This window comes from Sphingomonas swuensis (genome assembly GCF_039538045.1).
GTDB lineage: Bacteria > Pseudomonadota > Alphaproteobacteria > Sphingomonadales > Sphingomonadaceae > Sphingomicrobium > Sphingomicrobium swuense.
In genome coordinates this window covers 2553574-2607481 of sequence record NZ_BAABBQ010000001.1, presented here as the reverse complement: position 1 = coordinate 2607481, position 53908 = coordinate 2553574, and the positions used below count along the sequence as shown (strand labels likewise).

The 53908-nt window shown below is 68.3% G+C and carries 59 protein-coding genes (2 of these 59 running past the window's edge); 21 read left to right on the top strand and 38 right to left on the bottom strand.

Annotation, left to right across the window (positions count from 1 at the left end; genetic code table 11):
* Nucleotides 1-485, bottom strand: partial view of an alpha/beta fold hydrolase gene (locus ABD727_RS13070; protein WP_344707828.1) — the 5' portion only. Its footprint begins 301 nt before the window's first position; the window shows 485 of its 786 coding nt (coding positions 1-485); the start codon lies at nucleotides 483-485; its stop codon lies beyond the left edge, outside the window.
* Between the two features lie 48 nt (nucleotides 486-533).
* Here ABD727_RS13070 and ABD727_RS13065 point away from each other — a divergent pair, with 48 nt between their 5' ends.
* The 4 genes from ABD727_RS13065 to ABD727_RS13050 all read left to right on the top strand — a co-directional run bounded on the left by ABD727_RS13065 (nucleotide 534) and on the right by ABD727_RS13050 (nucleotide 5476).
* Nucleotides 534-1025 carry a (2Fe-2S)-binding protein gene (locus ABD727_RS13065; protein WP_344707827.1) on the top strand — a complete coding sequence of 164 codons (492 nt, stop codon included), beginning with the start codon at nucleotides 534-536 and terminating at the stop codon, nucleotides 1023-1025.
* A gap of 32 nt (nucleotides 1026-1057) precedes the next feature.
* Nucleotides 1058-1948 (top strand): RcnB family protein, encoded by an 891-nt coding sequence (locus ABD727_RS13060; protein ID WP_344707826.1) that lies wholly within the window; start codon nucleotides 1058-1060, stop codon nucleotides 1946-1948.
* 90 nt (nucleotides 1949-2038) lie between these two features.
* Nucleotides 2039-3901 carry a DUF885 domain-containing protein gene (locus tag ABD727_RS13055; RefSeq protein WP_344707824.1) on the top strand — a complete coding sequence of 621 codons (1863 nt, stop codon included), beginning with the start codon at nucleotides 2039-2041 and terminating at the stop codon, nucleotides 3899-3901.
* 105 nt (nucleotides 3902-4006) lie between these two features.
* The gene (locus ABD727_RS13050) at nucleotides 4007-5476 is read left to right on the top strand and encodes a protoglobin domain-containing protein (RefSeq protein ID WP_344707823.1); all 1470 of its coding nucleotides are present in this window, start codon (nucleotides 4007-4009) and stop codon (nucleotides 5474-5476) included.
* A gap of 24 nt (nucleotides 5477-5500) precedes the next feature.
* On the opposite strand, the gene ABD727_RS13045 is transcribed toward ABD727_RS13050, so the two are convergent.
* Nucleotides 5501-7087: a lysine--tRNA ligase gene (locus ABD727_RS13045; protein ID WP_344707822.1), complete on the bottom strand. Its 1587-nt coding sequence runs from the start codon at nucleotides 7085-7087 to the stop codon at nucleotides 5501-5503.
* Nucleotides 7088-7189: 102 nt separating this feature from the next.
* Between ABD727_RS13045 and ABD727_RS13040 the strand changes: the two genes are divergently transcribed.
* Together ABD727_RS13040 and ABD727_RS13035 are read left to right on the top strand one after the other, a co-directional pair.
* A complete protein-coding gene (locus ABD727_RS13040; RefSeq protein WP_344707821.1) occupies nucleotides 7190-7705 on the top strand; it encodes a hypothetical protein in 516 nt (171 codons plus the stop codon).
* Nucleotides 7706-7774: 69 nt separating this feature from the next.
* Nucleotides 7775-10522, top strand: a complete 2748-nt coding sequence (locus ABD727_RS13035) for an ATP-dependent DNA helicase (RefSeq protein ID WP_344707819.1) — start codon at nucleotides 7775-7777, stop codon at nucleotides 10520-10522.
* A 25-nt stretch (nucleotides 10523-10547) separates the two neighbouring features.
* Here ABD727_RS13035 and ABD727_RS13030 read toward each other — a convergent pair whose 3' ends face one another.
* The 8 genes from ABD727_RS13030 to ABD727_RS12995 form a co-directional block, all read right to left on the bottom strand.
* On the bottom strand, nucleotides 10548-10883 hold the full coding sequence (locus tag ABD727_RS13030) for a MerR family transcriptional regulator (RefSeq protein ID WP_344707818.1): 336 nt from the start codon (nucleotides 10881-10883) through the stop codon (nucleotides 10548-10550).
* A gap of 4 nt (nucleotides 10884-10887) precedes the next feature.
* Nucleotides 10888-11223 (bottom strand): integration host factor subunit alpha, encoded by a 336-nt coding sequence (locus ABD727_RS13025; RefSeq protein ID WP_344707817.1) that lies wholly within the window; start codon nucleotides 11221-11223, stop codon nucleotides 10888-10890.
* Nucleotides 11224-11342: 119 nt separating this feature from the next.
* Nucleotides 11343-12314 (bottom strand): beta-ketoacyl-ACP synthase III, encoded by a 972-nt coding sequence (locus ABD727_RS13020; protein WP_344707816.1) that lies wholly within the window; start codon nucleotides 12312-12314, stop codon nucleotides 11343-11345.
* Complete coding sequence (gene plsX, locus ABD727_RS13015; protein ID WP_344708087.1) at nucleotides 12311-13360, bottom strand: phosphate acyltransferase PlsX; 1050 nt, start codon at nucleotides 13358-13360, stop codon at nucleotides 12311-12313. Before plsX ends, ABD727_RS13020 begins: the two co-directional genes overlap by 4 nt.
* Nucleotides 13361-13404: 44 nt before the next feature.
* A complete protein-coding gene (gene rpmF, locus ABD727_RS13010) occupies nucleotides 13405-13584 on the bottom strand; it encodes a 50S ribosomal protein L32 (RefSeq protein ID WP_344707815.1) in 180 nt (59 codons plus the stop codon).
* Between the two features lie 146 nt (nucleotides 13585-13730).
* Nucleotides 13731-14363: an MBL fold metallo-hydrolase gene (locus tag ABD727_RS13005; protein WP_344708086.1), complete on the bottom strand. Its 633-nt coding sequence runs from the start codon at nucleotides 14361-14363 to the stop codon at nucleotides 13731-13733.
* A gap of 29 nt (nucleotides 14364-14392) precedes the next feature.
* Complete coding sequence (locus ABD727_RS13000) at nucleotides 14393-16333, bottom strand: S9 family peptidase (protein ID WP_344707814.1); 1941 nt, start codon at nucleotides 16331-16333, stop codon at nucleotides 14393-14395.
* A gap of 16 nt (nucleotides 16334-16349) precedes the next feature.
* Nucleotides 16350-17612, bottom strand: coding sequence for a dipeptidase (locus ABD727_RS12995; protein WP_344707812.1), 1263 nt, complete (start codon nucleotides 17610-17612; stop codon nucleotides 16350-16352).
* A 45-nt stretch (nucleotides 17613-17657) separates the two neighbouring features.
* Here ABD727_RS12995 and pabB point away from each other — a divergent pair, with 45 nt between their 5' ends.
* Complete coding sequence (pabB, locus tag ABD727_RS12990) at nucleotides 17658-19373, top strand: aminodeoxychorismate synthase component I (protein WP_344707811.1); 1716 nt, start codon at nucleotides 17658-17660, stop codon at nucleotides 19371-19373.
* Here pabB and pdeM read toward each other — a convergent pair.
* From pdeM to ABD727_RS12965, 5 genes are all read right to left on the bottom strand, one after another.
* Complete coding sequence (gene pdeM / locus ABD727_RS12985; RefSeq protein WP_344707810.1) at nucleotides 19370-20032, bottom strand: ligase-associated DNA damage response endonuclease PdeM; 663 nt, start codon at nucleotides 20030-20032, stop codon at nucleotides 19370-19372. The genes pabB and pdeM overlap by 4 nt on opposite strands.
* Before the next feature lie 28 nt (nucleotides 20033-20060).
* A complete protein-coding gene (locus ABD727_RS12980; protein WP_344707809.1) occupies nucleotides 20061-20516 on the bottom strand; it encodes a 3'-5' exonuclease family protein in 456 nt (151 codons plus the stop codon).
* A gap of 8 nt (nucleotides 20517-20524) precedes the next feature.
* Complete coding sequence (locus ABD727_RS12975) at nucleotides 20525-20800, bottom strand: hypothetical protein (RefSeq protein ID WP_344707807.1); 276 nt, start codon at nucleotides 20798-20800, stop codon at nucleotides 20525-20527.
* Between the two features lie 76 nt (nucleotides 20801-20876).
* Entirely contained in the window at nucleotides 20877-23297 is a 2421-nt protein-coding gene (locus tag ABD727_RS12970) for a ligase-associated DNA damage response DEXH box helicase (protein WP_344708085.1), read from the bottom strand.
* The gene (locus tag ABD727_RS12965; RefSeq protein WP_344707806.1) at nucleotides 23294-23491 is read right to left on the bottom strand and encodes a hypothetical protein; all 198 of its coding nucleotides are present in this window, start codon (nucleotides 23489-23491) and stop codon (nucleotides 23294-23296) included. Before ABD727_RS12965 ends, ABD727_RS12970 begins: the two co-directional genes overlap by 4 nt.
* 64 nt (nucleotides 23492-23555) lie before the next feature.
* On the opposite strand from ABD727_RS12965, the gene ABD727_RS12960 reads away from it, so the two are divergent.
* A complete protein-coding gene (locus ABD727_RS12960; protein ID WP_344707805.1) occupies nucleotides 23556-24557 on the top strand; it encodes a ligase-associated DNA damage response exonuclease in 1002 nt (333 codons plus the stop codon).
* Between the two features lie 146 nt (nucleotides 24558-24703).
* Nucleotides 24704-25063, top strand: coding sequence for a DUF411 domain-containing protein (locus tag ABD727_RS12955; RefSeq protein WP_344707803.1), 360 nt, complete (start codon nucleotides 24704-24706; stop codon nucleotides 25061-25063).
* A 20-nt stretch (nucleotides 25064-25083) separates the two neighbouring features.
* Here the strand turns inward: ABD727_RS12955 and pgmG are convergent, their stop codons facing one another.
* Nucleotides 25084-26463: a phosphoglucomutase/phosphomannomutase PgmG gene (gene pgmG, locus ABD727_RS12950; RefSeq protein ID WP_344707802.1), complete on the bottom strand. Its 1380-nt coding sequence runs from the start codon at nucleotides 26461-26463 to the stop codon at nucleotides 25084-25086.
* 82 nt (nucleotides 26464-26545) lie between these two features.
* Nucleotides 26546-27328: a division plane positioning ATPase MipZ gene (locus ABD727_RS12945; RefSeq protein WP_344707801.1), complete on the bottom strand. Its 783-nt coding sequence runs from the start codon at nucleotides 27326-27328 to the stop codon at nucleotides 26546-26548.
* A gap of 75 nt (nucleotides 27329-27403) precedes the next feature.
* On the opposite strand from ABD727_RS12945, the gene panC reads away from it, so the two are divergent.
* Both panC and ABD727_RS12935 read left to right on the top strand, forming a co-directional pair.
* Nucleotides 27404-28264, top strand: a complete 861-nt coding sequence (panC, locus tag ABD727_RS12940; RefSeq protein WP_344707800.1) for a pantoate--beta-alanine ligase — start codon at nucleotides 27404-27406, stop codon at nucleotides 28262-28264.
* A 69-nt stretch (nucleotides 28265-28333) separates the two neighbouring features.
* Nucleotides 28334-28642: an SEL1-like repeat protein gene (locus ABD727_RS12935; protein WP_344707798.1), complete on the top strand. Its 309-nt coding sequence runs from the start codon at nucleotides 28334-28336 to the stop codon at nucleotides 28640-28642.
* Between the two features lie 113 nt (nucleotides 28643-28755).
* On the opposite strand, the gene pal is transcribed toward ABD727_RS12935, so the two are convergent.
* Genes pal through ABD727_RS12905 form a run of 6 tightly spaced genes read right to left on the bottom strand, consistent with a single transcriptional unit; the run spans nucleotide 28756 to nucleotide 33090 of the window.
* Nucleotides 28756-29286, bottom strand: coding sequence for a peptidoglycan-associated lipoprotein Pal (gene pal, locus ABD727_RS12930; protein ID WP_344707797.1), 531 nt, complete (start codon nucleotides 29284-29286; stop codon nucleotides 28756-28758).
* 14 nt (nucleotides 29287-29300) lie between these two features.
* Complete coding sequence (gene tolB, locus ABD727_RS12925; protein ID WP_344707796.1) at nucleotides 29301-30611, bottom strand: Tol-Pal system beta propeller repeat protein TolB; 1311 nt, start codon at nucleotides 30609-30611, stop codon at nucleotides 29301-29303.
* 8 nt (nucleotides 30612-30619) lie between these two features.
* The gene (locus tag ABD727_RS12920) at nucleotides 30620-31504 is read right to left on the bottom strand and encodes a cell envelope biogenesis protein TolA (RefSeq protein WP_344707795.1); all 885 of its coding nucleotides are present in this window, start codon (nucleotides 31502-31504) and stop codon (nucleotides 30620-30622) included.
* Nucleotides 31501-31938 carry an ExbD/TolR family protein gene (locus ABD727_RS12915; RefSeq protein WP_344707794.1) on the bottom strand — a complete coding sequence of 146 codons (438 nt, stop codon included), beginning with the start codon at nucleotides 31936-31938 and terminating at the stop codon, nucleotides 31501-31503. Before ABD727_RS12915 ends, ABD727_RS12920 begins: the two co-directional genes overlap by 4 nt.
* A gap of 1 nt (nucleotide 31939) precedes the next feature.
* Complete coding sequence (gene tolQ / locus ABD727_RS12910) at nucleotides 31940-32629, bottom strand: protein TolQ (RefSeq protein ID WP_344707793.1); 690 nt, start codon at nucleotides 32627-32629, stop codon at nucleotides 31940-31942.
* On the bottom strand, nucleotides 32626-33090 hold the full coding sequence (locus ABD727_RS12905) for a YbgC/FadM family acyl-CoA thioesterase (RefSeq protein ID WP_344707792.1): 465 nt from the start codon (nucleotides 33088-33090) through the stop codon (nucleotides 32626-32628). Before ABD727_RS12905 ends, tolQ begins: the two co-directional genes overlap by 4 nt.
* 101 nt (nucleotides 33091-33191) lie before the next feature.
* Between ABD727_RS12905 and ABD727_RS12900 the strand changes: the two genes are divergently transcribed.
* Entirely contained in the window at nucleotides 33192-33653 is a 462-nt protein-coding gene (locus ABD727_RS12900; protein ID WP_344707791.1) for a hypothetical protein, read from the top strand.
* Nucleotides 33646-33852 carry a helix-turn-helix transcriptional regulator gene (locus tag ABD727_RS12895; RefSeq protein WP_344707790.1) on the top strand — a complete coding sequence of 69 codons (207 nt, stop codon included), beginning with the start codon at nucleotides 33646-33648 and terminating at the stop codon, nucleotides 33850-33852. Before ABD727_RS12900 ends, ABD727_RS12895 begins: the two co-directional genes overlap by 8 nt.
* On the opposite strand, the gene ABD727_RS12890 is transcribed toward ABD727_RS12895, so the two are convergent.
* Genes ABD727_RS12890 through ABD727_RS12855 form a run of 8 tightly spaced genes read right to left on the bottom strand, consistent with a single transcriptional unit; the run spans nucleotide 33849 to nucleotide 39018 of the window.
* Nucleotides 33849-34961, bottom strand: coding sequence for a DUF3089 domain-containing protein (locus ABD727_RS12890; protein WP_344707789.1), 1113 nt, complete (start codon nucleotides 34959-34961; stop codon nucleotides 33849-33851). The genes ABD727_RS12895 and ABD727_RS12890 overlap by 4 nt on opposite strands.
* Nucleotides 34962-34970: 9 nt before the next feature.
* A complete protein-coding gene (ruvB, locus tag ABD727_RS12885) occupies nucleotides 34971-35990 on the bottom strand; it encodes a Holliday junction branch migration DNA helicase RuvB (protein ID WP_344708084.1) in 1020 nt (339 codons plus the stop codon).
* A 2-nt stretch (nucleotides 35991-35992) separates the two neighbouring features.
* Nucleotides 35993-36586, bottom strand: a complete 594-nt coding sequence (gene ruvA / locus ABD727_RS12880; RefSeq protein ID WP_344707788.1) for a Holliday junction branch migration protein RuvA — start codon at nucleotides 36584-36586, stop codon at nucleotides 35993-35995.
* A 52-nt stretch (nucleotides 36587-36638) separates the two neighbouring features.
* Nucleotides 36639-37127, bottom strand: a complete 489-nt coding sequence (gene ruvC / locus ABD727_RS12875) for a crossover junction endodeoxyribonuclease RuvC (protein ID WP_344707787.1) — start codon at nucleotides 37125-37127, stop codon at nucleotides 36639-36641.
* A 9-nt stretch (nucleotides 37128-37136) separates the two neighbouring features.
* Nucleotides 37137-37880: a YebC/PmpR family DNA-binding transcriptional regulator gene (locus ABD727_RS12870; protein WP_344707786.1), complete on the bottom strand. Its 744-nt coding sequence runs from the start codon at nucleotides 37878-37880 to the stop codon at nucleotides 37137-37139.
* Nucleotides 37881-37910: 30 nt separating this feature from the next.
* Complete coding sequence (locus ABD727_RS12865) at nucleotides 37911-38420, bottom strand: DUF1003 domain-containing protein (RefSeq protein WP_344707785.1); 510 nt, start codon at nucleotides 38418-38420, stop codon at nucleotides 37911-37913.
* A gap of 4 nt (nucleotides 38421-38424) precedes the next feature.
* On the bottom strand, nucleotides 38425-38745 hold the full coding sequence (locus ABD727_RS12860) for a heavy metal-binding domain-containing protein (protein ID WP_344707784.1): 321 nt from the start codon (nucleotides 38743-38745) through the stop codon (nucleotides 38425-38427).
* Between the two features lie 30 nt (nucleotides 38746-38775).
* Entirely contained in the window at nucleotides 38776-39018 is a 243-nt protein-coding gene (locus ABD727_RS12855) for a DUF2312 domain-containing protein (RefSeq protein ID WP_168067340.1), read from the bottom strand.
* A gap of 125 nt (nucleotides 39019-39143) precedes the next feature.
* Between ABD727_RS12855 and pyk the strand changes: the two genes are divergently transcribed.
* Nucleotides 39144-40598 (top strand): pyruvate kinase, encoded by a 1455-nt coding sequence (pyk, locus tag ABD727_RS12850; RefSeq protein WP_425566813.1) that lies wholly within the window; start codon nucleotides 39144-39146, stop codon nucleotides 40596-40598.
* 3 nt (nucleotides 40599-40601) lie between these two features.
* Here the strand turns inward: pyk and ABD727_RS12845 are convergent, their stop codons facing one another.
* Nucleotides 40602-41483, bottom strand: coding sequence for an NAD(P)H-hydrate dehydratase (locus tag ABD727_RS12845; RefSeq protein ID WP_344707782.1), 882 nt, complete (start codon nucleotides 41481-41483; stop codon nucleotides 40602-40604).
* Nucleotides 41480-42244: a histidine phosphatase family protein gene (locus ABD727_RS12840; protein WP_344707781.1), complete on the bottom strand. Its 765-nt coding sequence runs from the start codon at nucleotides 42242-42244 to the stop codon at nucleotides 41480-41482. Before ABD727_RS12840 ends, ABD727_RS12845 begins: the two co-directional genes overlap by 4 nt.
* A gap of 120 nt (nucleotides 42245-42364) precedes the next feature.
* On the opposite strand from ABD727_RS12840, the gene ABD727_RS12835 reads away from it, so the two are divergent.
* The gene (locus tag ABD727_RS12835) at nucleotides 42365-43495 is read left to right on the top strand and encodes a hypothetical protein (protein ID WP_344707780.1); all 1131 of its coding nucleotides are present in this window, start codon (nucleotides 42365-42367) and stop codon (nucleotides 43493-43495) included.
* On the opposite strand, the gene ABD727_RS12830 is transcribed toward ABD727_RS12835, so the two are convergent.
* Nucleotides 43492-44505 (bottom strand): glycoside hydrolase family 43 protein, encoded by a 1014-nt coding sequence (locus ABD727_RS12830; RefSeq protein WP_344707779.1) that lies wholly within the window; start codon nucleotides 44503-44505, stop codon nucleotides 43492-43494. The two genes, ABD727_RS12835 and ABD727_RS12830, sit on opposite strands and share 4 nt — an antisense overlap.
* A gap of 104 nt (nucleotides 44506-44609) precedes the next feature.
* Nucleotides 44610-46904 carry a UDP-galactopyranose mutase gene (glf, locus tag ABD727_RS12825; protein WP_344707778.1) on the bottom strand — a complete coding sequence of 765 codons (2295 nt, stop codon included), beginning with the start codon at nucleotides 46902-46904 and terminating at the stop codon, nucleotides 44610-44612.
* A gap of 314 nt (nucleotides 46905-47218) precedes the next feature.
* Between glf and ABD727_RS12820 the strand changes: the two genes are divergently transcribed.
* From ABD727_RS12820 to mce, 3 genes are read left to right on the top strand one after another with little or no spacing between them, the layout of a single operon-like run.
* A complete protein-coding gene (locus tag ABD727_RS12820; protein WP_344707777.1) occupies nucleotides 47219-48745 on the top strand; it encodes an acyl-CoA carboxylase subunit beta in 1527 nt (508 codons plus the stop codon).
* Nucleotides 48726-48968 carry a hypothetical protein gene (locus tag ABD727_RS12815; protein WP_344707776.1) on the top strand — a complete coding sequence of 81 codons (243 nt, stop codon included), beginning with the start codon at nucleotides 48726-48728 and terminating at the stop codon, nucleotides 48966-48968. Before ABD727_RS12820 ends, ABD727_RS12815 begins: the two co-directional genes overlap by 20 nt.
* A 7-nt stretch (nucleotides 48969-48975) precedes the next feature.
* Nucleotides 48976-49395, top strand: a complete 420-nt coding sequence (gene mce, locus ABD727_RS12810; RefSeq protein WP_344707775.1) for a methylmalonyl-CoA epimerase — start codon at nucleotides 48976-48978, stop codon at nucleotides 49393-49395.
* Between the two features lie 22 nt (nucleotides 49396-49417).
* Here the strand turns inward: mce and ABD727_RS12805 are convergent, their stop codons facing one another.
* The 3 genes from ABD727_RS12805 to ABD727_RS12795 form a co-directional block, all read right to left on the bottom strand.
* Nucleotides 49418-50137: a c-type cytochrome gene (locus ABD727_RS12805; protein WP_344707774.1), complete on the bottom strand. Its 720-nt coding sequence runs from the start codon at nucleotides 50135-50137 to the stop codon at nucleotides 49418-49420.
* Nucleotides 50138-50203: 66 nt separating this feature from the next.
* Nucleotides 50204-51049 (bottom strand): NAD(+) diphosphatase, encoded by an 846-nt coding sequence (gene nudC, locus ABD727_RS12800; RefSeq protein ID WP_344707773.1) that lies wholly within the window; start codon nucleotides 51047-51049, stop codon nucleotides 50204-50206.
* Nucleotides 51039-52025: an A/G-specific adenine glycosylase gene (locus tag ABD727_RS12795; protein ID WP_344707772.1), complete on the bottom strand. Its 987-nt coding sequence runs from the start codon at nucleotides 52023-52025 to the stop codon at nucleotides 51039-51041. Before ABD727_RS12795 ends, nudC begins: the two co-directional genes overlap by 11 nt.
* Nucleotides 52026-52052: 27 nt before the next feature.
* On the opposite strand from ABD727_RS12795, the gene ABD727_RS12790 reads away from it, so the two are divergent.
* The 3 genes in view from ABD727_RS12790 to ABD727_RS12780 are tightly spaced (at most 41 nt apart) and all read left to right on the top strand, a layout consistent with a single transcriptional unit that may run on beyond the window.
* Nucleotides 52053-52613: a DUF721 domain-containing protein gene (locus tag ABD727_RS12790; protein ID WP_344707771.1), complete on the top strand. Its 561-nt coding sequence runs from the start codon at nucleotides 52053-52055 to the stop codon at nucleotides 52611-52613.
* A complete protein-coding gene (locus tag ABD727_RS12785; protein ID WP_344707770.1) occupies nucleotides 52610-53353 on the top strand; it encodes a thioredoxin domain-containing protein in 744 nt (247 codons plus the stop codon). Before ABD727_RS12790 ends, ABD727_RS12785 begins: the two co-directional genes overlap by 4 nt.
* Before the next feature lie 41 nt (nucleotides 53354-53394).
* Nucleotides 53395-53908, top strand: partial view of a chromosome segregation SMC family protein gene (locus ABD727_RS12780; protein WP_344707769.1) — the 5' portion only. 2891 nt of this gene lie beyond the right edge of the window; 514 of the gene's 3405 nt are visible here — the first part of the coding sequence; it begins with the start codon at nucleotides 53395-53397; the stop codon falls past the right edge of the window.

Here is a 53908-nt window from a genome sequence, read left to right as displayed (position 1 = left end):
TTTACCGCGGCCGCTGCCGGCTGGGCGAGGAGGGCATCGGCGCGGCTTTCGGCGAGGCCACGCATGCCCAGTGCCTCCATGCCGGCCAGCGAGCGGGCAAGGATCGCCTCGCCCTCGGGATGACAGGCGAAGGTGTCGGCGAGGATCAAGGACGCGATCCTTTCCGGAGCCTGGGCGTGCATCGCGATCGCGAGGACGCCGCCGAGCGACAGGCCGCAGACATGCGCCCGCTCGATGCTGAGAGCGTCGAGAAAGGCCAGAGCGGCCGCCGCGAAGTCGTCGCGGGTCGCGCCGGGCAGGAGCGCGCTGTCGCCATAGCCGGGCAGGTCCATGGCGAGTGTCAGCCGCTCCGCGCCGAAGCGCTCGACCTGGCCGTCCCAGGCGTGGCGATTGGAGCCCACGCCATGAAGGAACAGGAGAGGAATGCCGCTGCTGCCGCTGCGTTCGTAGCCGATCGTGCCGAGGCGGGTGTCGATGGTCGTCATGGAGAGCGATGCTTGGCAGGATCGCCAGGCCGCGGCTAGGGTCGGGCCATGGCAAAGATGCGGGTCAACGGGCAGGCGCTGGAATTTACCGCCGATCCGGCCATGCCCTTGTTGTGGGCCTTGCGCGACCTCGCCAACCTCACCGGGACGAAGCAGGGTTGCGGCAGCGGCCAGTGCGGCGCCTGCACGGTGATCGTGGATGGCAATGCGGCGCTCAGCTGCCTCGTCCCGCTCGGCAGCCTCGAAGGGGCCGACGTGACCACGGTCGAGGGCCTGGCCAGTCACCCGATCGTGCCGGCGCTGGTTGCGGAGGAAGCCGTGCAATGCGGCTTCTGCACGCCCGGATTCGTCTGCGCGCTGGCCGCCCTTCTGCAGCAGAGCGCGCGGCCGACGGCCGAGCAGATCGACGCGCTTCCGAACCGCTGTTCGTGCGGCACGCAGCCCCGAATTCGGCGGGCAGTGGAGCGTGCGGCGCGCAGCCTCGCTCCCGCGTCTCCGTCCAAGCCAGTACCGCCGACGAAAGTCGTTTCGGGTCGTTAATCGTCCGCTCAGCCGATGCGAGAGAAAGTCGAGTGAACGACCTCGACGGAACCATCGCCATGCGCCTCACTGCCCTTGCCATGCTGCTCCTCACTGCCGCTTCGCCGGCATTTGCCACGCTCGATCCCGACGAGCCCACGCCGCGGATGGGTCGTGCGGAACGCGCGGCGCAGCGGGCCGAGCGCGCCGAGGCCAACGGACAGTCGGACCAGCGGGAGGCGCGCTGGCAGCGGAGCGAGCGGGACGAGCCGCCGGCACCGCCGCGTCCCGAGCGACCAAGGCGCGAGCGGCCGGCGATGGCGGAGCCCGCTTTACCGATGCCCGCGCCGGCGACAGAGCTTCGCGGCCAGCGCGCCGAAGGCCGCCGCGACCGGGAGCCGCCTGCCGACGGGGTTGCCAACTGGCGGTTTCGCGAGCGGGTCGCCGCACGCGTCCGCGAGGCCGCCCCTCCGCCGCTCGCTGAACCCGCAACGGGCGGGCCCGAGCGGCCGTCCGGCCAGTTCGGCGACCGCCGCGACCGGCCGCAACCACCGGTCGTGCATCGTGGCGATCGCGGCGAGCGCGAGCGCGGTGGCGAGCGGATCGGCGATCGCCTGCGCGACCGGGTCGCCGCCGAAGGCTGGCGCAAGGAATGGCGGCGCGACCATCGCTACGACTGGCGGCGCCATCGCGACCGCGATCGCCGCCGCTTCCACGTCGGGATCTACATTGACCCGTTCGGCTGGCGCTACCGCCCGTGGCAGCTCGATTGGCGGCTTCCATCGCGCTACTATTCAAGCCGCTACTGGATCTCCGATCCCTATTATTACAGCCTGCCGCCGGTCTATGCGCCCTACCGCTGGGTCCGCTACTGGAACGATGCCCTGCTCGTCGATCTCCGCACCGGCCGGGTAGTGGACGTCATCCCGAATTTCTTCTGGTAGACGGCTCGAGACCGTTGATCGAAGGGGCGTTGCCGACCACGGCAGCGTCCCTTCCGCCATTTTCGTCCCCCTCGACCGAAAGCCCCGCCGATGATCCGCCGCTTCCTGCTTCTTGGTTCCGCCGCCCTCGGCCTGTCCGCCTGCGCGGCGGTCGACACCGCGCCCGTTGCGACCAGCCCGTCGCCCGCTGTGGTCGCCGAACCGGACCCCGCGCAGCAGGCCGCGGCCCGGGCTGAAGCTGCGCACCGTGAGCTGTTCGCGCTGTTCCAGGCGAGTGACGAAGCAAGCCTCAAGCGCAATCCGCTGAGCGGGCTGTTCCGCGGCGACTTCCGCTATGCCGACCAACTCGGCGACTCGATCTCGGACGCTTATTTCGCTGGGGAGAAGGCCGCTGCCGAGAAGGACCTCGCCGACCTTGCGAGGATCAACCGCGCGGCGCTGAACGAAACCGACCAGATCGCCTACGACGTCTTCAAGTTCAGCACCGAGGACACGCTTCGCGGCTACCAGCCCGACCTGCTCGCGCTGACCCGGGTGCGGCCGATGAACCACTTCTTCGGGCTTCACACCTTCTACCCGACACTCGCCAGCGGCGAGGGTGCGGCTCCCTTCAAGACGCTTGCGGACTATGAGAACAATCTGAAGCGGCACCGCGACTATGTCCGCTACCTCGACGCGACGATCGGCCGCTGGCGCGAAGGCATGGCGAGCGGGGTGGTCGACACCAAGCTGACCGTCCGCAACATGATCGAGCAGCTCGACAACCAGCTCAAGCAGAAGCCGTCCGAGAACAATTACCTCGGTCCCATCCGCAAGTTTCCGGACACGGTCGCGGCGGCCGACCGGACCCGGCTGACCGCCGAATATCAGGCGGCCTATGCCGACGGCATCCGCCCGGCGCTGACCCGAGTCCGTGATTTCCTGAGGACCGAATATCTGCCCCGCGCCCGCGACGGGGTCGGGCTGATGTACATGAAGGGCGGGCCCGAGCTGTACCGCTACCTGATCAGATCGACGACCACACTCGACATGACCCCCGAGCAGATCCACGACCTCGGCCTCAGCGAAGTGGCGCGGATCACCGCCGAGATGGAGAAGGTCCGGACCGAGACCGGCTTCAAGGGCAGCCTGCCCGCCTTCTTCAATTATCTGCGCACCGACGCGCGCTTCAAGCCGAAGAGCCGCGAGGGGCTGACGCAGGGCTATTATGACATCGGCAAGAAGGTCGACGCGCAGCTCCCGCGCTACTTCTCGACTATGCCGAAGGCGAAGCTCGAGATCCGGCCTTATGAGCCGTTCCGCGAGAAGTTCGAAGCCGGTGGATCCTACCAGAACGGAACCCCCGACGGCACGCGGCCGGGCATCTTCTACTTCAACGCCTATGACCTGCCGAGCCGGACCACGCCCGGAATGACCACGCTCTACCTCCACGAAGGGTCGCCGGGGCACCACTTTCAGATCAGCCTCGCGCAGGAAAATGAGGCGCTTCCGGCCTTCATGCGGTTTGGCGGGAACACCGCCTACGTCGAGGGCTGGGCACTCTATGCCGAGACGCTCGGCTACGAGATGGGCTTCTACCAGGATCCCTATCAGCGGATGGGGACTCTCGACGACGAGATGCTTCGCGCAATGCGGCTGGTGGTCGACACGGGCATCCATTCCAAGGGTTGGACCCGCGACCAGTCGATCAAGTACATGCTCGACCACAGCAGCATGGGGAAGACCGACGCCACCGCCGAGGTCGAGCGCTACATCGCCATTCCCAGCCAGGCGACCGCCTACAAGATCGGAGCGCTGACCATCCAGCGGCTGCGGCGCAAGGCCGAGGCAGAGCTCGGGCCCAAGTTCGACATCCGGGCCTTCCACGAGCAGGTGCTCGGCACGGGCGCGCTTCCGCTGGCGGTGCTCGAGCAGAAGATCGATCGCTGGATCGCGACGATCAAGGCAAGCTGAGCAGGATATTCGACCCGCATCGGGGCGGTCAAAATCGCGTCCGCTCCATCGCTCCCGGTCCTGCTCCTCTATGAGTGTGGAGGAACCAGGGGAGCGGAACGAAGCATGTCCGAAGAGATGGCAACGCGGCTGTCGTTCATGAACTTCACGCCGGGGCAGCGTAGCGTTCTGAAGGACATCCAGGGATTGCTCGGGAGGCTGATCCCACCGGCCCTCGACAAATTCTACGAGAAGGTGCGCGCAACGCCGGCGACCAGCCGCTTCTTCCGCGACACGAGCCACATGCATTCGGCGCAAGCGGCGCAGGAGAAGCATTGGGGGCGGATCGCGGGCGGCGAGTTCGACGAGCAGTTTCATGCCGGGGTGCGGCGCATTGGCTCGGTCCACGCCGCCATCGGGCTCGAGCCGCGCTGGTATATCGGTGCCTATGCGCTGGTCCTCGAGCATGTGCTGCACGGCCTCGCGCGGGAATATCACTGGACCAACCGGCTGCGCCGCAAGGTGGGAGGACCAGGCCAGGCGGACGCGACCGTCGCGCTGGTCAAGGCCGCGCTGCTCGACATGGAGCTGTCGGTCTCCATCTACTTCGAGCAGAGCCAGGTAGAGCGCAACGAGGCGATCGAGAAACTGAGCGCCTCACTGAGGAAACTGGCCGCAGGCGACCTCACCGTCGAGTTGAGCGACCTGCCTGCAAGCTTTTCCACCATTCGCGAAGACTTCAACTCGGCGGTCGGGCAGCTCCGTGGCCTGATCGGCGGGGTCGCCGAGGGCGCGGTCCACATCGACACCGGCGCATCCGAGATCGCACAGGCCGCGGAGGACCTCGCCCGGCGGACCGAAAGCACCGCCGCCAGCCTCGAGCAGACCAGCGCCGCGGTCAGCCAGATGAACGAGCGCATCCGCGCCACTTCGGACTCGGCCGAACAAACCGTCCGTAGGGCCGACGAGGCCAGCGCGACCGTTGAGACCGGCCGGAGGGTCGCCGACGAAGCCGTTCGGGCTATGGGCTCGGTCAGCGACAGCGCGACGGGCATCGACAGTGTCATCGAGGGGCTCGACAAGATCGCCTTCCAGACCCGCGTGCTGGCGATGAACGCGGCGGTCGAGGCTGGCCGCGCGGGTGAAGCGGGACGCGGCTTCGCGGTGGTCGCAGACCTCGTCAGCGCGCTCGCCATGCGCGCAGAGGAAGAAGCGAAGAAGGCGCGCGACCAGCTGACCACCACCCAGACCGAGATCGTCACTGCGGTCCGGGCGGTCGGGCAGGTCGACGGCGAACTGGAGAAGATCTCCACCGACGTCGGCGCGGTCCACAAGCTGCTGACCGCGATCGCCAGCGACAACCAGGCGCAGGCGACGGCGATTGCCGAGATCAGCAGCGCGGTCGGCTTCATGGACCGCGCGACTCAACAGAATGCGGCGATGGTCGAGGAAGCGTCGGCCGCGGCCCGGAGCCTCGCGGCGGAGGTCGGCAAGCTCAACGCCAGGGCCGGTCAATTCCGGATCAGCGCGGGCCCATCCTGGGGCGCGGTGCGGCGCGAGCTCACCGAAGGCGCGCCGCAGATCCTGGCTGCCTAGCGCGAGCCTGAGCGCAGCGCCGGCTCAGGCGGCGAGCGCCTCGGCGATCAGGCGGCGGCTGTTGTCGATGCCGTAGAGGGCGATGAAGCTGCCAAGCCGGGGTCCCTGACTTGAGCCCAGCAGGGTCTCATAGGCGGCCTGGAACCAGTCGCGCAGTGCTTCCTTGCCATAGTGGCGCTTGCCGACCTCGAAGACGCCATTCTGGATTTCGTCCGCGGGCGTATCCGGCGCGAGATCAGCGAGGAAGGCATCGAGGTCCTGCAGCGCCGCCGTCTCGGTTGCGGTCGGCGCCCGGCGCTGAAGGCCCGGCACCACGAAGTCGCGCGCATAGGTGACGGCGAGGCCGATCAGCTCGTCGAGCTCGGGATCGCGCTCGGGAGAGGTTTCCGGCGCGTAGCGCTGGACGAAGCGCCAGGCGGTGTCCTTGTCGGCCACGCCGGGAAGCGAAGCGAGGTTGAGCAGAAGCCCGAAGGACAGCGGCAGGGTCGAGGGCTCGGGCACCGCCCCACCGTGGATGTGATGCACCGGATTGCCGAGGCGCTGCTCGACCGGCTGCTCGGGCCAGCGGCCGCGGAATTGCCAGTAATCGTCGATCGCGCGCGGAATCAGCCCGAGGTGAAGGTTCTTGGCCTTCTTCGGCTCACGGAAGAGGTAGAATTCGAGGCTCCGCTCGCCGCCATACTTCAGCCAGTCGTCTAGCGTCAGGCCGTTGCCCTTGGTCTTGGAGATCTTCTCGCCCTTTTCGTCGAGGAACATCTCGTAGTTGAAGCCCTCGGGCGGACGGCGACCGAGGATGCGCGCGATCTTGCCCGACTGGATCGTCGAGTCGATCAGGTCCTTGCCGGCCATCTCATAGTCCACCCCGAGCGCCACCCAGCGCATCGCCCAGTCGACCTTCCATTGCAGCTTGGAGCGCCCGCCGAGCGCCGACTGGACGACCTCGCTGCCATCCTCGTCGGTGAAGGCGATGGTGCCCGCTTCGGCATCGACCACGCGGACGGGCACCTGGAGGACCCGGCCGGTGGTGGGCGAGACGGGAAGGACCGGCGAATAGGTCAACCGGCGCTCCTCGCGCAGGGTCGGCAGCATGACTCCGAGGATGTCGTCGAAGTGGCGAAGCACCTGGCGCAGCGCGTCGTCGAAGCGGCCCGACGTGTAGGCATCGGTCGCGCTGACGAACTCATAGTCGAAGCCGAAGCGGTCGAGGAACTGGCGAAGAAGCTCGTTATTGTGGTGCGCGAAGCTCGGGTGACAGCCGAACGGGTCGGGGACCTTGGTCAGCGGCTTGCCGAGCGCACCTTCGAGGACCTCGCCATTGGGGATGTTGCCGGGGACCTTGCGCAGCCCGTCCATGTCGTCGCTGAAGGCGATCAGCCGGGTCGGCACCCTTCCGCCGGTCAGCACTTCGTAGGCGCGGCGGACCCAGGTGGTGCGAAGGACCTCGGTGAAGGTGCCGATGTGCGGCAGGCCCGAGGGACCATAGCCCGTCTCGAATACGACCGCTTCGCCGTTCGGCTTGCCGTCGGGATAGCGGGCGACGAGCTTGCGGGCTTCCTCATAGACCCAGGTCTTGTTGGCGAGGGCGGCCTGGCGGATGGCGTCGTCGGTCATGGCGCGCGAATGCACATGTTGCAGGTGCGAAGGCAAGGGGGAGCATGGCTTGGTTGCGGAGCCGAGTGGCTGGCCGCATCATGCCGCGCGACGGGAGAGGACATGACGACGTTGAACGCCTTGCTGATCGCCCTGCAGCTCGCCGGTGCCGTTCCCACTCCGACGCCGGAAGCGAAGACGGCGGTCAATGCCGAAGAGGCCTTCTCCCAGCTCAAGGCGATGGTGGGCGAGTGGCGACCGGCGGACGATCCGGCCAGCCCCTTGCGCATCCGCTTCTACCTGACGGCGCGCGGTTCGGTGCTGGTCGAAAGCTGGGAAGCGCGCGGCAAGCCGCATTCGCTGACGCTCTACCATCGCGACGGCGCGGCGCTGATCGCCACCCATTACTGCCCGCAGGGCAACCAGCCGCGACTCGCGCTCCACGGAAGGGACAAGAACGGTCTTCACTTCGCATTGCGGGACATCACCGACCTCGACGCGGCAACCGAGTCGCACCAGCACGATCTCTGGATCGACCCGGCAGGGCCGAAAGGACCCACCAGAAGCGAGATCTACGCGAGCAAGGCGGGTGCGGGGGAGGTCGAGCGGATGCGACTCGTCCGCACCCAGGACAAGTAGAGCCCTGGCGACCATCCATTCGCCGCTTCCTCGTTGCCCTTTCGTTCCCCTGCCGCCACATGAGGCCAAGTGGCGTCGTCCTTCTTCCTTCCCGCGCTTCACGCGAGCCATGCCGGTATCTGGCTGGTCGGGCGCGACGGCGTGCGCGAGGCGTCGCGCGGCGAGGCGATCCGGGCCGTTTCGGACACGCCGCACCTTTTGCTGAACGCTCCGCTGACGGGCCAGCGGCTCGGTTTTGCCGAGGTCAGTGGGCTCGACCTTCTCGAACTGTTCGCCTTCGTTCATCCGGCCCGCTTCGTGGTCCCGACGGTGGCCGGCTTCGCGGGCTGGTTAGGGCTTGCGGAGCCGGCTGACGATGCGGCCGCGGCGGCGCTGCTGCCGGTGATCGCCGAGCGGCTGCTGGAAGTCGTCGGCAACGACGGGTGGCCCGAGCGCGAGGGCGCCTGGACCGTGAACATGACCCTGCAGCGACTTGGCTGGGGTTGGGCCGGGCTGGTCGGGCAGCGATTGCGCAAGCCCGATCGCGGCGAGCGGATGCTCTTCTCGCGGCTCGAGCAGTGGGAGGAAGCGGCGGAGCGCCCGCCGCCGCGCGCGGTCCGGCTTGGTGACGGTGAAGCGGAAGCGCGGCTTCGCCTGCTGACGGGCTCGGGCTCCGAGCAGCGCGACGGACAGCGGGCCTTCGCCGCCGCCGCCGCGCACGCCTTCTCTCCGCGCGACCGGCGCGACTCTCCCAACATGTTGCTGGCCGAAGCGGGGACGGGCATCGGAAAGACGCTGGGCTATCTCGCGCCGGCTTCGCTGTGGGCGGAGAAGGCGGGCGGCACCGTGTGGGTATCGACCTTCACCAAGGCGCTGCAGCGGCAGCTCGACGCGGAAGGCCGGCGGATCATCGCCGATCCTGACGAGCGAAAGCGGCGGATCGTCGTCCGCAAGGGCCGCGAAAATTATCTCTGCCTGCTCAACCTCGAGGACGCCATGCAGGGCAGCTTCTCGGGGCGAGCGGCGGTGCTGGCGCAGCTGGTCGGTCGCTGGGCGGCCTACACCAAGGACGGCGACATGGTCGGCGGCGACCTGCCGGGCTGGCTGCCGAGCCTGTTCCGCCGGGCGGGTGCCACCGCGCTCACCGATCGCCGCGGCGAGTGCGTCTATGCGGGCTGCCCGCACTATCGAAAATGCTTCATCGAGCGCGCCGAGCGCGCGGCCCGCGGCGCCGACCTGGTCATCGCCAACCATGCGCTGGTGATGGTCAGCGCGGCGCGCGGTCGGCTCGCGGGCGGGCTCGAGCGGATCGTGTTCGACGAAGGTCACCACCTGTTCGACGCCGCCGACTCGACCTTCGCGGTGGCGCTGACCGGCGCCGAGACGATCGAACTCAGGCGCTGGATCATCGGTCCGGAGCGGAGCAGCAAGGGGCGGAGGCGCGGCCTCGCGGCGCGGCTGATGGACGTCTGCTCCTACGACGACCAGGGTGCGGCGGCGCTCGACGCGGCGATCCAGGCCGCGGGGCAGCTGCCGGCCGACGGCTGGCTCGGCCGGGTGGTCGAGGGCAATCCGTGGGGACCGCTCGAAGGCCTTTTCGCCGCGGTGCGCGGAACGGTGCTCGCGCGGGCCCGGGCGGAGGATGCCGGCTACGGGATCGAGACCGAACTGGCCGAGCCCGACGGAGCGCTGGTCGGCGCGGCGGCGGCGGCGCTCGAGGCGATGGAGGCACTCCAGCGGCCGCTGAGCGCGCTCCGGCTGAGGCTCGAAAGCGTGCTCGACGAAGCTCCCGACTGGCTCGACGGAGCTGCCCGGGCGCGGGTCGAGGGGGCGATCGCCGGCCTGACCTGGCGCGGCAATGCGGTAATGGCGTGGGGCCAGCTGCTCGCCCGGGTCGGCGGGGCTCCGGACCCGGACTTCGTCGACTGGCTCAATGTCGACCGGATCGAGGGACGCGAGCTCGACATCGGGTTGCAGCGGCGCTGGCTCGACCCGACCCGGCCGCTGGCCAAGGCGGTGCTCGAGCAGGCGCATGGCGTCCTCGTGACCAGCGCGACGCTGCGCGGGGGCGAGGAAGGCTGGAGCGTCGCCGAGGGACGCACCGGCGCCACCCACCTGCCCGCGCCCGCCCTCAGCTTCCATGCGCCGAGCCCGTTCGACTATGCGGCGAGCAGCGAGGTGCTCGTGGTCACCGACGTCAGGCAGGGCGATTTGGCGGCGCTCGCCAACGCCTATGCCCGGCTTGTCGCGGCGGCGGGCGGGGGCACGCTCGGACTGTTCACCGCCATCTCGCGACTGAAGGCGGTGCATGCCCGGATCGCCGACCGCCTCGCCCGCGACCAGCTTCCGCTCTACGCCCAGCATGTCGATCCGATCGACACCGGCACGCTGGTCGACATGTTCCGCGCCGACCCGGCGGCGAGCCTGCTCGGCACCGACGCGCTGCGCGACGGGGTCGACGTGCCGGGCGAGTCGCTGCGGCTGGTGGTGATGGAGCGGGTGCCATGGCCCCGGCCGACGGTGCTTCACGCCGCGCGGCGGCTGGCGGGCGGCGGAAGCGCCTATGATGATCGGGTCGTCAAGGCGCGGCTGGCGCAGGCGTTCGGGCGGCTGATCCGGCGCCAGGGCGACCGGGGCACATTCGTGATCCTCTCGGCGGCTTGCCCGTCCCGGCTGCTGACGGCCTTTCCCGACGGCGTGCAGGTGAGCCGGGTGACGCTGGAGGAGGCGGTTGGGAGAGTCGCGGGAAGTCGCTCTTCCCCCGCGGGGGTGGTGGGCGCGCGCAGCGCCGACGGAGGGGTGATCGAGGCTGGCGAGAACCCCTCAATCACTTCGTGACGGCTCCCCCAAGGGGGAGCGTCGTCTAGCGGATCGCTTCGACCAGTTCCGCCCGGACCCTTTTCAGCGCGCCGAGCAGGTCTTCCGCGACGGGTTCGGGCTCGGGGATCGGCTCCTTGCTCTTGAGCAGTTGCTGGACCCCGCGCACAGTATAGCCCTGCCGATTGAGCAGCTGGTCGATCTGGCGGAGCAGGGCGACGTCCTCGGGCCGGTAGTAGCGGCGGCCGCCGGCACGCTGCAGCGGCTTGAGCTGGGGAAACTTGGTCTCCCAGTAGCGCAGGATGTGCTGGGCAATGCCGAGTTCGGCCGTGACCTCGCCGATGGTCCGGAAGGCCTCGGGCCCCTTCACACCGGCCGTCATCGGCTCAGTCGTTCGCGATACGATCGCGCATCATCTGGCTGGCGCGGAAGGTCATGACGCGGCGCGGCGCGATCGGCACTTCGACCCCGGTCTTGGGATTGCGGCCGATCCGCTGCCCCTTGTCGCGCAGGATGAAGCTTCCGAAGCCGGAGATCTTGACGTTCTCGCCATGCGCCAGCGCGGCGCACATGTGGTGCAGCAGACGCTCGACCATCGAGGCCGATTCCGCCCTGCTGAGACCAAGCTTTCGGTGCACGACATCGCCAAGATCGGCGCGCGTCAGCGTGCCCTGGTGCATCTCGCTCGATTGCCCGCCCCGCGGGACGCCTGCGTCGGCCATCCTAAACTCCCGCCCTGTTAAGGGCATGCCCCCAGCCGCCCTGTCGCAGCGTTCATAGCCCAAAGCGGGCTGTCGGCAAACCGACAATTCTCGCGGCAAAAGGGCGCCTTGTCCGATTGTTAAACGATAAGTACCGCGGCGCCCCAGGTGAAGCCTCCGCCCATCGCCTCGAGCACGACAGTGTCGCCGCGCTTGATCCGGCCATCCTTAACCGCGACGTCGAGCGCCAGGGGCACCGAAGCGGCCGAGGTATTGGCGTGGCGATCGACCGTCAGCACGACCCGTTCGTGGTCGAGCCCGAGCTTGCGCGCGGTGGCGTCGATGATCCGGGCATTGGCCTGGTGCGGCACGACCCAGTCGACGTCGTCGGTCGAAAGCCCGGCCTTGGCGAGCACGTCGCCGAGCACCTGGGCGAGATTGACCACCGCATGGCGGAAGACCTCGCGCCCCTTCATCCGGAGCTTGCCGACCGTGCCCGTCGTCGAGGGGCCGCCGTCGACGTAGAGCATGTCGCCCCACTGGCCGTCGGCATGGAGCTGGGTGGCCAGGATCCCGCGTTCGTCGGTCGGGCTGGTCTCCTCGGCGCGCAGCACGACCGCGCCCGCGCCATCGCCGAACAGGACGCAGGTGGTGCGGTCCTCCCAGTCGAGGATTCGGCTGAAGGTCTCGGCGCCGATCACCAGCGCGGACTTGGCATTGCCGCCGCGGAGCATCGAGTCGGCCACCGTCAGTGCGTAGAGGAAGCCAGTGCAGACCGCGTGGACGTCGAACGCGATCGCGTCCTTGATCCCGAGCAGGTGCTGGACCTTGGTCGCCGAGCTCGGGAATGTCTGGTCGGGCGTGGCGGTGGCGAGGACGATCAGGCCGATGTCCGACGGCGCGAGCCCGGCATGGGCAAGGGCCTTGCGAGCCGCTTCGGTCGCGAGGGTCGCGGTCGTCTCGCCGTCGCCGGCGATGTAGCGGGTGCGGATCCCGGTGCGCTCGACGATCCACTCGTCGGACGTGTCCACCTGCGCCGCCAGTTCCGCATTGTCGACTCGCCGCTTGGGCAGGGCCGAACCCACTCCGAGAAGGATGCTTCGAAGGGTCACTCTGGGGCACTCGCTCCGGCAAAGGCGTGGGCACGGAATTCGTCGAGGTCGGTCATGACCTGACGGATGATGTCGTTGCGAACCATGGAGGCCGCGACCGCGATCGCGTTGGCGACGCCCTTGGTGTTGGCGCCGCCATGGCTCTTCACGACCAGACCGTTGAGGCCGAGGAAGACCGCGCCATTGTGGTTGTTGGGGTCGAGATGGACCTTGAGCATGTGCAGCGCCGGCTTGGACAGGGCGAAACCGGCCTTGGACCGGATCGACGATGTAAACGCGCGGCGAAGGAGATCGGTGACGAAGCGGGCGGTGCCCTCGGCCGTCTTGAGCGCGATATTGCCCGAAAAGCCGTCGGTCACGACCACGTCAACATTGCCGCGCGACAGCTGGTCGCCCTCGGTGAAGCCGTCGAATTTCAGGGGCAGATAGTCCGCCTCGCGGAGCATGGCGGCGGCGTCCTTGAGCTCGCCGGTGCCCTTGAGCTCCTCGGTGCCGATGTTGAGCAGCTTCACCCGCGGCCGCTTGAGGCCGAGCACGGTCCGCGCATAGGCCGCGCCCATCACCGCGAACTGGACGAGGTTCTGCGCGTCGCACTCGGTATTGGCGCCGAGGTCGAGCATGACGCAGTCGTGGGCACCGAGCGTCGGCAACAAGGCGGTCAGCGCCGGCCGGTCGATCCCGGGCATGGTCCGCAGCGCGAGCTTGGACATGGCCATCAGCGCGCCGGTGTTGCCGGCCGACAGCGCGGCATCGGCGCTGCCGTCCTTCACCGCGTTGATCGCAAGGCCCATGGAAGTGGTCCGGGCGCGGCGCAGCGCCTGGCTCGGCTTCTCGTCGCCGGCGACCTGGTCGGGGGCGTGGACGATGGTCGCGGCGCCGGCAGGCAGCTTCAGCCGCTCGATCGCGGGCTGAAGCACGGCCTCGTCGCCAAACATCAGGAAGCGAAGCGAGCGGTCAACCTTGAGGGCGCGCTCGATCCCGCCCAGCATTGCTGCCGGGCCGCCGTCGCCACCCATGGCATCCACTGCAATCCGCGGTGCGCTCAGCGAGGCGGCGCGGGGCGAACTGCGGTTCACTAAGCGAAGCTCGCTTAGGCTTCGGTCGCGACGATCTCGCGGCCGTTATAGTGGCCGCATGCCTGGCAGAGATTGTGCGGAAGCTTCAGCTCGCCGCAGTTCGGGCATTCCTGAAAGCTCGCCGGGGTCAGCGCATGATGGCTGCGGCGCATGTTGCGCTTCGAGGGCGAGGTCTTTCTCTTGGGGACGGCCATTGCGGCACCTGTTCTATGCTGTTGCGGTCAAAAAAGAAGGCGACGCCCTTGTGCCGAACTCACCGGGCAGGGCCGGAGGCGGCGACAAGCTCGTCGCGAACGCGTGGGCCTATAGCGGAATGGCGCGGGGAAGCAAGGGATAGCGGCTAGGCCAGCACCGCATCGCCGACGAAGGGATTGCCCGCCCGTTCGCGCTCGAAGCTGCTCATCGGGCCATGGCCGGGGATGAAGACGGTGGCGCCGCCGAGCGGCCAGAGCTTGTCGCGAACCGAATCGAGCAGCGCCTGATGGTCCGACAGCGGGAAATCGGTCCGCCCGATCGATCCGGCGAACAGCACGTCGCCGACCAGCGCGAGATCGCTCGGCGGATGGTGGAAGATGACGTGGCCGGGGGTGTGGCCCGGCGTGTGGTAGACGTCGAGGACCAGCTTGCCGACCGCCACCTGCTCGCCGTCGGTCAGCCAGCGATCGGGCTCGAACGGCGAGGCGTCGATGCCGTAGGAGGCGCCGTCGTCGGCCAGCCGCGCGATCCAGAAGAGGTCGTCGAGGTGAGGACCCTCGATCGGCACGCCAAGCTCGGCCGCCAGCTGACCGGCTTGCCCGCAATGGTCGATGTGGCCGTGGGTGAGGATGATCTTTTCGACCGTCACCCCGGCCTGCGCGATGGCGGCACGCAGCTTCGGAAGGTCGCCGCCGGGGTCGCACAGCGCCGCCTGCTTGGTCGCGGTGCACCACAGGAGGGTGCAGTTCTGCTGCAGCGGGGTCACCGGGATGACCATCGCCTGCAGCGGCGGAGTGGCGGTCTCGCTCACTTGAGGAGGGTCTGCTGCCAGAAGTTCAGCGTCGACCAGAACAGATAGTCCTGATTCTCCTTCTTGCCGAATCCGTGGCCTTCGTTCTCGCCGACCATGTACCAGGCCGGAGCCACACCGGGACGCGCGTTCAGCGCGGCGACGACCTGGTCGGCCTCGGACTTGGGCACGCGCGGATCGTTGGCGCCCTGGACGACGAACATCGGTGCCTTGATCTCCCCGATCCGGCGCAGCGGGCTGATCTCCTCGAGCTTGGCGCGCTGAGCGGGATCACGCTCGTCGCCATATTCGACGCGGCGAAGGTCGCGGCGATAGCTTTGCGTGTTCTGGAGGAAGGTCACGAAGTTCGAGATGGCGACGTTGCACAGCGCGCCCTTGAAGTCGGCGGCGTAGCGGATCGCTGAAGCGTAGCACATGTAGCCGCCATAGCTTCCGCCGGTCACCGCCATGCGCGCGCCATCGATCGCCGGATCGGCCTTGAGCGCGGTCAGGAAGGCGCCGATGTCCTTGACCGAATCCTCACGCTTGAAGGGTCCGTTGTCGAGGCTGACGAAGCGCTTGCCGAAGCCGGTCGAGCCACGGACGTTGGGGAGGAAGACGGCGATGCCCAGCTCGTTGATGAGGTAGTTGTCGCGCCCCATGAAACCGGGCCGCTCCTGCCCCTCCGGCCCGCCATGGATGTCGACGATCACCGGGCGCTTGCCGGGGAAGCGCGCGGGGTCGGGCCGGTAGAGGAAGCCCGACACACGTTCGCCATCGAAGCTCTTCACCTCGAGCAGCTGCGCCGACGGATTGCGCGAGAAGTCGAGCCCGCCGGTCTCGCTCTGCGTCCAGCGCGTCAGCTTGCCCGTCCTGGGATTGAGCGACCAGGCGTCGGCGGTGCCCTGGGCCGAATTGAAGGTGAAGCCGAGCTCGCCCCAAGGCGACCATTCGAGCCCCCCGGCCACCCCGACCGGGAGGGTGGTTACCGGGCGTGACCGCCCGCTGGCGGTATCAAGCAGGTAGAGGCGGCTGATGCCTGCCTCGTTGGTGAAGTAAGCGATGGTTCGGCCGTCGTCGGACAGGTCGAAGCTCTCGATATCCCAGCGGCCGGCGTTCACCGCGGGGGTGAAGCGGCCGGTCGCCGGATCCAGCCGGCCGAGCCGCTGCGTGTCGCTGTCCTCGTCCGACAGCACCCACAGGGTGCCGTTCGGCGCGAACTCGGCACCGCCATAGGCGATGTCCTTCTTGAGGTCGCCGATCGGCGTCATCTGCCGCGTCGCCAGGTCGAGGATGTAGGGATCGCTGTTGGTGACCTGCTGGTAGTTCAGCACCAGGGCGCGCTGGTTGCCCGGCGCGAAGGCGGCGATCCCCCAGCCGCCGCCCTTGACCTCGGCGACCAGCCGGTCGGTCCGGGGATCGCGCGGGTCCATGACATAGAGGTCGGTGTCGGCGCCGTTGCGGCGGGTCGAGCTGTAGGAGAGCAGCTTGCCGTCCTTGCTCCAGCTGCCGAGATTGTTGCGGCTCTTGCCGTCGGTGAGGAGGGTCAGCCGACCCGCGTCGAGCCGGTAGAGCTGGAAGAATTCGTCACCGCCGCGATCCTTCTGGAGGGCGAGAACGTCGCCCGACGGCGCCCAGCTGCCACCGACGGGCTCGGCCTCGAAGGTGATCTGGTGGCGGTCCATCATCGGCCCCGCGACCCGGTGGAGCTGGGGCACATTGCCGAACCGGGTGCGGATCAGCATCGAGCGGTCGCGCGCGTTCCACCCGGCAAAGGAAGCCGAGCGAAGCTCCATGTAGGGCCGGGTCCGGGCTGCGAGCTCGGGTGAGACCTGCGGGATGCCCTGGACGGTGAGCGCGGCCGGCTTCGGCACCGATCCGGTAGGCTGCTGGGCGGCGGCGGGAAGCGCCGACAAGGCGGAGGTGGCGGCAAGCGCCAGCAGGATCCGGTTGGTCATCTTCTCTCCCCCAAATTCAACGAGTAGCGTTCGAGGCCGGCGCGAGCACCGCCATCGACGGCGGAACGTCCTTCATCGACCGGGCGGTCGCCTCGGCGCCGCGAAGCGCGCGAAGCACGTTTCCGCCAGCCAGCTTGGCAAGGTCGCGGTCATTCCAGCCGCGACGGATCAGCTCGGCGAACAGGCGCGGATAGGCCTCGACGCCCTCCAGCCCGACCGGCGTACGCGGAATGCCGTCGAGGTCGCCGCCGATCCCGACATGATCGATCCCCGCGACCCTGACGACATGGTCGATATGGTCCGCGACGTCCTTGACCCCGACCACCGGCCGCGGATTGGCGGCGACCCAGGCCGTCATGCCCTTCTCAACGTCGGCCTTGCTGGTCCGGTTGAAGGTCTTGAGGCGGGCCTCGGCGGCGGCGAACTCGCCATCCCACTTCCACATGGCGGGGCTGACGAAGCTCGGCACCCAGGTCACCATGACCACCCCGCCGTTGGCCGGGAGCAGGCGAAGCACGTCGTCGGGCACGTTGCGCGGGTGCGGGTTCACGCCGCCGGCGCTCGAATGGGAGAAGATGACCGGCGCGCGCGAGGCCGCGATCGCGTCCTTCATCGTCGCCGGGCCGACATGGCTGAGGTCGACCAGCATGCCGAGGCGGTTCATCTCCTTGACCACCTCGGTGCCGAATGGCGACAGCCCGTCATACTTGGGCTCGTCGGTGCCGGCGTCGGCCCACTCGGTCGTCTGGTTGTGGGTCAGCGTCATGTAGCGCGCGCCGAGGTCGTAGAAGCGGCGGAGCGCAGCCATGGACCCGCCGATCTGGCGCCCACCCTCGATCCCGAGCATCGAGCCGATCCGTCCGGCCTTGTGCGCGGCTTCCATCTCGTCGGCGGTGCGGGCGAAGCGAAGGTCTTTCGGATAGGCGGCGATGATCCGGTGGGCGGTGTCGATCTGCTCGAGCGTAGTCCGGATCGCCTCGTCGCCGAGCGTGGTGCCCTCGATGTAGACCGACCAGAACTGGCCGCCGACGCGCCCCGTGCGAAGCCTAGCCATGTCGGTCATCAGCGGCGGCTTCCAGCCGTCGGTGCCGCTCGCCAGCCCCTCGGTCTTGCTTCCATGGTCCTCCCGAAGTGCCCAGGGAAGGTCGTTGTGGCCATCGATCAGCGGGGTCCGCTTGAGGATCCGGTCGATCCTCTTCTGCACGGCGGGATCGATGTCCTGGGCGGTGGCGGGAGTGGCGAGAAGAGCAGCGGCGAGGCCGGCAAGGATGAAGCGCATGGGCATGACTTTACGAAGCCCCTGCCTTGGCGGCAATGCGGGAGCGTGACGAAGCCATTTCTCCTGTTCGACGACGCGCGGCCGGGGGGCATGGCGCGGTGCTACGCCGATCCGGCAGCGGAAATCCGGGCCGACCGGATGGAGGAAGTCCAGCCCGCGCTCGAGCGGTTGCAGGCGGCGGTGCGCGGCGGCGTCCATGCCGCGGGCTTTCTCGCCTACGAGGCCGGCTATGCGCTCGACCCGGCGCTTGCCGCCGTGGCCCGGTCGGGTGACGGGCCGCTGCTCTGGTTCGGGCTGTTCGACCGCTTCGAAAGCGTCGAAGCAGCGATGCTGCTGCCCGACGCTGCGGGAGCATTCGTCGGCCAGCCGCGTCCGCGGACCAGCCTGAAAGCCTATCTCGATGCCGCGGCGGAGGTGCGCGAGCATCTGCTGGCAGGCGACTTCTACCAGGCGAACCTGACCTTTCCTTGCGACGTCCCGGTCGTGGGGAATCCGGCGGCGCTCTACGCCCGGCTGCGTTCGGCGGGCGGGGCGGGATGGGGCGCGCTTATCCGTCATCCCGATGGCTGGCTGGTCTCGCTCAGCCCCGAGCAGTTCTTCCGCATCCGCGACGGCGAGATCGAGGCACGTCCGATGAAGGGTACCGCCGCCCCTCATGCACCCGACGAGCTTCTCACGAACGATGCCAAGAGCAGGGCCGAGAACCTCATGATCGTCGACCTGCTCCGCAACGATCTAGCGCGGGTCGCCGAGACGGGCAGCGTCGCGGTACCCGAGCTGTTCGCGATCGAGCGCTATCCGACCGTCACCCAGATGGTCAGCCGGGTGACGGCCCGGCTCCGCGAAGGCCTCGACGCGGTCGACGTGCTGCGCACCATCTTCCCCTGCGGCTCGGTGACCGGTGCGCCCAAGGTGGCGGCGATGACGGCGCTCCGCCGGCTCGAGCCGGAGCCGCGTAGCGCCTATTGCGGTGCTGCCGGCTGGATCGAGCCCGGCGGCGACGCGGCCTTCAGTGTGCTGATCCGGACGCTCGAGCTCGCGCAAGGAGCCAAATCGGCAAGGCTTGGGCTCGGATCGGGACTTGTCGTCGACTCGGCATCCCGCGATGAATGGCAGGAGTGCCTTTCCAAGGGAGCGTTCGTGACCCGAGACCAGCCTGCCGTCGATCTCATCGAAACCATGCGCTTCGATCCGCACGATGGACTGGTGGAACTCGACCGGCATCTCGACCGGCTGAAGGATTCGGCAGGAGCGCTCGGCTTCAGCTTCGACCGGCATGCCGCGCGCAATGAATTGCAGGCGGCGACATTCAACCGCCGTTCGGCGGCTGCGGCGCGGTTGTTGCTCTCTCCGACCGGAACGATGGCGGTCGAGGTGCGGCCGCTACCTGAATGCGCGGCGCGGCCGCTGCAGGTGCGGGTGGTGCCGCTTCCGGTGCCGAACGACGACTTCCGCCTTCGCTTCAAGACCACGGACCGCGCCTTCTACGACGAGGCGCGTCTGGCGAGCGGCGCCGACGAGGTGATCTTCGCCGATCCCGAGGGCTGGCTGACCGAGGGCAGCTTCACCTCGGTGTTCGTCGAACGCGACGGAATGCTGCTGACTCCGCCGCTAAAGCGCGGACTGCTGGCCGGAGTGCTGCGCGACAAGCTGATCGGCGAAGGGCGGGCACGCGAGGCGGACCTGACGCAAGCCGACCTCGCCGGCGGGTTTCACCTCGGCAACATGCTTCGCGGCCTGATGAAAGGTGAGCTGGCCTAGGCCGCCAGCGGGAAGCGCAGCAGCCGTTCCTTGACCGGGATCAGCGCGGCGGCGGGGGTGCCGACCTTGCGCATGATCTCCTTGTGCCCCGCATCGAGCCCGCCGGTTAGCGCGCCGAACGCGGGGAAGATGAGCTTGCTCGGCGAGGCGACGAAGCAGCGGCGGCTGACCTGCTTGCCGCGCAGCTGGAGACGGAGCTTGGGATGGTAATGGCCCGACATCTCGGGCCGGGGGTCGGCCGGGTCGGCCTCGTGCCTGAGGACGATCCCGTCGACCAGTGCTTCCTCCATCAGCGTCCCGCCGCAATGGTCGGCGAAGCCCGGATCGTGGTTGCCGAGGATCCAGGACCAGTCGAGCCGTCCGGTGAGGTCGAGGAGCATCGCGCGCGCGGCTTCTGGCAGGCGATCGCAGCCGAAGCGGTCGTGGAAGCTGTCGCCAAGGCAGTAAAGCGCCTCTGCACCGGTGCGATCGACGATCTCGGTCAGCGCGGCGAGCGTTGCTTGGCTGTCGTAGGGGGGCAGGAACTGGCCGAGCCGGGCGTACCAGCTCGCCTTCTCGAGGTGCAGGTCGGCGACCAGCAGCGCGCGCCGCGCGGGCCACCACAGGGCACCCTGCGGATCGGCGAGAAAGTCGTGGCCAGCGAACGAAAGGGGAACCATCCCGATCGCCACTGCCCCAGCCGGCGCCTCAATCCAAGTGGGAAACGACATGGTCGCGCAGTGCCCGCGCATCGTGGAGGGCATTATGCGGCACGGCGCTGTTGCGGGCGGTCGAGAAGCCGGGCGTCCGCAGCCAGCGCAGAGAGAGCGGCGGCATGTCGACCACCTCGCCGTTGCCGGTCACCAGCAATCGGCAGAAGAGAGCGAGGTCCTCGGGCCAGTCGGCGACGATCTCCACCTCGCTGAGGCCGGCCAGCCAGGCCGAAAGGTCGCGGGCGACATCGGCGGCGGGTTGCGGCTCGCGCCTGAGCATTGCCGGCACATGGTCGAAGTAGGGCGCAACATGGCGCTCGACCCAGTCGGTCAGCGGGCGCGCATGATCGAGCACGGCATAATATTCCTCGCTCCCGTCCTCGGGAACGAGCGCGAGCGTCAGCAGCGGCCCGCCGAAGCCGTCATATTCGCAATCGAGAAAGTAGCGCATCGCCTCGCCTAGCGCGGAGTGACGAGGCGGCAATCGTCGGTGGCGAGGGGGCGGCCCTTGCGGCAGCGCTCCTCGAGCAGGCGTCGCTCGCGACCGAGCCGCTCCTCTTCCTCGCGGATGGCGCGGCCGCGCTTCTCGTCGGCCTCCGACTGGCTGGTGGTGGCAAGGTCGACGCCCTTGCTGACCACCTTGACCGGCAGGGTGACGACATCGACCGCCGTGCTCGCGACCGAGCAGGCGGCGAGAGCGGGGGCGAGGAGAAGAGCGGGAAGAATCAATCGCATGGCGGATGACTTAGCCGTTCTCCTGCGAAAGCAGGAGCCCAGTTCTTCCGCTCTGCCTCACTGCCTTCGCGGGAAACTAGTCCTCGCGCATCGCCAGCTCGGCCAGCACTTCCTCGGCCTCCATCAGCAGCGCATCTTCTGCGCCCGAGCCGCTCGGCAGCGCTTCGCGTCCAATGACGACCATCAAGGGGACGGCCATCGGGGTCACGCGGGAAAGGTCGACATGGACCATCTGCGCCGCCGCCCGTTCGACCAGCCGGGCAAGTCGCCCGAGCTCGGTCATCCGGGCACGCGCGTCGTCCCAAGCGGCGCGCATCAGCAGGTGCTCGGGCTCATATTTGCGCAGCACGTCGTAGATGAGGTCGGTCGAGAAGCTGACCTGCTTGCCGGTCTTCCGCTTGCCCGGGTGCTGGCGTTCGACCAGCCCGCCGATCACCGCCACCTCGCGGAAGGCGCGCTTCAGCAGCATCGACTGCTCGACCCACTCGACGAATTCGCCTTCGAGGATGTCGGGGGAGAGCAGGGGCGCGGGGTCACCGATCGGCTCGAGCCCGTAGACCGACAGCGCATAGTCGTTGGCAACGAAGCCCAAGGGCTTCAGCCCCATCTTCTCCATCCGCTTGGTCACCAGCATGCCGAGGCTCTGGTGCGCGTTCCAGCCCTCGAAGCTGTACATGACGAGGAAATGGCGGCCCTCGTGCGGGAAGGTCTCGACCAGCAATTCGTCGGGCTGCGGCAGGCGCGAGCGGCGCTGCTGCACCTCGAGCCACTCGCGGACGTCGTCGGGGAAGCGGTGCCACTCGTCGGGGCTGGCGAGGAAGCCCTTCACCCGGTCGGCGAGGTGGGTGGTCATGCTCATCCGCTGGCCGCCGTAGGTAACCAGCCGTGCTTCCTTCTTCGAGGCCTGGACGAGGATGTCGCTGTCCTTGAACTGCAGCACCTCCAGGCTGAGGCCGGCGAAAAAGACATGGTCGCCGACAGTCAGGGTGGAAGCGAAGCCTTCCTCGATCCGGCCGAGCATACGCCCGTTCTTGAACCGCACGTCGAGCATCGGATTGTCGACGATGATTCCCGCGTTCATCCGGTGCTGGACGGCGACATTGGGCTTGGTGATGCGCCAGTGCCCCGGGCTGTCCTCGACCAGCCGGCGGAACTTGTCATACGCGCGAAGGGCGTAGCCGCCGGTCGCGATGTAGGCGAGGACGGTCCCGAACAGCTCGTCACTTAGCCCCGCATAGGGCGCTGCGGACCGGATTTCGGCGAGCAGTTCGCCCTGTTCGAACGGCGCGGCGCAGGCGCAGGCGAGAATATGCTGGGCGAGGGTGTCGAGCGTTCCGGGGCGGAAGATCTCGGGGTCGAGCTCGCGCGCGTCGACCGCGTCGAGAGCCGCGCGGGCCTCGAGATATTCGAAGCGGTTGCCCGGCACGATCGTCCCGTGGCTGGGCTCGTCGAGGCGGTGGTTGGCGCGCCCGATCCGCTGCAACAGCCGCGAGCTGCCCTTGGGCGCGCCCATCTGGATGACCAGCTCGACATCGCCCCAGTCGATCCCGAGGTCGAGACTGGAAGTGCAGACCAGCGCCCGCAGACGGCCCTCGGCCATCGCCGCCTCGACCTTGCGCCGCGCCTCGAGCGCAAGGCTCCCGTGATGGACGCCGATCGGCAGGCTCTGCCCGTTCACCTTCCACAGATCCTGGAAGATGAGCTCGGCAAGGCCGCGGGTGTTGCAGAAGACGAGGGTGGTGCGATGCTTCTCGATCTCCGCCATCACCTGCTTGGCGGCATAGCGGCCCGAGTGGCCCGACCAGGGCACGCGATTTTCCGGCAGGAGGATGTCGAGCACCGGCTCGGCTCCGGGCTCCCCCTCCACGAGATCGACCGCCTCGATGTCGGCATCGGGAGCGAGCCAGCCCTTGTAGGCCTCCGAATCGGCGACCGTCGCCGAAAGCCCCACCCGCCGGAGATCGGGCGCGATCCGCTGCAGGCGCGCGAGGGCGAGTGCAAGGAGGTCGCCGCGCTTGTCGCGGGCGAAGGCATGAATTTCGTCGAGGACGATGGTCCTCAACCCCGCGAACATCTGGAAGCTGTCGGGATAGGAGAGGAGGAGCGACAGGCTCTCGGGCGTCGTCAGCAGCACCTGCGGCGGCTTTGCCCGCTGCCGTGCCTTGCGGTCGGAGGGCGTGTCGCCGGTGCGGGTCTCCACCCGGATCGGAAGCCCCATCTCGCCAATCGGATCGAGCAGGTTGCGCTGGACGTCGACCGCGAGCGCCTTGAGCGGCGAGATGTAGAGCGTGTGGAGCCCCTCGGCCGGCTTGTCGGCAAGGTCGCAGATGGTGGGCAGGAAGCCCGCGAGCGTCTTGCCCGCCCCGGTCCCCGCAACCAGCAGCGCATGACGGCCGGCCCGCGCCCGCTCGAGCATCTCGAGCTGGTGCCGGCGCGGTCGCCAGCCACGTTGCGCGAACCAGTCGGCAACGACCGTGGGGAGGTCAGCCGTGCTCAGAGGCCGCTGTGACCGTCACGCTCATGCTCGCGCTGCTCGGCGGCGTAATTCTCGCGGGTCGCGCGCTCGGTCACTTCGGGATCGATCTTGCTCTTGCGGTTCTTGGCAAACACCCAGATCAGCACCGCCAGCAGGACGATCGGCCCCACGATGGTGACCAGGGACCAATAACTGACGTCGCTGCCTTCGGCCATGTTGCCATCCTCTTGAACGTTATGGTGGCGGAACCGTCCGCCTGTCATCCCCGTATAAGCCCGCATGGCCCGTCTCGGTTCCTGGATCGAACCCTTCCCCGAAGGCATCTACGTGCGTCCTGCCGACGCCTGGGTCGATCCGTCGCAGCCAAAGGAGCGCGCTCTGGTCACCCACGGCCACGCCGATCACGCCCGTGGCGGTCATGGCACGGTCTGGGCGACTCCCGAAACGCTGGCGATCATGGGGGTCCGCTACGGCGAGCAGAATGGCTGCGAGGTCGCCTACGGGCAGAGCGTCACCGTCGGCGAGGTCGAGATTACCTTCGTTCCCGCCGGCCATGTGCTCGGCTCGGCCCAGATCATCCTCGACTGGAATGGGGAGCGGGTCGTGGTGTCGGGCGACTACAAGCGCCGGCCTGATCCCACCTGCGAGCCCTTCCTGCCGGTCAAGTGCGACATCTTCATCACCGAGGCGACCTTCGGCCTCCCGGTGTTCCACCATCCCGAGACCGGGAGCGAGATCGACAAGCTCCTCGTCCGGCTGGCGGACAATCCCGATCGCTGCGTGCTGGTCGGCGCCTATGCGCTCGGCAAGGCGCAGCGGGTGATCGCCGAGGTCCGGCGGCGCGGGCATCACCGGCCCATCTATCTTCACGGCGCACTGGAGCGCTTGTGCAACCTCTACCAGGAACAGGGGATCGACCTCGGCGAGCTGCGGCTCGTCGCCGGCACCGACAAGAAGGAGATGATGGGCCACCTCGTCCTCTGCCCGCCGGGCGCACTCAACGATCGCTGGAGCAGGCGCCTGCCCGATCCGATCACATCGGCCGCCAGCGGGTGGATGCGGATCCGCCAGCGCGCACGGCAGAAGAATGTCGAGCTGCCGCTGATCATCTCCGACCATGCCGACTGGGGCGAGCTCACCGACACCATCCTCGAGATCCGGCCCAAGGAAGTGTGGATCACCCACGGGCGCGAGGATGCGCTGATGCACTGGTGCATGACCCGCCAGATCAAGTCGCGCGAACTCAACCTCGTCGGCTACGAGGACGACGAGGACGAGTAAGCTCGTTCATGGACGAGCAGGCCACGCGAGGTCATGATGCGGAAATGACCCACATGCCCGATCGCCGAACATTTCTTGCCGCCGCCGCTTGCGGCAGCGCTCTTGTGCTTGCCGGCGGTCCGCTCCGGGCCGCGACCAGGCCGACGATGACGACCTTCCGCGATCCCGGCTGCGGCTGCTGCCACAAGTGGGCGGCAGCGATGCGCAAGGCGGGTTTCACCGTGAATGTCCGCGATGCCGACATGGGTGCGGTCAAGCAGCGGCTGAAGGTGCCCGAGGCGCTCGCCAGCTGCCACACCACCGTCGTCGGCGGGCTGGTTGTGGAAGGACATGTCCCGGCCGCCGCGATCCAGCGCCTGCTCGCCGCGCGGCCAAAGGGCGTCATCGGGATCGCAGCGCCGGGCATGCCGCGTGGATCACCCGGCATGGAGATGCCGGACGGATCGCGCGACCCGCTCAATCTCACCTTGTTCGATGCGGCCGGTCGGAGCAGGCCCTTCGCCTGATCCGTTCCGACGGGGTGGCCCTAGTGGTCGCCGTCGGTCCGCTCGACGTCCGACAGGGCGAGCTGCTGGTCGATCTCGGTCACCAGCAGGTCGAGCCCGCGCTGGTCGCTGGCTTCGGCGCGGGCAACCAGCACGTCCTGCGTGTTCGACGCGCGAAGCAGCCACCAGCCTTCGGGCGTGCTGACCCGGACGCCGTCGGTGGCGTCGACCTTCGCGCCGTCGGCCGAAAGCCGGTCGCGGACTTCCTCGACCACCGCAAACTTGCGGCTCTCGTCGACCGGGAAGCGCATCTCGGGGGTGGCGAGGCTCGTCGGCATCGCATCGCGCAATTCGGTCAGGCTCTTGCCCGCCTCAGCAATCGCTTCGATCAGCCGGACGCTGGCGTAGAGCGCATCGTCGAAGCCGTACCAGCGGTGCTTGAAGAAGATGTGGCCGCTCATCTCACCCGCGAGCGGCGCGCCGGTCTCCTTCATCTTGCTCTTGATCAGGCTGTGCCCGGTCTTCCACATCAGCGGGGTCCCGCCGAGCGCGGCGATGCCGTCGAACAGGGTCTGGCTTGCCTTGACGTCGGCGATGATCGTCGCGCCGGGCTGCTCCTTGAGCACGGGCCCGGCGAGGATCATCAGCAACTGGTCGCCCCAAATCACCCGGCCCTGGCCGTCGACCGCGCCGATCCGGTCGCCGTCGCCGTCGAAAGCGATCCCGAAATCGAGGTTCTTCTCGCGCACCAGCGCCTTCAGATGCTCGAGGTTCTTCTCGACCGTCGGGTCGGGATGGTGGTTGGGAAAGCTTCCGTCGACATCGGTGAAGATGGTGTGGTGCTCGCCCGGAAGGAGCTTGATCAGCTTTTCGAGCGCCGGACCGGCGGCGCCATTGCCGGCGTCCCAGCCGATGCGATACTCGCCGCCGGCGAAATCCTCGACCAGGCGCGCGACGTAGCGGTCGATGATGTCGACGTCCTCTACCTTACCTTCGCCCTCGCTCCAGCGACCCTCGGCCGCGCGGTCCCCGAGCGCCTTGATCGCCGCGCCGAACACCGAGCCGCCCGGAAGGAGCATCTTGAACCCGTTGTAGTCGGCCGGATTGTGGCTTCCGGTGATCTGGATGCCGCCGTCGACATCGAGCTCGGACACCGCCCAGTAGAGCATCGGCGAGGGCCCCTGGCCGACCCGCACGACGTCCATCCCGCCTTCGGTCAGGCCTCGGACCAGCGCCTCTTCGAGCAGCGGCGAATGCTCGCGACCGTCACGTCCGACGGCGAGACGCCTGGCGCTTTGCTCCCGGCCCTCGGCAGCGAAGGTCCGGCCAAGCGCATAGGCGTCCTTCTCGGACAGGGTGCGGCCGACGATTCCACGGATGTCATATTCGCGGAGGATGGTGGGGTGGAAGCTGTGGGTCATTACGGCTCGTGAACGAGAAGATGGGAAGAAGGTTGCGTGCTCCTCATCGTGCCGGCCATCGCCGGGACGACAGCGTTGAGGATCAGGCCGCCTTCGCCGCTTCGGCGCCAGGCAGCCCCAGTCCCGCGACCATCTCGCGCAGCTCCTGCCTCGCCGCGATGTGGGCGATCCCAGCCTCGCCGATCTGCTTGAGGTCGAGCAGGGTCAGGCCCTTGGGGAAGAGCTCGCGGTAGATGACGCGCTCCGACAGGCCGGGAATGACCCGGAAGCCGACCCGGCGGGCGAGTTCGTCCATCGCCGCCCCGACGCGCTGCTGGTTGTGGCTGCCGATGTGCTGAAGGCGATTGCGGAGCACCACCCAGTCGACGCTCTTGCCCGCGGTCTTGGCCCGGGCTGTTCGGCTGTTCCAGATGAGCTCGGCATAGAAGCTGGGCCGCGTCACCTTGAAGGTGTCGGGATTAACCTGCCCGATGAGGTCGAGGTCGACGAAGCTGTCGTTCATCGGCGTGACCAGCGTGTCGGCCTTGAGGATGGCGGCGCGGGCGACCTCGTCGTCGCGGCCCGGGGTGTCGATCACCAGGATGTCGGCCTGCTGCGACAGCTCGGCGATGGCCGCCTCGAGCGCGGGGACGTTCTGGTCGTCGAGCACGACGAAGGCCGGCTGGGGCAGAGCGGTGTCGAGCCGGCGGATGGTGGCGGCGCGGTTCTCGAGATAGCGGGTGGTCGTCCGCTGGCGATGATCGAGGTCTAGCGCCGCGACGCGGTGCCCGGCCGCCGCCAGCGCGACCGCGGTGTGGACCGCAGTGGTCGACTTGCCGGTGCCGCCCTTTTCGTTGGCGAAGACGATCGTATGAACCTGGCTCACTGTATTCTGTCCCCCGCTGGCGCTAGACGCGCGGCAAGCTTTTCGGCTGGCAGGATTAAACCGGGGGAATCGGCGGTGCAAATCATCCGTGCGTTGGATCAGCTCGCACCCGCATTGGCGAGCGTTCGTGGCGAGACGGACACGCTGGCGCTGGTGCCGACCATGGGCGCGCTCCACGATGGCCATCTGGCGCTTGTCGCCGAGGGCAGGCGCCGAGCGGCGAGGGTCGCCGCGACCATCTTCGTCAACCCGATGCAGTTCAACGATCCCGCCGACCTCGCCCGCTATCCGCGGACCGAGGAGGCGGATTTGGCGAAGCTCGAGGCGGCAGGCTGCGACCTCGTCTGGCTGCCGACGCCGCAGCATCTCTACCCTGACGGCTTTGCGACGACGATCAGCGTGGCCGGCGTTTCGTCTCGGTGGGAGGGCGAGCATCGCCCTGGCCACTTCGACGGAGTCGCGACGGTCGTCGCCAAGCTGCTTCTGGCGGTCCGTCCGGACCTTGCCATCTTCGGCGAGAAGGACTGGCAGCAGCTCGCGGTAATCCGCCGAGTGACGACCGATCTTGGCCTTGGAACCGCGATCGTCGGCCACCCCACCGTCCGCGAGCCCGATGGCCTGGCGATGTCGTCGCGCAATGCGCTGCTGAGTGCGGATGAGCGCATCAGGGCCCTGGCGCTTCCCGAGGCCCTCCACGCCGCAGCCGCCGCAATCAGCGGCGGCGGAGCGGTCGGGCCTGCGCTGCAGCAGGCCCGACAGGCGCTCCGCGCCGGAGGCTTCTCCGAAGTGGATTATGTCGCGCTGGTCGATGCCGACGGCCTCGAACCCCTTGAACGCCCGAGCGAAAACATGCGGTTGCTCGCGGCGGCGACGCTTGGCCGGGTGCGCCTGATCGACAATATGCCTGTCACTTTGGAGCAACAGTTAAGAGGGTAATCACCTCGTTAACCATTTGATGACGCCACTGGGGGAGCTTGCCTGCAACAGACAGGGGAGTTCTTGAAGATGGCGATCAGTCAAAAGGGTGCCGAGTTCCTGATCCGCAGCCGCCTTGCGGATGCTGAGGCCGGCGACGTCAATGCCTTGTTCGAGCTTGGCGTGACCTACTCCACCGGGATCGGCGGAGCGCCGGTCGACCTCATCGAAGCCCACAAGTGGTTCAATCTCGCCGCCCTCAACGGCTGCACCCGCGGGCAGGCCTGCCGGGCCGAGATCAGCGTCGAGATGACCGCCCGCGAGATCGCCGAGGCTCAGAAGTCCGCCCGGGCCTGGCTCGCGCTCACCGGCCGCGGCGGCGTGCGCGCCGCGGCATAAGGTTCGCTCCTCGCATTCGTGGAGGTGCCCTGGCAGCAGCCAGGGCGGAGAGAATTGACCTCGAACCTCCCGCTCGCTTCGCGAGCTGCCCTCCTGAAGGAGGGCTGCGGCGATTATCGAACCACCACCGTCACTGCACGGCGGTTCTGGGCCCAGGCGCTTTCGTCCGAGCCGGTCGCGACCGGCCGTTCCTTGCCCCAGCTGATCGTCAGCAGCCGGGTTTCCGGAACGCCCTGCGCCATCAGGAACAGCTTGGCCGCCTGGGCCCGTCGCTCGCCCAGCGCCTGGTTGTACTCGCGGGTGCCGCGCTCGTCGGCATGGCCTTCGACACTGGCTCGCACATTGGCATTGGCGATCAGCCAGCGCGCCTGCGAGCGCAGGGTCGCCTGCGCTTCCGGCGACAGATCCGACTGGTCGGTCCCGAAATAGACCGTGTCCGAGCCCGCCGCCGCGACCAGCGCCGACTGGCTGCCGGGAAGCTCGACCAAACCGACCTCGTCATTGGGGACACCGGCGCCGGGCCCGGCATTTGGGTCGACCTGCCCGGTCTGGGGCGGAGGCGTGGTCTCGACGGCGGGCTTGCGGCCGCAGGCGGAGAGAGTCAGCGCGACAGTCAGCGCGGTGATGGTGATGGTCTTGCGCATGTCTTTTCTCCTTGTCAGCGCTGCAGGGGTGACCAGCTCGGGTCGGAGCCGTCCTGCGGAGTGGGAAGTCGGCGGGCGGTGCCGCCTGCGAGGGGAACCGCGAACAGACTTGAGCGGCCGTCGCGGGTGAAGCGGTTGAACATGACGAACTGGCCGTTGGGCGCCCAGCTCGGGCTCTCGTCCTGCCAGCCGTTGGTCAGCAACTGCTCGCCGCCGCCGCCGGCGTTCATCACGCCCACGCGGAAGGAGCCGACGCGGACGAAGGCGATGCGATCGCCGCGCGGGCTCCACGAAGGCGAGGCCGATGGGCCGCCGAAGCTGATCCGCCGCTGGTCGGAGCCGTCGGCGTTCATCACGTAGAGCTGCTGCGATCCCGAGCGGTCGCTCTCGAACACGATCCGGCGCCCGTCGGGCGAGAAGCTCGGACTGGTGTCGATGCCTGGCGCGCTGGTCAGCCGCTGCGGCGCGCCCGATCCGTCGGCATTGGCCATCCAGATGTCGGTGTTGCCGCCCGCCGAGAGGGCGTAGGCGATGCGATTGCCATCGGGCGAGAAGCGCGGGGCGCTGGTCAGCGCAAGGCCGGGCACGAGCAGGCGCTTGGTGCCGGTCGCGATGTCGAGCACCCAGACCCGGGCGCGCCGGCCTTGGTAGCTGACGTAAGCCAGACGGCGCCCGTCAGGCGAGAAGCGCGGCGTGACGACGGTCGCCTCGCCCTCGGTCAGGTAGCGGACGTTGGCGCCGTCCGAATCCATGATCGCGATGCGCTTCTGCCGCTGGTTCTTGGGGCCGGTCTCGGCGACGAACACGACGCGGGTGTCGAGGAAGGCGCCCTCGCCGGTCAGCCGCGAATAGATGGCATCGGCGCAGCGATGCGCCGCGCGGCGCCAGTTGTCGGCACTAACCTGGAAGCCCTGGCGCACGAGCTCGCGTCCGGCGGCGACGTCGTAGAGGTAGCAGCCGACGGTCAGCTGGCCGGGCCCGCTCGCCTTGACGAAGCCCGAAACCAGTTGCTGGGCACCGGCCGAGCGCCACTCGCCGAACGCGGGCGCGTCCGCCTGCGGGATGGTATAGCTCGGTAGTCCGGCCGGCCCGAGCGGAGTGAAGCGTCCGGTGCCGCGCAGATCGGACGCGATCACCTCCGAGATGCTGCGGCCGATGGTCAGCGCGACTCCGGGTTCGACCGGCATGACGGGCACCGCGACGGTGGTCGCCTGGTTGACCCCGCCGCTCTCGACCTCGACTTCGACCGGCGGCGGCTCGTCCGTCTGGGCGAGCGCGGGCGAGGCGATCAGTGCGGTCAGGCCGAGAAGAAGGACGCGGACCATAGGGCTCCTCATTTCGCGCGATAGGTCATGGTGATGTTGCCCCAGCCACCTTGCGGTGTGCTGTACAGTTCGGCCGGCAGCCGCAGCGGCGCGCATGCGCGGAATACCGCCACCGCCTGATCGAAGGCGAGATCCTCGAAGCGGCCATTCTCCTCGTCGACCCCGCTGGTCCTGACCAGCGTTGGCGGGCGCGACAGCCGGCCCGAGCGGTCGAGGCGAAGGTTGAGGACGACGCGGATCCGGTCGGCGCCCGGGCCGAGCGCGGCCTGGCGGTCGGCGCAGGGCTGGATCTGGCGCTTGATCGCGCCGTCGACACTGGCCTTGGCCGCCGCGTTGAAGGTCGCGGCTCCCTGTTGCGCGGCGCGCGGCGCGGGTGTCGAGGGCGCTTCGGCAATGCCGCTGAGGAAGTCGTCTCCGAGCCGCGACTGCCGCGGCTGGGCCGGGCGGGATGGTGCCGGACGTGCTCGTGCCGGGGCAGGACGCGGGGGCGCCGCGCGGGCGGGCGCAGGCGTCGGCCGCGTCGGCCGAGCCTGGGGCGGTGCCGGGCGCGCCTTCGGCGGGGCTGCTCGCGGCGGATCGGGCCGAATGACGGGCGCGGGTGGCGGCGGCGCGACCGGTTGCGGCACCGGCGGCGCCGGCGCGGGCTGCGGTTCGGGCGGCGCGGGTGTCGGCTCGGCGGGAGCGGGCGCCTCGAACTGCGGCGGAGGAGCGGCGGGCTGCGGCGCGGCAGCGGTCAGGGCGACCTCCTCGCTGTCGACCATCTCGATTTCCATCGCCGGCGGCTCGGGCTTGGGCGGAACGTTGGCGAGACTGGTCGTCAGCGCGATGAACAGCCCGATGTGCAGCAGCAGGGCGACACCGGTGCCGCCTGCCTCGCCGCGATCGACCTTCACCGCTCGCCGCTCCCGACACTGACGAGGGCGACGCGGTTGAGGCCCGCACGATTGAGCTCGCCCATGACCGTCATCACCCGGCCATAGTCGAGCGTCCGGTCGGCGCGCAGGTAGATGCGGCGGCCCTCGGGCGGAGCGGGCTCGGCCGCGAGCGCGGCGAAGCGCTGCGGCAGCGCGGCCAGTGCGACCGGCTGGTCGTCGACGAAGATGGCGCCGCTCGCGTCCATCGCCACCTGCACCGGCTGGGCCTGCTGGTCGAGCGCCTGGGCCCGGTTCTCGGGAAGGTCGACCGGAACGCCCGCGACCAGCAGCGGCGCGGTGACCATGAAGATGATCAGCAGCACCAGCATGACGTCGACCAGCGGCGTCACGTTGATCTCGGCCATCGGAGCCCGTTTGCGGCTTCCACGCCGTCCGCCGACCGGCGCGCCCATCCTAGCGCTCCATCTCCAGCTCGCGGCTTAACGTCGCATGGAAGCGATCGGCAAAGCGGGTCAGCCGCGCCTCGAGCCGGTCGAGTCCGTGGGTCAGCCTATTGTAGGCAATCAGCGCGGGGATTGCGGCGAACAGGCCGATCGCGGTCGCGAACAGCGCCTCGGCGATGCCCGGCGCAACCACCGCGAGCGAGGTGTTGTTGGCGCCGGCAATCGCGGTGAAGCTGCGCATGATACCCCACACGGTCCCGAACAGCCCAATGAAGGGCGCCGAGGAGGCCACGGTTGCGAGGATGTTGAGCCGGTCGGACAGGCGGTCGAGCTCGCTCGCCACCTCGGCGCTCATCCGGCTGGTCAGCCGCTCGCGTGCGCCGGAGCGGTCGGTGGTCTTGATCCCGACCGAGCGGCGCCATTCGTCGAGGCCGGCCGAGACGATCCGCGCCGAGGGCAGCGCCTCGGTGCCCCGCTTCTCGACGAAGGCGTCGACATCCTTGGCGTCCCAGAACTCACGCTCGAACGCATCGGTCTCGCGATTGATCTTACGGAGCCGCGTCGCGTGGGTGATGATGATCCCCCAGGTCCAGACGCTGGCGAGGAGGAGCCCGATCATCACCGCCTTCACCACCACGTCGGCGTGGAGGAAGAGGGCCAGCGGGCTCATCAGGTCGGCGGGGGGCACGGCGCCCGTCATGCGTGTTCCTTCGGTGTCGTGCGAATGGTTTCGAACCGCTCCACCCAGTCCCGCGGCTGACGCGTGGGCCGCCCGTCGGGAGTGAGGAATGCGGCAGTGATCCGCCCCTCGGCACAGAGTTGATCGCCGCGCATGACTCTCTGCTGAATCCGGACCGAGGCGGCGCGGACTTCCTCGAGGCTCGAGACAATGACGAGGTCGTCGCCGAGCTTGGCGGGGCGGACGTAGCGGACATGCGCCTCGGCGACGGCATAGACGCCGGTTGCCGCCTCGAGCGCACCGCGCTGGTCGATCCCGGCGGCCCGCAGCATGTCCGAGCGCGCCCGCTCCATGAACTTCAGATAATTGGCGTAATAGACGATGCCGGCCGTGTCCGTGTCCTCGAAATAGACAGTGAGCGCGAAGCGATGCTCCGGCCCGTCGAAGCCGCCGCGATACGGCTGGTCGTAGGGTGACGCCATGCCGCAGCCTCTAGCCGTGCCGGACTCGCGACGGAACCCCGGTTGACAGAGAAGTAACGCAAAGGTTACATGTCACCTAAGGGTTACAGGGAGTTCGCGCCATGGGGTATCGTGCACGTCCAGACTATCTGACGCCTAGCGCCGAGGACATCGAACAGCAGCGCAAGTCGCTGATCTGGCTGATCCCGCTGGTCGTGATCCAGCAGGGGTCCGGCATCTTCGCCGCCGACGCGGGACTTGCCCGGCAGCTCATGTCCACGCTGGCCTGGGCATCGGTGACGATCGTCATGCTGGTCGTGGTGCTCGGTGCGCCGCTCCACTGGATGAACGATCGGGACCGGGCGGTCCTGAGCGACGAATGGCATCAGGCGGTCGCCAGCGACTCTGCGCGCTGGGCGCTGGCGGCACTGGTGATCAGCGGGATCGCGCTGATGATCGTCCGTTTCATGGTGCCAATCGACATGGGCAAGGCGGTCTACGGCTTGGTCAACGCCGCGATGGTGACCGCCGTGGTCCGGCAGGCCTGGCTCAACCGCAAGAGCGGACTGGACGAGGATGAATGACCGGCTCGGCACCTGCCTCAAGGAGCGGCGGCTCGAGCTCGGCCTAACCCAGGCCGAGCTCGCCGAGCGCTGCGGGGTCAGCCGCAAGACGGTCAACACGGTCGAGAATGGCATCTTCGTGCCGTCGACCGTGCTTGCCCTGACGCTTGCCGCGGTGCTCGACGTGCGGGTCGACGAGCTCTTCTGGCTGGAGGGCTAGCGCGCGACCGCCTCGACCAGCCCAAGCAGGTCGCCCTGCGCCACCGGCACGTCGGCGAGGTGCATGCCCCAGCCGGGGATGAACAGCCCGCCGACCCCGACCTCGCCGCCGATCCGGTCGGACCATTTTGCCCCGGGCGTGACATTGGTGCGCACTTCCAGATAGCCGCGCGGGCCGGCATTGACGCAGCGGCCCGAGGCGAGACCCTCGGTCCGGACGAAGGGGGTCGGCGGCGCGCCCTCGGTCGACCAGCGGATCGGCCCGCCCGGCACCGCATAGGTGGTGCGGGTCGGCCAGTAGCTGTCCATCTTTGCCCAGCCGCGCGAGCCCAGCGCCGCCGGATTGGTGCAGGCGACCGTCATTCCCGGCGCGGGCGCATAGCCGAACAGGGCGCCCGGCGGCGGCGGATTGTTGGTGCGGAAGGAAACGTAGCTGACGACGCAGCCGCGCTGTCCCGCGCGCTCGCACAGCGGGGTCGACTTGAACGTGCCGCCGATCGTCTTGCCGTCGGGGACGAGCACGTTGAAGCCGGGAATGATTGCGAGCGCCATCTCCGAGGCGTTGGGCTTGCCCTCGATCTCCTCGGCGATCAGCCGCTGGAGCAACCAGCTTCCCTGGCTGTGCCCGACCAGAACGAACGGCCGGCCGCGGTTGCGGGCGCGGAAGTTGCGGAAGGCCTCGCGCACGTCGCCGTAAGCGATGGCGAAGTTGGGCATGATGTCGCGTCCGAGCGCCGCCGCGCCGATCGCCGCGCTGGTCATCTGGCGATAGACGGGCGCGTAAGGCCGGCACACGCCGGAGAAGCGCGCGAACTGGCTGCTCGCCGCCGCCTTCTCCTCGCTGACCACCAGATCGCTGTTCATCCCGCGATCCTGGCTGACCGTCGGATAGACGTAGAAGCAGTCGAGCTTCGGTCCGCTCGCCACGGTGCTGGGGCCATTCGAGCCATAGCCGCGCGGAGTGAGCGCGGTGGTCGGCAGCGGCGTGTTGCAGACGTCCTTCTGGCCGGGCAGGCAAAGCCAGTGCTCGCTCCGGCGATAATCGGGTGCGGCTGGCGGAGCGGGCTGCGCGGCGGCGGCCTGGGCGGCAAGAGCAAGCAGAAGCGACATGGTGACTCCCTAGTCGAACAGGCCGTTGGCAGTGCCGGCAGGCGGGTTGAGGCCAAGGTGCGTCCAGGCCTTGCCGTTAAGGCAACGCCCGCGTGCGGTGCGGGCGATGAGGCCGAGCTGAATGAGGTAGGGCTCGATCACGTCCTCGATCGTGTCCCTGGGCTCGCTGAGGCCCGCGGCGAGCGTCTCCACCCCGACCGGCCCGCCGCCATAGAGATCGGCAATCATCAGGAGGTAGCGCCGGTCCATCGCGTCGAGCCCGAGCGCATCGATCTCGAGCCGACCGAGCGCACGGTCGGCGGCGGCCATGTCGATGCTGTCGGCGCCCGCCGCATGGGCGAAGTCTCTAACCCGGCGGAGCAGTCGCCCGGCGATGCGCGGCGTGCCCCGGCTGCGCCGCGCGATCTCGTGCGCGCCATCCTCGGTGACCGGAGCGCCGAGCAGGCTGGCGGCGCGGCGGACCACCTTTTCCAGTTCCTCGACCGTGTAGAAGTTGAGCCGGACCGGAATTCCGAACCGGTCTCTCAGCGGGGTCGTCAGAAGCCCCTGCCTCGTGGTCGCGCCGACGAGGGTGAAGCGGGGCAAGTCGATCCGGACCGAGCGCGCCGAGGGTCCCTCGCCGATGACGAGGTCCAATGCCCGGTCCTCCATCGCCGGGTAGAGCACCTCCTCGACCGCCGGATTGAGCCGGTGGATCTCGTCGATGAACAGCACGTCGCCGTCCTCGAGGTTGGTCAGCAGCGCCGCGAGGTCGCCCGACTTGGCGATGACCGGACCCGAGGTGGCACGGAAACCGACCCCCATCTCGCGCGCGACGATCTGCGCAAGCGTGGTCTTGCCGAGCCCCGGCGGGCCGAAGAACAGCACATGGTCGAGCGCCTCGCCCCGCGCCTTGGCCGCGGCGATGAAGACGCGCAAATTCTCGCGCGCCGCCTGCTGGCCGACGAACTCGTCGAGCCGCTTGGGCCGAAGCGCGGCGTCGACGTCCTCGGCGGTGCGCTCGGGCGTGGTGATGCGGTCGGGATCGATGGTCACTTCGCGGCCTTGCGTAGCGCGAGGCGGACCAGCGCGTCGAGGGTGGCGGATGGGCCGAGCTCCTCCGCGGCGGCGGCGACCGCGGAGGCGGCCTCGGCCGGCTTGAAGCCGAGGTTGGCGAGCGCGGAAAGGGCATCGTTGGTGGCGCCGCTCGCCGCCAGCGGCGTGCCGGGTGCTAGCGTGGCGGGAAGGCCCAGCTTGCCCTGGAGTTCGAGCGCGATCCGCTGGGCGAGCTTGGGTCCGACCCCGCTCGCCCGGGCGATCATCGCCTTGTCGCCGGCCGACACGGCGCGCGCCAGTTCGTCGGGCGTCAAGATGGTGAGGATCGCCAGCGCGACCTTGCCGCCGACGCCTTGGACACTCGTCAGCTGGCGGAAGGCCTCGCGCTCGCCCGCAGAGCCGAAGGCGAACAGCGTCATCGAATCCTCGCGGACCTGCAATTCGGTCAGCAGGACGACGTCGCCTCCGACCGGCGGGAGCGCGGACAGCGTCTTGCCGCTCGCAAGCACGAGATAGCCGACCCCGCGCACGTCGAGCACGGCGCTGTCGGCGGAAAGTTCGGCGAGGGTGCCGGCGAGGCGGGCGATCATGGCGCCGGATTAGAACAGGTCAGAGCCAGCGCAAACATCGAGGGCTGGGAAATCAACGAACCCCCCGCCGCGCACTTGCCAGATGGTGCGCATGGGTGATCGCGACCGCCAACGCGTCCGACGCATCCTCGCCCGCGATCTTGGCGCCCGGAAGGAGGAGGGCGACCATTGCATGGACCTGGTCCTTGCTCGCGCCGCCGGTCCCGACCACCGCCTTCTTGACCAGGCTCGGCGCATATTCACCGACCTCCAGGCCGGCGCGTCCCGCGCACATCAGCGCGACGCCGCGGGCTTGGGCGAGCTTGAGGGTCGAGGCGGGGTTCTGGTTGACGAACACCTCCTCGGCCGCGGCGGAGGCGGGACGATGCTCGGAAACCACCGCATCGAGCGCGGCGGCCAGCTCCGCCAGCCGGGTGGCCAGGGGAAGGGAAGCCTTGGTCTTGATCTGGCCGTTGGCGAGGTGCGTGAGCCGGTTGCCCTCGGCGCGGATCACGCCCCAGCCGGTCGAGGACAGGCTGGGGTCGAGGCCGAGGACGATCATGCCCGGTGCCTAGCCGAGCTTCGCCAGCTCGTCGTCCGAGATGTCGTAATTGCCCCAGACGGTCTGGACGTCGTCGTCGTCCTCGAGCGCGTCGACCAGCTTCATCAGGCTTGCCACGGCATCGCCCGAGACCTCGGTCGTGAGCGTCGGCTTCCACGCCAGCTTAACTGCGTCGGCCGGCCCAAGCGCCGCCTCGAGCGCCTTGGCGACGTCGTGCATGCCGTCCTGCTGGGTCCAGATCTGGTGGCTGTCCTCGTCGCTCTGGACGTCGTCGGCACCCGCTTCGATCGCGGCTTCCATGACCTTGTCCTCGTCCCCGGCGGCCGCCGAATATTCGATCAGGCCGAGCCGCTCGAAGCCATGGGCGACGCTCCCGCTCGCGCCGAGGTTGCCGCCGTTCTTCGAGAAAGCCGTCCGCACGTTGGTCGCGGTGCGGTTGCGGTTGTCGGTCAGCGCTTCGACGATGATCGCCACGCCGTTGGGGCCATAACCCTCGTAGCGGACTTCCTCATAATTCTCCGCGTCGCCCTTGCTCGCCTTGTCGATCGCCCGCTGGATGTTGTCCTTGGGCATCGACTGCGCCTTGGCGGCGTTGACCGCGGCGCGCAGACGCGGGTTCATGTCCGGATCGGGCAGGCCCATCTTTGCGGCGACGGTAATTTCGCGGGACAGCTTGGAGAACATGCCCGAGCGCTTTTTGTCCTGCGCGCCCTTGCGATGCATGATGTTCTTGAACTTGCTATGGCCGGCCATGAGGGTCCTGTCAGATGATCTGCCGGCGCTTTAGCCGCGTGGCGGCCCGGGCTCAACGGCGGCCTTTTCCAGCAGCAGGTCGACCTTGCGGTGCAACCGGACGATCGCGAGCTCGGCGCGGATATTGGTCTCGAAGTCGACCTGTGCGTCGCGCCGATCCTTCTGGCTCTGGCGATTCTGGCTCATCATGATGATCGGCGCCTGGATGGCCGCGAGCGTCGACAGCATCAAATTGAGGAAGATGAAGGGGTAGGGGTCGAACACCATTCCCCAGTGCTTCAGCACGTCGGTGTTGAGCAGCATCCATCCGAACAGCACTAGGGTGAAGCTGATGATGAAGCCCCAGCTGCCGCCGACCCGGGCTACTCGGTCGGCCAGCCTTTGGCCGAAGGTCGGATTCTCGACGCCGGCGTGGACATGGCTGTGGTGCCCCGAGGCGAGGCTTTCGAGCACCGAGCGCTCGCCCGGCCCGAGCTCGTCGCCGATCCGCTCCAGCAGTTCGCGGGCGAGATCGGCGGTGCTCGGGACGAGGTCGCTCACCGGCTCAGCCGAGCTTCACCGCCGTGCCGCAGACGCACACCATCAGCATCGAACCCGACTTGCCGAGCACCTCATAGTCGAAGGTCACCGCGACGATCGCGTCGGCACCGAGCTTAAGCGCCGAATCCTGCATTTCCCGCATGGCGTGCGCACGGGCGTCCTGGATCGCGCGTTCATACGACCCCGAGCGCCCACCGAAGAAGTCGCTGACGCTGGCCAGCACGTCCTTGATGACGTTGGCGCCGACGATGACCTCGCCCCCGACCAGGCCGAGATAGTCGTGGACCGGCTGGCCCTCGATCGTCGAAGTGGTGGTGATGATCATGCGTCTGCTCCCCCCGGTATCAGCCAGACCTTAGTGCAGTCCAAGCGCGTTGCGATAGGTCTCGAGCAGCGCGTCGGCCTCGTCGCGGGCGTGCTTCTCCATCTTCCGCAGGCTGACGACCTTGCGCATCGTCTTGGTGTCAAAGCCCGTGGCCTTGGCCTCGGCGTAGACATCCTTGATATCGTCGGCGACGCCCTTCTTCTCTTCCTCGAGACGCTCGATGCGCTCGATCAAGAGGCGCAGCTGATCGGCGGCGACATTGCCGTCGGACATGATTCTCTCCCCGGTGAATAGGTATGCGGCGCGCCACTTAGGCCACCTGACGAGGCCCGCCAAGCGGTTGAACAAAGGGCGTTGGCCGCTATGGCGAGGATGCAACATAGGAGTGAAGAGTGGCGATGTCGGTTGGTCCGCGAGGACGCAAGGTCAGGATCCTGGCGACGCTCGGTCCCGCCTCGAACAGCCGGGAGATGATCGCCAAGCTGATGAGCTGCGGCGCCGATGCCTTCCGGATCAACATGAGCCACGGCGACCAGGCGGCCAAGGCCGAGCTGGTGCAGATGATCCGGAGCCTCGAGGCCGAGCACAAGCGGCCCTCCTGCATCCTGTTCGACCTTCAGGGTCCCAAGCTGCGGGTCGGCAAGTTCGCCGGCGGCACCGCCCAGCTCGAGACGGGCGGCCGCTTTCTCCTCGACGCGAGCGACGCCCCGGGCGACACGAGCCGGGTCGAGCTGCCCCATCCAGAATTGTTCGAGGCGGTCCGTGAGGGCGACCAGCTGCTGATCGACGACGGCAAGATCCGCCTTCGGGTCGCGGCGGTCAGCGCGACGCGGATCGAGACCATCGTCGAGGTCGGCGGCCGGGTCAGCGACAACAAGGGCGTCAACGTCCCCGACGTCCTCGTTCCGATCCCGGCCTTGACCGAGAAGGACCGCTCCGACCTCCAATTCGCGCTCGAGCAGGGCGCCGACTACATCGCCCTGTCCTTCGTCCAGCGTCCCGAGGACGTCGAGGAAGCCCGCGCGCTGATCGGCGACAAGGCCGCGCTGCTGGTCAAGATCGAGAAGCCCGCGGCGATCGAGCGGCTCGAAGGCATCCTCGCGCTGGCCGACGCGGTGATGGTCGCGCGCGGCGATCTTGGCGTCGAGCTACCGGCCGAAGCCGTCCCGCCGCTGCAGAAGATGATCGTCGCCCGTGCCCGCGAACTCGGCAAGCCGGTGGTCGTCGCGACCCAGATGCTCGAGAGCATGATCACTTCGCCGACCCCGACCCGGGCCGAGGTGAGCGACGTCGCCAACGCCATCTACGACGGTGCCGACGCGATCATGCTGTCGGCCGAAAGCGCGGCGGGCGACTTCCCGGTCGAGGCGGTGCACATGATGGATCGCATCGGTCGCTCGGTCGAAGCCGATCCCAACTATGCCGCGCGCGTCCACTTCACCGCGACACCGGCCGAGCCGACCACCGCCGACGCGCTTGCCGAAAGCGCCGGCAACATCGCCACCACGGTCAACGTCGCGGGGCTGGTCTGCTACACCTCGACCGGTTCGACCGCCCGCCGGATCGCGCGCGAGCGTGGCCCGGTGCCGCTGCTGGTGATGACCGCCAGCCGCTCGGTCGCGCGCCGGATGGGACTGGTCTGGGGCGTCCACGCGGTCCACACCCGCGACGTCGGCAGCTTCGAGGAAATGGTCGGCAAGGCCAAACGCATGGTGCTTCGCCACAAGCTTGCGGGCGGGGGCGACCGGATCATCATCCTCGCCGGCGTGCCGTTCGGAACCAGCGGCTCGACCAACGTGCTTCATGTGGTCAAGGTCGCCGGCGACGAGCTCGACGACTACGGGGTCAGCTGAGACCTAAAGCGCTCCGGCCTCGCGAAGGACGCTGGGAACCTCGTCGACGATCTCGCGGGCAAGGAAACCCAGGGTCCCGATCCTCTCCGCCAGCCGGCGGCCGGCTTCGCCGTGGCACCAGACTCCCCACAGCAGGGCGGTCAGCGGGTCGGCGCCGCGCGCCAGCAGGCCGCCGACGATCCCCGCCAGCGTGTCGCCAGAGCCCGAGATTCCGAGCCCGGGCCCACCGCCCGGATATCCGAACAGCGCCCCCTCGGGGGTCACCACGTGGCTCGCCGCGCCCTTGACGAGGGTGATGCTGTCGAAGCGATCGGCGCAGCGACGCCCGGCCCCGATCGGATCGGATTCGACCTCCTCCGGCTTGCAGCCGAGCAGGCTCGCCATCTCGCCCGCATGAGGGAGGAGCAATGCCGGCACTCCTTTGCGGGCGACCTCGGCGCGGCGTTCGGGAAGGGCGTGGAGCAGCGCCGCGTCGAGCACCAGCTTGGGGCAGGCCTCCGCCAGCGCCGCGGCGAGCTTGGGGGTGGAGGCATTGCCCTGCATTCCCGGCCCTGCGACCACGACGTCCGCCTTGCTCGCGCGCTCGGCCAGAGGCTTGACGGTCGAAGGTGCGAACCCGCCATCACGGCCTTCGGCGAGGCCGACGACCATCGCTTCGGGCATGGCGAAGGCGAGGCTCGCCGCGGCGCTCTGGACGGTCGCGATCTGCAGCCGGCCGGCGCCGGCGCGCATCGCGCCCATGGCGGTGAGCAAGGCTGCTCCAGCCACGTCGCGGCTCCCGGCGATGATCAGGATCGAGCCGCGGGCGTCCTTGTCGCCCGCCTCGATCGCGGGAAGCGGATGCTCCTTGAGAAGGGCGGTGTCGAGCGCGCGCGGCTCGATCACCTGGTGCCCGTCATCTTGTCGGGCGCGGAGGTGACCGGCGCGCCTTCCTGCTCGAGCGGCGCGGCATGGTTCCACAGCGCCAGCTTGGGCGCGCAGTCGAGCTCCTGGACCTCGAAGTCGAAGGCGCAGATGCCGCAGTTGAGGACGTCCGCCGCCCGGTCGATGCCGAGGATCTCGGCCTCGTCCAGTTCCTCCAGCACGTAGCGCATGCACAGCACCACCACCTGGTGGCAGACGATCAGCACGCGTCGCCCGTTATAGTGGAGGTTGATCGAGTTCATCGCCGAGCGCAGGCGCAGGATGACGTCGGCCCAGCTCTCGCCGCCCGGCGGCCGATGGTAGAATTTGCCGAGCCGGGCGCGATGCGCCGCCTCTTCGGGATAGGATTGGCGGATGCCGAGCGTGGTCAGCCCGTCGAACACGCCGAACTCGCGCTCGCGAAGCCGCTCGTCGATGACCGTCCGCGCCTTGCCGCCGGCCAGGCCGCCGGCTTCGCAGATGTGCCGGGCGGTCTGCCGCGCCCGCACGTAGGGCGAGGAGAGGATGACCTCTGGCTTCTCTTCCTCAGGCAAAGCGGCGAACCAGCGGCCCGCGGCCTGCGCCTGCTGGTGGCCGAGGTCCGACAGCGGCACGTCGACGTCGCGCATGTCGATCCCGATCGTCGCCAAGCCCTCGGCCTCCGACCGGTCGCGGGCGACATTGCCTTGGCTCTGCCCGTGCCGGACCAGGTAGAGGCGGGCGGGCCAGTGACTGGTCTGCATGGGTCGGGGCGGCTCCTTCGCCCCCGTCAAAGCACGAGCGGCCGTCATGGTTCAACCGACCCGGCTCGAACTTTCCGGGCCCGTCACGGCTCCAACCCGCCGCCCATGCATTGTGGAAGCGTGCAGACCGGACCCGAAACGACCTTCGCCAGCTTCTTCCAGGGCGGCTTCGAATGCTCCTCGCATCGCCGCCGCGATGGCGTCCGGCTCGACCTCATCCGCGCAACCAGCCACGACCGGCATGTCGATGGCGATTACCGCCAGCTCCGCGCGCTCGGGCTCCAGACGATCCGCGACGGCCTTCGCTGGCATGTGATCGAGAAGGCTCCGGGCCGCTACGACTGGTCGAGTTGGCTGCCCGCGCTCGAAGCCGCCGAGCAGCACGGCATGGACGTCATCTGGGACCTCTTCCACTATGGCTCGCCCGACCATGTCGACCCGGGTTCGGACGACTTCCCTCAGCGCTTCACCGACTTCGCCCTGGCCGCGGTCGAGCTGCAGCAGTCCATCGTCGAGACCAGGCCCAAGCTGTGCCTGCTCAACGAGGTCAGCTTCATGTCCTGGGCGGTCGAGGTCGGGTACTTCCCCGCGGTCGGTCCCGACACGAAGGGCTGGCTCAAGGAGCAGCTGACCCGGACCGCAACCCATTCGGCCGCGGCTGTGCGAAGGCAGTGGCCAAATGCGCTTCTGGTCTGGGCCGAGCCGCTGGTCCACATCGCCCCGCGCGATCATCGCCGCAAGTCGGTGGTGGCAGCGGACCGGCCCCGGATCGGCCAATTCGAATTTTACGACTGGGTCACCGGCAGGGATCGGCCCGAGCTAGGCGGCGATCCCTCCTTCGCCGACCTCATCGGGCTCAACTACTACCCGCATAATCAATGGTATCTCGACGGCCCGACCATCCCCATGGGCCACCACGAGTACCGCCCCTTGTCCGACATGCTCGTCGAAGTCTCCGAGCGTTATGGCAAGCCCGTCTTCCTGTCCGAGACGGGCGCCGAGGGCTGCGGGCGGGCCTCGTGGCTCCATTATGTCGGGGCGGAGGCGCGCGACGCGATTAGGCGCGGGGTCGACCTGCGCGGGATCTGCTGGTTCCCGATCACCGCCTATCCTGGCTGGGATAACAGCCGCCATGCCGAGGCGGGCCTGCTGTCGAGCATCACCGCCGACGGCGAGAGAAACGTCGACGAGCGCCTGCTCGAGGAATTGCGCGACCAGGCGCAACGCTTTCGCGCCCTCGAAAAAGCCTAGGTCCGGGGCGCCTGCTGCTCGCCGTGCGAGGGCGTGCCGACGATCGGCCAGCCGTCTTCCCAGCGAATGGGGTCGATCAGCAGGATCCGACGGCTGTTGATCTCGTCTTCCTGCCGCTGCCGCGGCCGCTCGATGTCGATCGCATGGTAGACGATCCAGCTCGTCCCCGCGCGATCCTCGATGATCGAGTTATGGCCGGGGGCGAGCCAGCGCTCGTTGCGCGTCAGCATCAGGCTGTGCGGAACGCCCTTTGCCTGCTCGAGCGTCTCGAAAGGACCCATGGGCTGACGTGAGCGGGCGACCATCACGCCATATTCCGCGTTGGGTCCGCAGCAATTATCGCCCGAATAGAAGATGTAATAATGGTCGCCGTGGTGGATGACCCAGGCCGCTTCCACCAGCCTCGGGAAGGCACCGGCGATCGGGTTGGGCCAGATGATGTCGGTCGGCGCGCTGCCCGGCTCGAACGACATCAGGTCGTCCGCCAGCTGCTGCACCTTGATCGGCTGGAAGCCCGAACCCCAGTAGAGGAAGGGCCGGCCCGACACGGGATCCCGGAACACCATCGGGTCGATATATTCGAACCCACGACCGTTCAGCAGCGGCTTGCCGATGTCGACGAACGGTCCCTCGGGCCGGTCCGCGACCGCGATCGCCAGCGAATGGCTAGGCTGCCCCGCCGTCTCGTCGGGCGTCGCCGAATAATACATGACGTAGCGCCCGCGGTCGAACAGCACGTAGGGCGCCCAGAAATCCTGCGACTGCGACGCCCAGGCCGGCTTGGCCGGCATCGCGTCGCCGAGGAACTGCCAATCTACCAGGTTGGCCGAACGAGCGACCTGGATGTTGATCCACGCGCCGTCACGCAGGGTCTGCGTCGCATAGGCATAGTAATAGCCGTCCTCAGCCAGCAGCACGGCGGGGTCGGGGAAATCCTGGTCGAGGATCGGGTTCGCGTAGGTCGCGACCGGAGGAACTTCGGTCCGATCGACGGGCAGGGCGCTGGGCATACTCCGAGATAATGCCGGCCGCCCGTCCCGAAAAGGCGCCGCAAACGCGGTTCGTCGCAAATGGTTCCCGGCCGTTGCGCCGGGAACCATTTGGTCAGGTCAGGTCAGATCGCGAGCCGGAGCTCGCGGCTGGTCGCGCCGGCCGCCGCAGGCTTGCCGCTGAAGCGGGCGCGCGCCTCGTCCATCCGCCGGAAGGTGGCAAGCGCCTGCCCGACGATCTGGTCCATGTTGTAGTAACGGTAGGTCGCCAGCCGTCCGACGAAGGTCACGCCCGAAGTCGAGTCGGCCAGCGCCTCATACTTCTTGAACAGCAGCTGGTTCTCCGGTCGCGGGATCGGATAATAGGGATCGCCCTCCGCGCTCGGATATTCGAGCGTGATGGTGGTCCTCGCATGCTCCTGCCCGGTCATGTGCTTGTATTCGGAGATGCGGGTGTAGGGCGTCTCAGTGTCCGGATAGTTGACCACCGCCACCGGCTGGAATTGCTCCTTGTCGATCGTCGAGTGGACGAAGCGCAGGCTGCGATAGGGCAGCTTGCCGAAACGCCAGTCGAAATATTCGTCGATCGGACCGGTGTAGATGATGTGCGCGGCGTCGATGTCGTTGCGGACGTCGCGGAAGTCGGTGCCGAGCTGCTTGTCGATCAGCGGATGGTCGAGCATCTTCTCGAACATCTTGGTGTAGCCGTGCAGCGGCATGATCTGGTGCGTGTCGGTGAAGTAGCGATCGTCGGTGTTGGTCCGGGTCGGGATCCGGCTGGTCACCTGCTTGTCGAGCTCCGACGGATCGAGGCCCCACTGCTTGCGGGTGTAGCCCTGGAAGAAGAGCTCGTAGAGCTCGCGTCCGACGGCGTTGATGACCACGTCCTCGCTGGTGCGGATCTCCGCCACCGGCTCGGAGCGCGAGGCGAGGAAGGCCGCGGCCTCCTCGTCGTTCTTCAGGCCCGCGTCGAACAGCTTGTTCAGCGTGGTCCGGTTGATCGGGATCGGCACTAGCTGGTCGCGCACGTTCGCCAGCACGCGGTGCTCGTAAGGCCGCCACTGGGTGAACTGCGACAGGTAGCTGACGATCTCGTCCGAGTTCGCATGGAAGATGTGCGGCCCGTATTTGTGGTACAGGATGCCGTTCTCGTTATACTCATCATAGGCATTGCCGGCGACGTGATCGCGCTTGTCGATCATCAGCACGCGGGCGCCATGCTGGGTCGCGAGCCGCTCGGCCAGGACCGAACCGGCAAAGCCGCAGCCGACGATCAGATAGTCGTACTTCTTGTTCTTGCTGTGCGTGTAGGCGCCGTGCTGCCCGAACGCCGGGCGTTCGATCTTCTGGCCTTGCTCGGTGACCTCGGCGACCAGCGCCGCCATCCGCGCCTGGGTCGTGTCCCAGCTCATGTCGGCCAGCGCCAGGTCGACCTCGGCAAGCCAGTCGCCGCCCTCGCCGCGGGTCAGTCCGAGCGCGCGCTCGCCCGCTTCGACGAACTGCTCGGCGGTGCCGGCGATCATCACGCCCGACAGCTTCTCATAGTGGCGCTTGACGTCCTTGATCGGGGTCGAGACCACCGGCTTGCCGGCTGCGAGATATTCGGGGGTCTTGGTCGGCGAGATGAAGCGCGTCGCCTCGTTGATGGCGAAGGGCATCATCGCGACGTCCCAGTTGCCGAGGTAGGTCGGCAGCTCGTCGTAGCTCTTGCCGCCGAGATAGTGGATGTTGTCGCGGCGGGGGAGGTCGTCCTCGCTGATCTTCACCACCGGTCCGACCATCACCAGCTGCCAGTCGGGGCGCATCTCGGCGACCCGGTCGAGCAGTTCGAGGTCGATCCGCTCGTCGATCACGCCGTAGAAGCCGAAGCGCGGGCGGCCGATTCCGGACTGGTCCGACGGGTCGGCGATGCCGGCGCGGGCCGCACCGAAATGCGCGCGATCGACCGAGGAGGGGAAGGGGTGGACGTTGCCGTGGCGCTTCTTCTTCGCCTCGTACAGCGAGTAGCCGCCGGTGAAGACCACGTCGGCCGCCTCGAGCAGTTCGCGCTCGAGGTCGAGCAGCTCGGTCGGGGCGAAACGGAAGGCCGACAATTCGTCCATGCAGTCATAGACGGTCGCGACCGCGTCGAGGTGCCGCGAGAAGGGCAGCATCATCGGCGTGTAGTACCAGCGGATCAGGCGGCCGCTCAGCGTCGCCGAAAACTGATCGAGCAGGCCCTTGAGCACGGTCCGCTCGGCGCCGACTTCCAGCCCTTCGGGCAGGTGGGGCGTGACGACCGTGACGTTCGGCATTCCTTTGGCCGGACGAACGTCGAGCGAAGGTCCCTCGCCGGCGGCGGAGTGAACCGGCTCTTCCCAGATCACCACCGGCATCGACTTGGCGAAGCGGCTCATCAGGTGCTGCGGCCGCTGGAACACGAAGTCCCACCGCAGGTGCGAGAAGCAGAGTAGGGTAGTACCTTTGTTCGACGATGCCTGAGTGGACGCACTGGCAGAGCTACGGACGCCAACATCTTCGAACATGGACGGACAACCCCTTGGAGATAGAGAAGGTTACAGCGGAACAACGATCGAGCGAGTCGGGTTCCAGCCCGTACGGGTATGAAACCGATTGCTCATGGTGCACTGCGGCAAACTAGGGGCTTTTAACCCCCAGCAGCAGACACAACCGCCCGAGTGCTCCTTTTGTTCCGCGTTGACGCAAGGCGCTTCACGTCCGAAGAGCCTGACCCATGAGCAGCACCATCGCCGAACTCGAACGCCGCCGCGCCGCAGCGCAAATGGGAGGCGGCCAACGCCGCATCGACGCCCAGCATGCCAAGGGTCGTCTGACCGCGCGCGAGCGGCTCGCCGTGCTGCTCGACGAGGGCAGCTTCGAGGAGGTCGACGCCTTCGTCGAACATAATGCGACCGAGTTCGGGATGGCCGACCAGCGCTTCCCCGGCGATGGCGTGGTGACCGGCTCGGGCACGATCAACGGCCGGCTCGTCTATGTCTTTGCGCAGGACTTCACCGTTTTCGGCGGCTCCTTGTCCGAGCGCCACGCGCAGAAGATCTGCAAGGTGATGGACGCGGCGATGAAGGTCGGGGCGCCGGTCATCGGCCTCAACGATTCGGGCGGCGCGCGAATTCAGGAAGGCGTCGCCAGCCTTGCTGGCTATGCCGAGGTGTTCCAGCGCAACGTGCTCGCCAGCGGCGTCGTGCCGCAGCTTTCCCTCATTATGGGACCGTGCGCCGGCGGCGCGGTCTATTCGCCCGCGATGACCGACTTCATCTTCATGGTGAAGGACAGCTCCTACATGTTCGTCACCGGCCCGGACGTGGTGAAGACCGTCACCAACGAGGTCGTCACCCAGGAGGAGCTTGGCGGAGCGGTCACCCATACCGCCAAGTCGGGCGTCGCCGACGTCGCCTTCGAGAACGACATCGACGCGCTCCTCGCGGCGCGTGAATTCTTCGACTTCCTGCCGCTGTCCAACCGGCTGTCGGTGCCCGAGCGGCCGACCGAAGACCCGTTCGACCGGTCCGAGGACAGCCTCGACACGCTGATCCCGCCCAGCGCTAACCAGCCTTACGACATGCACGAGCTGATCCGGAAGGTCGCCGACGAAGGCGACTTCTTCGAGCTTCAGCCCGCCCATGCCGCCAACATCATCATCGGCTTCTGCCGGATCGAGGGACGCACCGTCGGCGTCGTCGCCAATCAGCCGATGGTGCTGGCCGGCGTGCTCGACATCAACTCATCCAAGAAGGCCGCGCGCTTTGTCCGCTTCTGCGACGCCTTCGACATTCCGCTGCTGACCTTCGTCGACGTTCCCGGCTTTCTCCCCGGGGTGGGCCAAGAGCACAACGGCATCATCAAGCATGGCGCCAAGCTGCTGTTCGCTTATGCCGAGGCGACCGTCCCCAAGATCACCGTCATCACCCGCAAGGCCTATGGCGGCGCCTATGACGTCATGGCCTCCAAGCACCTGCGCGGAGACTTGAACTATGCCTGGCCGACCGCCGAGATCGCGGTGATGGGCGCCAAGGGCGCGGTCGAGATCATCTTCCGCGGCAAGACCCCGGAAGAGATCGCCGAGCGCACGCAGGAATATGAGGCGCGCTTCGCCAACCCGTTCGTGGCGGCGAGCATGGGCTTCATCGACGACGTCATCCAGCCCCGCGAAACCCGCCGGAAGGTCGCGCTTGGCTTGCGGAAGCTCAAGGACAAGAGCCTCGAGAACCCGTGGAAGAAGCATGACAACATCCCACTTTGAACTCGACAAGTGGTTGCCGCCACTGATCTTCCTTCTGTCGTCGGTCGCCTTCGCCCGCGGCGTGGTCAATGCCTTGTCAGCCCAGACGGTTCAGGAATCGGCGTTCGTCGCGGACCGGGAGCTTGAGCCGGGCAAGGCGCAGCTGCTGATCGCACTCAAGTTCGTCTGGTTGGGGCTCAGCCTTGCCGCCCTGATCGTATCGACCATTGCAGCGCTGAAGTAGGATCTCGATGAAACTCGGACGCCTGAACCATGTCGGGGTCGCCACCCCGTCGATCGAGCGTAGTCTCGACATGTACCGTACCCTCTACGGTGTCGAGCCCAGCTCGCCGCCGTTCGACCTTCCTGCCCAAGGCGTGCGGGTGTGCTTCGTCGATGCGCCCAACAGCCAGGTCGAGCTGATCGAACCGCTCGGTCCCGACAGCCCGGTCGCGAAGTTCCTCGAGAAGAACCCGCAGGGCGGACAGCATCATGTCTGCTTCGAGGTGCACGACATCGCCGAGGCGCGGGCGCATTTCGAGGGCGCCGGCGTGCGCATCCTCGGAGCCACAAGGATCGGGGCGCACGGCACGCCGATCTTCTTCCTTCATCCGAAGGACACGGGCGGAGTGCTCACCGAGTTGATGGAAAGCCCCCGCCAGGCGCATTGAGCGCCTGGGCGGGGAATTCTGCCTACTGCTTGGGCGCCGGCGTCGCGGTGGTGCCCGGCGCGGTGACCTTGGGGGCACCCTCGCCGCGGATGTTGGCGATTCCGCCCTTCTGCGCGTCCTGCTCGGTCAGCACCGGCTCGTTCTCGGCCTTCTGCGCGCCGGCATCGTCGGCCTCGGAGGCGGCCTTGTCGCCGGCAGCGCCCGGGGTCGAGGCGACGGGCGCGGCCGGAAGCGGCATCGGCGCGTCGCTCTTGCTGTTGAGATAGGCCATGACATTGGCCCGGTCCTCGGGGTTGCTGAGGCCCGCGAAGGTCATCTTGGTGCCCGGCGCATACTTCTTCGGATTGGCGAGCCACTCGCTCATGCTCTTCCAGTCCCACACGCCCGGAACTCCCTTCAGGGCATCCGAATAAGCGAAGCCCGGGACGTGGCCGTGCGGCTTGCCGAAGGCGCCGTAGAGGTTCGGGCCTAGCGCGTTCGCTCCGCCCTTCTCGGCATTGTGGCAGGCCTGGCACTTCTTGAACACGTCCGCGCCCTTGGCCGCGTCGGCGCTGGCGAGATAGAATTCGATCGGCTGCTCGGCCTCGCCGCTGCCGCCTTCCTCGACCACGCCCTCGATCGGATAGCCCATCTTCTCCGGACGCTCGCCGTGGAAGTAGGTGCCGGCGACCAGGCTGCTGCCCAGCGCGACGATTCCGGCGAACAGCACCCAGCCGGCGACCGTGTTGTTATTGTCCTGCATGATGGTTCTAGCGCGTCCGATGGATGAGAAAATGCCCGCGCTCTTTAAGCGGGCCCCTTGAGTTCTTCAAGCGGCCAACCAGTGGGCAAGCAGGCTGTGCGCGATGGCAAAAGGAGGCGGCGCGACGAAGGCCGGGTCGATCTCGCCCGCCATCGCCGCGGCGACCTCGGCGCGGGTAAACCAGCGCGCATCCTCGAGCTCGGTCGTGTCGATCGTCAGCGCGTCGTCTCGCGCCTTCGCGGTGCAGGCGATCATCAGCGACGAAGGAAAGGGCCACGGCTGGCTCGCGACATAGCGGACGTCGTCGACGCGCACCCCCGCCTCCTCGAACAGCTCCCGCGCGACGGCATCCTCGAGCGCTTCGCCGACCTCGACGAAACCCGCCAGAGCCGAATAGCGCTGCGGTGGAAAGCGCGGCTGCCGGCCGAGCAGCACTCGCCCGTCATGCTCGGCAAGCATGATCACCACCGGATCGACCCGCGGAAAATGCTCCGCCTGGCAGGCGCCGCAGCGCCGCGACCAACCGCCGCGGACGATCTCGCTCGAACTGCCGCAGTTGGCGCAGAAGCGGTGCCGCCGGTGCCAGCTCGAAAGGCTGGTCGCGGCGGCGAAGACCGGCGCGTCGGCCGCCGTCAGGTGGGCCAGCGCGCCGAACTGCGCGCGAAGGTCGCCGCCTTCGGCACCCACTGGCGAGAAGCAGGGCGTGTCGCCGTCGATCCCGAGGAATAGCGCCGGGTCGCGAAGCGGTCCCCAGCGCAGCGCTCCGTCGGGGTCGAGCGCCGGAAGGCCATGCTCCCAGATGAGCTCCCTCGCGCCCGTCGCTTCGGCGAGCTCCGCAAGGCGCTCGGGCGCGCCCCGCAGCTGATCGGCACGGTCGAGCCCGGGCCCGGCGAAGAAGATGTCAGGCGGCAAGTCGCGGCTCCCGTTCGGCGGTCAGCGCGGCCTTGATCGCCCGCGCATAGAGGGTCGGGAGGCCGGCGTCGGCGATCCCTTGCAGTGGTTGCCACCAGCCCTCGCCGTCGGGCGGTTCGGCTGCGGGCACGACCAGAAGATCGAGCGTGAAATGAGTGAAGCCGTGGCGGTGGATGGCGATCGCGTTGGCCGAGGGCCGCTCATCCTGCCACTCGGGCCCGGGCAGCGCGGCCATTCCGCCGAGCAAGCCCTGCTGTGCGCGGCGGACGAGCCAGACGTGATCATCCTTCCGCACCCACCAGGCGATTCCGAAGCGGTGCGGGCGGGCCTTGCGAACCTTGGGCGCGGGAAAGGCCTCGGGGGTGCCGCTCGCCGCGGCTTGGCAGTGCTTCCAAAGCGGGCACGCGGGGCAGGCGGGCGCCCTTGGCCGACAGAGGGTCGCGCCGAGATCCATCAGCGCCTGCGCCACGTCGCCGTTGCGTGCCCCCGGGAAGAAGGCCCTGGCCGCCGCCGGCACTGCGCTCCGCTCCGTGAGGCCGTAGAAGCGGGCGATCACCCGCTCGACATTGGTGTCGATCGGTACCGCCGGCTGGCCGAAGGCGATCGCCGCGACCGCCGCCGCGGTGTAGGCGCCAAGCCCCGGAAGTGCGCGGAGACCAGCCTCCGTGACGGGAAAGCCGCCGTCTGCGGCGACCTTGCGGGCACAGGCGATGAGATTGCGCGCCCGTGCATAATAGCCGAGCCCGGCCCACTCGCCGAGGATCTCCTCGTCGCTCGCCGCCGCCAGCGCCTCGACCGTCGGCCACCGTTCGACGAAGCGAAGGAAGCGCGGAGTGACGGTGGCGACGGTGGTCTGCTGGAGCATGACTTCGCTCAGCCACACCCTGTAGGGGTCCGGCGAATCGCTCCGCCAGGGAAGGTCGCGGCGAGCGGAATCATAATGGTCGAGCAGCAGCGCGGCTGCGGTGGCGTCCATGCGCCGCCTATGGCATGGCAGGCGAACATGTCGAAGAAAAAGCCCGAACCAGCCGACGCGCCCCGCCAGAACCGCGCCCGCGCGGCGGGCGAACTGGCGCTCGACATCGGCGGGCTCGCCTTCAAGCGCTTCGGCTTCATCCAGGGCGCAGTGGTCTCGCGCTGGCAGGAGATCGTCGGCGAGCGTTACGCCAGGGTCTCCACCCCCGAATCGATCCGCTTTCCGGCCGGCAAGAAGGGCGGCGGGACCCTGACCCTCGCGGTCGAGGGAGCCCACGCGCCTTTGCTCCAGCATCTCGGGCCGATGATCATCGAGCGGGTCAATCGCTTCTTCGGCTATGCCGCGGTCGAGAAGGTCGTCTTCCGCCACGGCGCCGCGCTCCGGCCCGCGCCGCGACCACCACGCCCGCAGCCCGCGCCAGTCCCGCGCGAGCTCGGCGACGGCCTGCGCGAGATTGCCGATCCCGAACTGCGGACCGTGCTCGAGAACATGGCCGGCGCGATCGCCGCCAATGCCGGGCCGCCGCGGATCGTCGCCGCCCCATTCAAGCTCAAACCATCGCCCAAACGGAGTGACCAGGACCTATGAACAAGTTGATGTTGGGATTGGCTGTCAGCGCGCTCGCGCTCGGTGCTTCGGCCTGCAAGCAGGAGCCGACTGCCCAGAACGACAATCCCGCCGCCGCGCCGGTGCAGGCACCCAACGGCGACTGGACCAAGCTCGTCACCCAGACCACCGAGGGCGGGATGCTGATGGGCAATCCGCAGGCCAAGGTGAAGGTGGTCGAGTTCGCCTCGATGACCTGCTCGCACTGCGCCGACTTCTCGCGCGAGGGTGAGCCCAGCCTCGTCGAGCAATATGTGAAGAACGGCAATGTCAGCTTCGAATTCCGCAACTATGTGCGTGACCCGCTCGACATGACGGCGTCGCTGATCACCCGCTGCGCCGGCGCCACCCCGCAGTTCTTCACGCTGACGAACGCGCTTTTCGCCGACCAGAAGACCGTCTTCGAGAAGCTCCAGTCGGCGCCGCAGGATCGCCTGCAGGCGCTCCAGACTCTCCCGCCCGGGCAGCAGTTCCAGCAGATGGCGCAGCTCAGCGGGCTTCAGGAATGGGCCGCTCAGCGGGGCCTGCCGTCCGGCAAGACCAGCCAGTGCCTCGCCAACCAGGCCGAGATCGACCGGCTGGTGCAGATGCTGAGCGATGCCAGCACGCAATATGACATTCCCGGCACTCCGACCTTCCTTGTCAACGGCGACGTGGTCGACATCAAGGTGGGAACGCCGACCTGGCAGCAGCTCGAAGCCGGCATCAAGAAGGCGCTCTGATCCCCAGGGCGCCGTCCACACCCGGGGGGAGTGACCAGACGGTGCGGTTTCGCCGCCTCAAGCTGACCGGCTTCAAGAGCTTCGTCGAACCGGCCGATCTTCGGATCGAGCCGGGGCTGACGGGCGTCGTTGGGCCCAATGGCTGCGGCAAGTCGAACCTGCTCGAGGCGCTCCGCTGGGTGATGGGCGAGGGCAGTCCCAAGTCGCTTCGCGGCGGCGGGATGGAGGACGTGATCTTCGCCGGCACCGCGCAGCGCCCGCCGCGCGATTTCGCCGAGGTCTCGCTCTTGGTCGAAAGCTCGGCTGACGGCGAGAGCGAGGTCACCCGCCGGATCGAGCGCGGCGCCGGTTCTGCCTACCGGATCGACGGCCGCGACGTTCGCCAGAAGGACGTCGCCCTGCTGTTCGCCGACGCGGCGACCGGCGCCCACTCTCCCGCTCTGGTCAGCCAGAACCGGATCGGCGCGCTCATCTCGGCCAAGCCCGCAGAGCGAAGGGCGATGCTCGAGGAAGCGGCCGGGATTGCCGGCCTCCACGTCCGCCGCAAGGATGCCG

What these genes read in the sequence shown, in the direction of transcription:
- ABD727_RS13065 (WP_344707827.1), top strand. Translation starts at nt 534, where the DNA reads ATGGCAAAGATGCGGGTCAACGGGCAGGCGCTGGAATTTACCGCCGAT.
- ABD727_RS13055 (WP_344707824.1), top strand. Translation starts at nt 2,039, where the DNA reads ATGATCCGCCGCTTCCTGCTTCTTGGTTCCGCCGCCCTCGGCCTGTCC.
- ABD727_RS13050 (WP_344707823.1), top strand. Translation starts at nt 4,007, where the DNA reads ATGTCCGAAGAGATGGCAACGCGGCTGTCGTTCATGAACTTCACGCCG.
- ABD727_RS13045 (WP_344707822.1), bottom strand. Translation starts at nt 7,087, where the DNA reads ATGACCGACGACGCCATCCGCCAGGCCGCCCTCGCCAACAAGACCTGG.
- ABD727_RS13040 (WP_344707821.1), top strand. Translation starts at nt 7,190, where the DNA reads ATGACGACGTTGAACGCCTTGCTGATCGCCCTGCAGCTCGCCGGTGCC.
- ABD727_RS13030 (WP_344707818.1), bottom strand. Translation starts at nt 10,883, where the DNA reads ATGACGGCCGGTGTGAAGGGGCCCGAGGCCTTCCGGACCATCGGCGAG.
- ABD727_RS13025 (WP_344707817.1), bottom strand. Translation starts at nt 11,223, where the DNA reads ATGGCCGACGCAGGCGTCCCGCGGGGCGGGCAATCGAGCGAGATGCAC.
- rpmF (WP_344707815.1), bottom strand. Translation starts at nt 13,584, where the DNA reads ATGGCCGTCCCCAAGAGAAAGACCTCGCCCTCGAAGCGCAACATGCGC.
- ABD727_RS13005 (WP_344708086.1), bottom strand. Translation starts at nt 14,363, where the DNA reads ATGGTCATCCCGGTGACCCCGCTGCAGCAGAACTGCACCCTCCTGTGG.
- ABD727_RS13000 (WP_344707814.1), bottom strand. Translation starts at nt 16,333, where the DNA reads ATGACCAACCGGATCCTGCTGGCGCTTGCCGCCACCTCCGCCTTGTCG.
- ABD727_RS12995 (WP_344707812.1), bottom strand. Translation starts at nt 17,612, where the DNA reads ATGCGCTTCATCCTTGCCGGCCTCGCCGCTGCTCTTCTCGCCACTCCC.
- pdeM (WP_344707810.1), bottom strand. Translation starts at nt 20,032, where the DNA reads ATGGTTCCCCTTTCGTTCGCTGGCCACGACTTTCTCGCCGATCCGCAG.
- ABD727_RS12980 (WP_344707809.1), bottom strand. Translation starts at nt 20,516, where the DNA reads ATGCGCTACTTTCTCGATTGCGAATATGACGGCTTCGGCGGGCCGCTG.
- ABD727_RS12975 (WP_344707807.1), bottom strand. Translation starts at nt 20,800, where the DNA reads ATGCGATTGATTCTTCCCGCTCTTCTCCTCGCCCCCGCTCTCGCCGCC.
- ABD727_RS12965 (WP_344707806.1), bottom strand. Translation starts at nt 23,491, where the DNA reads ATGGCCGAAGGCAGCGACGTCAGTTATTGGTCCCTGGTCACCATCGTG.
- ABD727_RS12960 (WP_344707805.1), top strand. Translation starts at nt 23,556, where the DNA reads ATGGCCCGTCTCGGTTCCTGGATCGAACCCTTCCCCGAAGGCATCTAC.
- ABD727_RS12955 (WP_344707803.1), top strand. Translation starts at nt 24,704, where the DNA reads ATGACGACCTTCCGCGATCCCGGCTGCGGCTGCTGCCACAAGTGGGCG.
- pgmG (WP_344707802.1), bottom strand. Translation starts at nt 26,463, where the DNA reads ATGACCCACAGCTTCCACCCCACCATCCTCCGCGAATATGACATCCGT.
- ABD727_RS12935 (WP_344707798.1), top strand. Translation starts at nt 28,334, where the DNA reads ATGGCGATCAGTCAAAAGGGTGCCGAGTTCCTGATCCGCAGCCGCCTT.
- pal (WP_344707797.1), bottom strand. Translation starts at nt 29,286, where the DNA reads ATGCGCAAGACCATCACCATCACCGCGCTGACTGTCGCGCTGACTCTC.
- tolB (WP_344707796.1), bottom strand. Translation starts at nt 30,611, where the DNA reads ATGGTCCGCGTCCTTCTTCTCGGCCTGACCGCACTGATCGCCTCGCCC.
- ABD727_RS12915 (WP_344707794.1), bottom strand. Translation starts at nt 31,938, where the DNA reads ATGGGCGCGCCGGTCGGCGGACGGCGTGGAAGCCGCAAACGGGCTCCG.
- tolQ (WP_344707793.1), bottom strand. Translation starts at nt 32,629, where the DNA reads ATGACGGGCGCCGTGCCCCCCGCCGACCTGATGAGCCCGCTGGCCCTC.
- ABD727_RS12905 (WP_344707792.1), bottom strand. Translation starts at nt 33,090, where the DNA reads ATGGCGTCACCCTACGACCAGCCGTATCGCGGCGGCTTCGACGGGCCG.
- ABD727_RS12900 (WP_344707791.1), top strand. Translation starts at nt 33,192, where the DNA reads ATGGGGTATCGTGCACGTCCAGACTATCTGACGCCTAGCGCCGAGGAC.
- ABD727_RS12895 (WP_344707790.1), top strand. Translation starts at nt 33,646, where the DNA reads ATGAATGACCGGCTCGGCACCTGCCTCAAGGAGCGGCGGCTCGAGCTC.
- ABD727_RS12890 (WP_344707789.1), bottom strand. Translation starts at nt 34,961, where the DNA reads ATGTCGCTTCTGCTTGCTCTTGCCGCCCAGGCCGCCGCCGCGCAGCCC.
- ruvA (WP_344707788.1), bottom strand. Translation starts at nt 36,586, where the DNA reads ATGATCGCCCGCCTCGCCGGCACCCTCGCCGAACTTTCCGCCGACAGC.
- ruvC (WP_344707787.1), bottom strand. Translation starts at nt 37,127, where the DNA reads ATGATCGTCCTCGGCCTCGACCCCAGCCTGTCCTCGACCGGCTGGGGC.
- ABD727_RS12870 (WP_344707786.1), bottom strand. Translation starts at nt 37,880, where the DNA reads ATGGCCGGCCATAGCAAGTTCAAGAACATCATGCATCGCAAGGGCGCG.
- ABD727_RS12860 (WP_344707784.1), bottom strand. Translation starts at nt 38,745, where the DNA reads ATGATCATCACCACCACTTCGACGATCGAGGGCCAGCCGGTCCACGAC.
- ABD727_RS12855 (WP_168067340.1), bottom strand. Translation starts at nt 39,018, where the DNA reads ATGTCCGACGGCAATGTCGCCGCCGATCAGCTGCGCCTCTTGATCGAG.
- pyk (WP_425566813.1), top strand. Translation starts at nt 39,144, where the DNA reads ATGTCGGTTGGTCCGCGAGGACGCAAGGTCAGGATCCTGGCGACGCTC.
- ABD727_RS12840 (WP_344707781.1), bottom strand. Translation starts at nt 42,244, where the DNA reads ATGCAGACCAGTCACTGGCCCGCCCGCCTCTACCTGGTCCGGCACGGG.
- ABD727_RS12830 (WP_344707779.1), bottom strand. Translation starts at nt 44,505, where the DNA reads ATGCCCAGCGCCCTGCCCGTCGATCGGACCGAAGTTCCTCCGGTCGCG.
- ABD727_RS12820 (WP_344707777.1), top strand. Translation starts at nt 47,219, where the DNA reads ATGAGCAGCACCATCGCCGAACTCGAACGCCGCCGCGCCGCAGCGCAA.
- ABD727_RS12815 (WP_344707776.1), top strand. Translation starts at nt 48,726, where the DNA reads ATGACAACATCCCACTTTGAACTCGACAAGTGGTTGCCGCCACTGATC.
- mce (WP_344707775.1), top strand. Translation starts at nt 48,976, where the DNA reads ATGAAACTCGGACGCCTGAACCATGTCGGGGTCGCCACCCCGTCGATC.
- ABD727_RS12805 (WP_344707774.1), bottom strand. Translation starts at nt 50,137, where the DNA reads ATGCAGGACAATAACAACACGGTCGCCGGCTGGGTGCTGTTCGCCGGA.
- ABD727_RS12795 (WP_344707772.1), bottom strand. Translation starts at nt 52,025, where the DNA reads ATGGACGCCACCGCAGCCGCGCTGCTGCTCGACCATTATGATTCCGCT.
- ABD727_RS12790 (WP_344707771.1), top strand. Translation starts at nt 52,053, where the DNA reads ATGTCGAAGAAAAAGCCCGAACCAGCCGACGCGCCCCGCCAGAACCGC.
- ABD727_RS12785 (WP_344707770.1), top strand. Translation starts at nt 52,610, where the DNA reads ATGAACAAGTTGATGTTGGGATTGGCTGTCAGCGCGCTCGCGCTCGGT.